Consider the following 57,671-nt stretch of genomic DNA (forward strand, 5'->3'; position numbering starts at 1 on the left):
AAATAATTATCAAGAATTAATTCCTGAATTATGGATAAAGGCAAATAGCAAGATCTGACCCTAGACTTGCTAGACTCTTGATTCGCCCTGATTTATCCACCCTTATTGCGCAATTGTTCTCTTTTTTTCCTACTATACTTTTTATAACGGCTCATCAAATCCTGTGCTAATCATGTATTCTAAAGAACTCAACCCAGATACGTTATATTCATGTGATCATTACTGGGGGAATGACGTTTCATTTCCTAAAGGAACTCAAGTGGGCAAAGACAGTTGGTTTGAAACCAAAATAGATCATGTCATTGGCTTAAGTGGTAATGATACCGGGGAGGGTCCGGGATTGGTTATCGAAGATATCGAGCATTCTGATGTGGATATGTTATGGACTTCAGGCCTCAATGGATGTATGGGATTAGCCATCCTCGGCATCAATCCAGTAACAAAAAAAACAGACGTTTTTTTTACTCATGCCAGACACTATGAGAAGAACGATGCCACTACAGATAAGGATAATCCCATGTCTTTGGCACGTCAATTCGTACAGTCGCATGAAGGCATTCGTGTTTTTTGGGGTACCGACTTCACGAAATATGGGAGTCAAACAGATGCCAAACGTCAAGAGGCCCAAAAAAAGCTCAGCAATACTTTAGGGTGCTGGGTCCGGAGCGATGATTGCTTTAATACTGCCGAAATGACCTTTTTCCCTAAACATAGTCTCCTTATACCCAAGTTACCTCCATCTGCATACAAGGATTACAAGGAAGACAACAATCGAGAGCGGAAAAAAGAATTTTCTGATAGTAAACAATTAGGGGAGTATAAACCTGACCCAAGCATAGAAGGTGAGATCCGCTTACATATTGCAGCCTTACGTAAAGACCGGACATCTTCTGCCCGCTTATATCATCAGGATAAAAAAAGAGATTTGAAAATCCAAGCGCTAACCGAAATATTGGAAGCTTATCATGTAGGCAATTATGATGTATTAAGGCAATACCAGAGAGCAGCGGAAGAAAATAAATCTCCTTATATGGATCCTGATGGGAAAAAGATATGGGATTCCACCCAAGGCAAAACAGTAGAACTAGCGCAAAAAGCAGCGCAGGATGCGTTTAATAAGATTAGAGATATGGGAAAAGATGGGTGTGGATTACAAGAAAATGGGGAACCCATCCCAACTTATCGTCAATACCACCCTAAGACGAACTCTGAATTATCATCTTCATTTCTGTGATAACTATGCTAATGGAGCCGTTTTATTTAAGATTATACATTAATCATAATAAAATCAATGAGTTAATTGGTGGAGGCGGCGGGAATCGAACCCTCTTCCCTATCATTTACCCCCGATCATCAAAAACAATGAAAGACCACGAAAGCTCATATAAATCAAGGCGAAACATAGGTAAGAAACCATTGATGACGTTGTCTTTGATCATCCTTCATTGTCAGTGAATAAACCCGCAATAAACCCTTGAATCAATTTGCATCATTGGCTCTATCAGGCGAATCGTAAAATGCTAGAAACGCCATTTATCAAATTGAATTTGATTTAACTTTTACGACTTGTTTAATTAAACTCATTATATATTCCAAGTCGTTATCGTTATCAACTTGGATTTGATAATCACCATTACCATAATGTCCTACATTTGAAACGTTACGAGTAAGACCTTTACTGTCATCGATAGTGCCCCATGCAGCGTTAAGAAATATTTTCAATGATTTCCTCTGAATTTCTATATCAACAATATTTTTATTCAATTTAAAGGCTATATATAGCTTCGTGGGCTTGAGTTCTATTTCATCACTCAAATTCAAAATCGCGTCTCTAAATTTCTCATATAACTCCGCAATTTCTTCGCTTGCTTTTGCTGTATGATTATCTTCTGTGTAAACAATAATTTCATCGGTTACACGTTTTAACTCCTTATTCTTTAATGTAAGCGGCTTAATACTTTCGGCGCTTTGCGACTTTTTAATTTGATTAATTAGAACAATATCATTGTCGTACCGCTTAACTTCCCACAATTCAATAGCAAGATCTTTAAAGTTTGTTGCTTGTATTTGATTGTCAGTAAAAAATGGTGAAACAAATGCTACACGGGTTTGACTCCAATCAACATCATCTCGTTTTAAATTTCTTTTCAATTGTTCATTATACTCAACAATAAAATCAGCTTTGTTTTCAAGCATCAAACTTAAGTATGTAAAACCCTGATCAATGACACTTATGTTTTTGTCACGCTTATACTCTATAATAATAAAAGCATTAGTTTGTTCATCATATGCCAACGTATCAATACGTTTGTTCTTAATAGAAAATTCGCTACGCACTAGAGTCAACTGCATAAGTTTAGTTAAATTCTGCTCAAATAAAAGTTGAATTTCACTCTCGAGCTTAAATTTATTTTCATGAATTTCCGTTAACAAATTCATATTACTTATGTAAATTGGCATCAATAGTCCCATGAAAAATTATAAATTTAAAATAAATATCAAAAATTGGAAACAAACTACCTAACTATTTAATCCCTCATTTTACTTAAAAATTGTAAAATCTTTTCGCTTTCTAAATATTGCTCTGAATCAAGCTCAAAGTGATATGAAATAAATCGAGGAACTTTCGTATTTCCGCGTTTTTCCATACGATTATAAAAATAACATGCATCGAGCTCGGTTTTTGGACTAGGGACAACTTTAATAAAGGGTAATAACTCAAAAGGTGTATTTGTATCTTTTGAGTAAATATGTAATTTACCATCCTGCATAGGCTTTACCGACATTATTTCTATTCGTCCAAAAGGTGTTTTGGAACCTGTAATGTTCCTAGCTTGGTAAAGAAAATAATTTGAGTCATATCTACTGTTTTCAGGAATGATTAATTTGTAATTATCCCAAATTCCAGTCATTGCCTCTCTAAGTTCAATTAATTTAGTTTTAAGTTTATTATGTATTTCAGCAGCCTGTTTCTCATTTACAATTCCAACATGACCTGAATAAGTGTTTCTTAGATTGATAGTCTCTTTTAAAATAGAAATGATTTTTTTTCCAAAGAGCTCATTCAACAAATTAGTATCTTCAATGCAATATGAGCTTTTAATGAGGGCAACAGTTTCTTTATCATTTAGCAACTTTCTTGATTGCTTAACCAATCTTTCAAGAATGGTAAGCCAAGTACCAAATGTAGCGATCTCTAAGTTAAAGTTTTTGTCACGTAATTCTTGTTTTAAAGGCTCGTTAATTACACTCCATAATTCAGGATTATTTTCATAAATACTTAAGTGAAACACTGTCATGAATTCACAAAATGCCTCAAAAAAATGCAACATCCGCTCATAACAGGTTTTATCATTGCTAGTTGCATCTGAATAATATAGCCATAGTATTGAGGCTAAAGGGAATGGTAGTTCATCAACCCATATATTCTTTTTTGTATCTTCATTTAGCAACTCAAGCTCTTTGCTGTATTTAGAAATTTGATTTGGATTTTGCCAAATTTTTTCTTCTAACTCTTTGAGCTGAAGCTTGAGTGATTTTATGTTATTACAAGTATTTCCTATTTGAGATTGAATAAGCTTGTTAGGTAGATAAAGATTGGAATTTTGTAAAAAATGAATTTTTATTGTTTGTACAGCTATACCTCTATAAAAACTATCTTTTATCATTTTCCCAAGTTGATTCTTGTTAAAATAATCAACGAGAAAATCAGGAGAAGTTTTACTCTCATCTATTTCAATTCTAATGACTTTTTGGTTTTTTAAAGCGTTTAACGTATCAATATCCTTAAAAATATCTCTATTTGCCATATAGAAATATATACAGTTCTCATTATGATATTTTTCAATATCGTCTGAATTTATGTTTCTAATATCTTTAATGATATCTTTAAACAAAATTTTCTCTAAACCTGCTCTTGAGGCATAAAAGGATATTCGATGCTCGTTTTCTAATTGAGAAAACGTTTTAAAATCAGCATGTGAGTGCCATACCCCACATTGTATGTTTCTACACTTCTCACCTTCTAAAAAATTTTTAGCTATTTTTATTTGTTCAGAATCTTCCTCAGTATATCGTGCCAAAAATAACGTATCTTTGTATTTTTTTGACATCACTATAATATGCGCTGAAATTGATGTCCAAGGTCTAAAAATGCCGGAAGGTAGATCAACAATAGCTTCTAAATGGATATCAAACTTCTTGAGTTGATTAAACAATGTACTATTGACGTTTCTAAAAAAACTTGAGCAAACTACGAATGCTATTTTTCCATCATCCTTCAGTTTATCAATACAAACGGCTGTTAAGATATCTTCGTAGTTTTTTTTGAGAGACTGATACTCATAATCAACCATTCTGCCGAAAGGTAAAACCCCTAAAATACAGTCATATTGCTTTTTAGCTTTTTCTAAAATATAAAAGGCATCTCCTGAGACAACTCTCCCATGATTACCTATTAGCTCTTGAAGAAAATTAACCGGTGTAGTAGCTATTGAGATTATATCCAAAGTTTTAATATTATTATTTTCAATTAAATATTTTGGAAGAACTCCAAAATCTGCCCATGGTATGAGAATGTCTTTATCATCCAAATCACCCAATAACATGCTCATTAATTTGGCCAGTTGAATATCTATAAAAGGACAAGTTGCATCATTTAAATGGCTGTATAAACTTTTTAAATTCTGCAAATCTTCAATTGAGACCAAAGAATATTTGCACAAAAAATCATAAAGGTAATTTGCTCTAATATTTTCTCCTGAACTCCTTGCCTCCTTTAACTTAATCCATAACTCATCATAAACATTCATTTAATCACCAATTTAAAAATAAACTTCATAATCTTTGGCTCCACTCATCACTCAAAGCAGCGGCTTGATCCATAACCAAATTAATTGCATCAGCCTGCTTATCTGGTGGATATTTATATCTCCGTAATATGATGCGAATTAAGTTGCGCATTTTGGCTCTGACACTCTCTCTCTTTTGCCAATCTACACTTATGCTATTACGTAGTTTTAGTGTTAATTCTTGTGCTATTTTCTTTAAAGTCTCATCGCCAAGTTCTCGGATAGCACTTTCATTTTCAGCCAGTGCATCATAAAAGGCGAGTTCATCATCATTTAACCCAAGATCTTGACCATGCTGTGTTGCTTTAGCCATGTCTTTAGCCATTTGAATCAACTCTTCAATGACCTGAGCGGTTTGTATTGCCCGGTTATGATATTTTTTCATTGATTCTTGTAGCCGTTCACTGAATTTCTTTTCCAAAATCACGTTGCATCGTGTCTTTGCTTTGATATTATCGTTGATGAGTTTTTCTAATAACTCAACTGCCAAGTTTTTATAGGGCATATGCGCCACGTCTTCAAGAAACTCTTCCGACAAAATACCAATATTCGGTTTATCCAATCCTGCTAATTCGAAAATATCCTCCACACCTTCGGAGATAATTGCATTATCAATGATTTGTTTGATAGCAGCCTGTTTATCAACCCCTTTTCGATTGGAGCGTGAAGCTTTCTGGATTACTGACTTGATTGCTTGAAAAAATGCAACTTCTTCGCGACATGCTTTAGCTGCGTCTGTTGTAGCGCATAGGCTAAATGCTTTTGATAAGGCTAGTACTTCATCTAAATAACGATTTTTGCCATCGTCCAAACCAAGAATATGGTTAGCTGCAGGAACCAAAAGTTGGTGAGCATTGGTTTGATAAATTGAGTAATCAAAACCATGGTACATATTGCGTACTATATCCATACGCTTTAAAAACTCAGCTAGTGCTTCGGCTACATCGACAGTAGTTCGTCCTTTGCCTCCTGAGTTAGCATAATCTTTGAGTGCGGACTTCAACTCACTGGCAATTCCAATATAATCAACGATTACACCGCCTTTTTTATCCTTGAACACTCGATTGATCCGAGTAATAGCCTGCATGAGATTGTGTGCTTTCATGGGTTTGTCTATGTACATGGTATGAGCGCAGGGGGCATCGAAACCTGTGAGCCACATATCACGAACTATAACCAATTGCAGCTCATCGTCTGGATCCTTAAATCTTTTTTCAATATCTTCCTTTACTTTTTTAGAATACAAATGTGGCTGCATGATGGCATCATCACTTTTTGTACCTGTCATGATAATTTTTATTTTGCCTTTAAGGGGATCTTCACTGTGCCAATCTGGACGTTCAGAAATAATGGCATCATACATACGAACAGCAATATGTCGGCTCATGGCAACAATCATGCCTTTACCCCGAATGGCTGCGGTTCGTTCTTCAAAATGGCAAACAAGATCATGTGCTACTTGGTTTATGCGCTGTTCAGCTCCGACCAGTTTTTCTAATGCAGTCCATTTGCTTTTGAATTGTTCGCGATTGGCAAGCTCTTCATCTTCTACCAAACAACTAACATCCTCATCAATTTCTTTGAGGATTTCATAATCCAAATCAAGTTTTGCCAAGCGGCTTTCATAATAAATGGGAACCGTTGCGCCATCCTTGACGGCATCTTCAATATCATAAATGGAAATGTAATCACCAAACACAGCTCGCGTATCTCGATCTGTTCCTTCAATAGGTGTTCCGGTAAATCCAAGAAAGGTTGCATTGGGAACAGCATCCCTTAAATGTTGAGCATAGCCATATTTAAAACTGCCATCGTCATCAAGCATTGCATCAAAACCATATTGGCTACGATGTGCTTCATCAGCAATAACCACAATGTTTTCTCGATCTGAAAGCAAAGGAAAACGCTCTTCATCCTTTTTCAAGGAGAATTTTTGAATAGTAGTGAATATGATGCCTCCTGCAGGCTTATTGCTCAGATACTCACGCAATGCATCAATACTATCCATTTGAACTGGCTGTTGGCCAAGTAGTTGTGTTGATTTGCAAAAGGTACTGTATAGCTGACCATCCAGATCATTGCGATCAGTTACCACCAGCACGGTTGGGTTCTTCATTTCCGGTTGCTTGGTCAATTTGCTGGCGAAACACACCATGGAAATTGATTTACCAGAACCCTGAGTATGCCAGACCACACCACCTTTACGGTGTTTGTTCTTGGCGGCTTCAATCACCGAATTCACAGCTTCTCTAACTGCATGAAACTGATGGTACCCAGCAATTTTTTTAATAATCGACTTGCCATTATCTTCAAATAAAATGAAATACTGCAAATAGTCCAACAGCAAAGCCTTATCAAAGAAACCACGAATTAAAATTTCCAACTCATAGGACAACAAAGGTCTATCTGCTTCATCCTTGACAGTTCTCCAATACATGTAACGTTCTTCTGATGCGGTTAACGAACCAATTCGGGCATTAATTCCATCACTGATGATGCAAGCCTCATTGAAAATGAATAAATCTTCAATTTCGTGTTTGTAAGTTTGCAAGTCATTATAAGCCTTGAAAATATCAGCTGATTCATCCGCGGGATTTTTTAATTCAATAACAAAGATAGGGATACCATTGATGAACACGACAATGTCTGGCCGGCGGTTCATCTTACTGCCTTTCAAAGTAAACTGGTTTACAATCAGGAAATCATTGTTATCTGGATTATGAAAATCAATCAGTTTAATCCGTTCGCCTTGCCAACCATCTTCTGTTTTCACTTCCAATCCGATACCTTGGGTCAACATGTGATGAAAGAACAAGTTATTTTGAATGAGACTGGTTTTTTGTGGATTCTTAATTTTCGCTATAGCTTCTGCAATAGCTGAGGTAGGTGCATCAGGGTTCAACCTAGTCAGGGCTAGATTTAATCGGCTTTCAATCAGGGCCGATTGATAGTCCATTCTTAATGGGTTTATTCCATCATGGGCGATATCTGGGCCATATAAATAATCATAACCCAAATCTTGAAACCATTGGATAGCCAGTTGTTCAACTTGATCTTCGTTAATCATTCTCTGGCCCCATGTTTAAGCAATTGACATCAATTTCACCAGAGATAAGTTTGGGCAACAAGACATCTCGAATTTGTGACAATGTAAAACTCTCATTGATTCCAATTCTAATCAGGCGATCTGAAGATTCAATCAGTTTTGAAAAAGCATTTTGTATTTCAATACTGGGGATGAGAATTCTCATTCCTTTGAGATGCGTAGGGCCAAAGTGCTTCAAAACACTGCCTCCGCCAAAAGCATCAACTTGCTGTTGGAATGTGTCAGAAATGAGGAAATGCTTTAAAAATCTCTGTGTACACTGGCGTTCCAAGGCTCTAAAGCGAATAATTCCCGTGTAAGCAATAGCTCCAGCGGCCAGAGAATCTACTTCAGCAACCCTCCCTAGAGATGCACTTGTGCTAAGAAGAATATCGCCCTCTTTTAGACAAAAATGACCCCATTTGCTATCCACTTTTGATGGATCTAAATAATTGCACCCATTCAGCAAACTAACACCATTTTTTAAACCAGAAAGTCTAATGAGTGGAACGCCAGTTTCATGAAAATCTATCGCCATTATGCCGGGACCTTCTTGAAAGTCAGATACATCGGAAAGAGGTAAAAGACTCCATCCGCTAGGAATCATCCCAAACTCCGATTCCTCAAAGCTACCCGGAAAAAGTACAGCAGTTTCATCATCTATGCCGAACGGTTTTTTGCCATCAATCTTTGCTTTCACGGGGTCAAAATCCACAAACCATGATTTAAAAATGGCTTGCGCTATAGATTCCAAGGTTTGATTGATTTTTTTATTGAGTTCGATTTTGTTGTCTAGAGCTGAAAGAATTTTTTCTATTTTGTTTTGAATTGATACATGAGGGAAAGTTAACTGAATTTTTCTAAGTTCTGATTGTTTTATCCCTAAAACGGTTGTTCCACTAGCTCTGCAATTCAGAGCACTCTGAAACTCATTGGACATCATAAGATATTTTAGGAATGTATTATTTAAAAGATCTTTTTTTCCCCTCAAAGTAATAACTCTTTGAGCTAAAGCAATTTTTCTTGAATCGAGTTGAGCAACTTCTCCTAAAGGTGCTTCAACGGTCAGAATAACATCGCCCTCCTTTGGTATACCTCTCCGCATCCAACTTTCATAATCATTTTCAGCAATAAACTCAGTGGGTGGTAGAATTTTCCCATTTTTGATAACTTTAGCCGTAATCAAAGGAATTCCTGATTCTGTTTTTTTAGGGGTTTTACCTCTATAATCAATCAATTGCTCCAAGCACTCTTCAAGAGCGAGTGTAGTTAAACTATAGGTCATAACCAAGCCCCGCTAAATTTTTCCTAATCTCTACCTCAAGCCTAGCAGACTCGACAAACTGCTCACCAAGTAATCTAGTTAATTCCTGCATCTTCTCTGCAAAATTCACCCCATCATCTTCAATATCAACTGCCCCTACATATCTTCCCGGGGTCAAAATATATTCATGCTTAGCAATTTCTTCTATAGAAGCCTCATAATATTTTCCAGAAACATTTTCATAACCATTATTTTTACGCCATTGATGAAATACATTTGCCAGCCTATGGATGTCATTATCTGAAAATGCTTTTTGCTTGCGGTCAAGCATGTATCCAACTTGTCTCGCGTCAATAAATAAGGTTTTACCTTTTTGAGCTTTGTTCTTGTTTAATATCCAAATGCAAGCAGGAATTTGAGTATTACTGAATAATTGAGATGGCAAAGCCACAATTGCTTCGACCAAATCCGCTTTAATGATTGCTTCGCGTACTTCCTTTTCACCGGCAGTATTAGTGCTCAATGAACCATTGGAAAGCACTAAACCCACCACACCATTAGGGCTGGTGTGATGCAACATATGTTGCATCCAAGCAAAGTTTGCATTACCCTCACAAGGCTTACCATATTTCCAACGGCTATCTCCATCCAATGAACCATCCCACCATTCCTTCATGTTAAAAGGTGGATTAGCCAAAACAAAATCTGCTCTTAAATCTGGATGCTGGTCTTTGGTAAAGGTATCAGCGGGTTCTTTACCGAAGTTAAAATCAATGCCGCGAATAGCCATATTCATAGCAGCAAGTCGCCATGTGGTGGGGTTAGATTCCTGCCCATAAACAGAGATATCACCTATTTTTCCACTGTGTTCTTCAATGAATTTTTCGGAAGAAATAAAAAAGCCACCCGATCCCATGGCTGGATCATAAACACGACCTTTGAAAGGTTCGACCATTTCAACCATTAGATTAACAATTGACTTTGGCGTGTAAAACTGGCCGCCTTTTTTTCCCTCAGCAGCTGCAAACTGGCCGAGGAAATATTCATAGACATGCCCGAGTATATCTTTGGATTTCATGCCATCGTAATGAAAAGGAATGGTGGCAATCAGATCCAGTAAGTCAGCCAGTTTAGCCTGATCAATCTGTAATTGAGAAAAATCTTTTTTAAGGATTTTCTTCAGTTTTGGATTTTCTGCTTCAATTAATGCCATCGCCTCATCAATCAGTATCCCAGCACCTTTAAATTCTCCACCCAAAGGTAATGGTGCACCCAGTGATAAACGGATATTGGCTTGCAAATAATGCCAACGAGCAGCGCGTGGAACCCAAAATACATTTTTCTCGGTGTAATAGTCTCGGTTTTCCAATTCTTCTTTGATTATGTCTTCTTCTATATCATCGCCCAGAAAATATTCATGCTCTGGATTAGTAAACGCTAGGCGCAGTTCTTCTCGCCGAGTTTCAAAACTGTCTGAGACATATTTAAGAAAGATAATCCCCAGCACCACGTGTTTGTAAACAGCAGCATCCAAGGAGGGGAGTAATTTATTGGCGGCAGTCCAGAGCTTGGCTTCAAGACTTTTTAAAAATTGATTTTCAGTCATAAGTTATTTTTTCCATAGTACAAATTATAATACCATTAGTTCACATCTAACTTCTGGTATTCACATTCCCTGCTTTTTAAATAAAGCAGTTATTTATCTTCATTGCCACTTTTAGTGGGGACCACATACTGCCCCTTGGTAAATTTATCAATTTCGTCACGACGAAAACGCCATGCGCCACCAACCTTAAATGCTGGAATTTTTCCTTCAGCAGCATATTTGTAGGCTGTTTTTTCATTGATTTTTAAATATTTCGCTAATTCTTTGATTAGCATGATGTCATCTTTCATTGATTTTATTTTTCTTGTTTTATGGAAGATAAGAGAAAATAATGGAATTTTGAGGAAATATCAATCTTGAGGATGAGATAATGGTCATGTGTACTATCATTATCATGTCTTGTTGGAGTGTGACTTAAATCAAATATTACTCAGATTAGCATGTCCGAATGTTTTGCATCACTGTCCCAATAATCTCTATTTCGAGACCATCCTCCGCTTTAATATTCGGCCAATTTTCGTTTAAAGTATGCAACTCAAACTCGGGCGAGGTGTAAGATAATTTTTTATATTGGCAAATGATTACTTCCATACTATTGCCAATTTTAACTGCTACATATTTACTTGGTTTTGGAGATACAGCAGGATCAATGACCAAGATATCATTTAATCTAAATTCAGGCATCATACTGTCATCCATGATCTCCAATGCAAATGCATCAACACTTAAGTCAGGTAAAAACGCCGAGCTTATAGAAACAGTGATAGTCTCTGACTCTTGTTGGTTTTTGTTAGTATTTGTATGTTTCTTTGCATCACATGCTTGATAGTGATCTAAAAGCGGAATTAACTGGCTAGGACTTTTTACTTGAAACTGCTTTTCATCGGACAAACACATCAAATAAGCCGGCGAAACATCTAACGCCTCTGCAAGAGATTTAATCTCTTCCGGCACCGGAGTCCGCACACCCTGCTCCCAATTGGTTAGCCGTGTTTGTTTCAACCCCCCAGCAAGCTCGCCAAGAGCCTTTAACGTCAATCCTTTAGCCTTCCGTGCTTCAAGAATACGTTTGCCAATTTCCTACAATCAATCTGTTAAATGCATCTTGGAGCCATCCAAAAAAATTATCTATTTCTGCATCTGTATTGGTTTTTACTGATTTGCCAATTGTAATCCATGCCATAATTTGTCGCTTACAATTATCAAGTTCATATGTAATGACCCCAAAATCATTTAACAATTCTTGCAAAGGAGTTTTATTTCCAATAGTCATACATAAACTCATTACCGAAAATTTATTAAGGGAGGAAATTTCAAAAATAAACCCTTTGAGAACCCGCGAACAAATCAGAAACATCAAAAAGCTTATAAATCAAGAACTTAATTGGTGGAGGCGGCGGGAATCGAACCCGCGTCCGCAAATCCTCTGCCTTCAGCTCTACATGCGTAGCCGTGTCTTTTGATTTAACTGTGCACTCTCCGACCGGCAGGATACTACACAGCGATTCCCTGAATTTCGCGCCTTAATACGGGATGGATTAAGACACTAGCTTATCTCTTATGACCGTTGATTCGATACCGATAAGCGGGCTCGGTCGAACGGGATACTGGGTTTATTGGCCAGTACACTGTGATGGTTTGTCTAAAGTGCTTATTAGGCAGCGATAGCTTCCCCACCAGCAAAGTTTTCATCGTTTGCATTTATATTTAGTTTGAGTCTGATTTACGAGAGTTCTCATTCTCGGCATGCACCTCTGGTTTTGCAACCCACGTCGAAACCAGGTCGCCCCCTTTGTACACTTTAAGTATAACATAAAATGGGGGTAGATCAGCAGCTTTCTTTGAATTCGTAGATAGAGTTCTTGATGAGAGATGTCTGGATCCCGCGGACAAGCCGCGGGAAGTAGTTTACTTGGCGGAAAATCGTTAGCTAACGGGAGGTACTCAGCATGCTTAGAACGGTCTTCGCCCAGGCTTTCCTTACCCCTGAATCCCATTATGACGCAACAACGCATCCACCGTTGCCGGGCGGCCTCTGAATTCTTTGTAGGCCTCAGCTGCTTTCTTCGAGCTGCCTGCTTCCAAAATGTAATGCAGGAAATCATGTCCGGTTTTGGGATTGAGTACCCCTTCTTCTTCAAAACGGGAAAACGCATCGCTGGATAAAACTTCCGCCCAACTGTAACTGTAGTACCCTGCAGCGTATCCGCCCCCAAATATATGGCTAAAACTCTGGGGAAAACGATTGTAGGGAACAACAGGAATCACACTGGTTTTAGAGCGTACGTCAGCGAGGATATTCTCAACAAGGAAATCCTGCTTGGGTGCATATTCTTGATGAATACGAAAATCGAATATCGAAAATTCCATCTGCCGTAACATCGCCATTGCTGATTGGAAATTTTTTGCGGCGATCAAACGTTCAAAAAGGGTCTCGGGAAGCGGCTCACCACTGTCTACATGCGCGGTCAAAACATCCAAACCACTCTTCTCCCAACACCAATTTTCAAAAAATTGGCTGGGTAACTCAACAGCATCCCACTCTACCCCATTAATGCCTGAAGCGCCCAGATAATCGACCTGGGTTAAAATGTGATGCAGGCAATGACCAAATTCGTGGAATAAAGTGACCACTTCTTCATGCGATAACATCGCCGGTTTGTTGGCGGATGCTTTGGCAAAATTACAGGTCAAAGTTGCGATGGGCAACTGTACTTTGCCATCTTCCAATCGTCTGCGGCTTTGTAATGAATCCATCCATGCGCCGCTGTGTTTGTGCGGTCTGGCAAATAAATCGGTAAACACATAACCACGAACGTTATTGTGTTCGTCGACCACACAATAGCATTGTACGTCTTTATGCCAAATATCGACGCCCTTTACTTCTTCAATGGACATCCCATAAAGTTTTTTAACAAGAGCGAACACACCTTGCATGACCTTAGGTTGAGGAAAATAGGGGCGTAAATCTTCCTGTGATAATGTAAATAAAGCTTGTCTGCGTTTTTCAGACAAATACGGTACGTCCCAAGGCTTTACGGGTTTAAGCTGGAATTTTTCCTCAGCAAAATGCTCCAACTGCTTGAACTCCGTTGTTGCTTGTGTGTGGATGCGCTGGACCAAATCATCCATAAAATCCCTGACCTGTCCGGTTGATTCCGCCATTTTTGTGGCAAGCGACAATTCTGCGTAGTTGTTAAACCCTAAAAGTTTGGCTTTTTCATGACGTAATGCCAAAATTTCCTGAATCAAAGGGGTATTGTCATAAGTTCCCGCATTAGGGCCTTGATCGGATGCCCGGGTAATAAAGGCTTGGTACATTTCTTCGCGTAACGCACGATCTTCGCCATAAGTCATCACTGCTTGATAACAAGGATATTCCAAAGTCAGTACATAGCCTTCAAGACCTTTTTCAACAGCAACTTCTTTGGCAGTATTTAAAGCGTGTTCGGGCAGCCCTGCCAAACGTGCTGAATCTTTGATGTGTAAGGTAAAGGCTTGGGTTGCATCCAAAATATTGTGTTCAAATTTATTGGTTAACTCGTCCAGGCGCGTCTGAATTGCTTCAAAGCGTTTTTTATCCTCCTTTGCCAAAGCAACCCCTGATAATTCAAAATCACGCAAGCTGTCAGCAATCAGCTTTTGTTGCACTGGATTTAATGCGTGTTGGTCAATTGATTTAATGGCTTCATACAATTCATGATTGTGACCCATTGCGGATTCATACGCGGAGAGGAGCGGCAAGCAGGCATCATAGCATTTGCGTAGCTCGGGTGAATCCATGACCCCATGCAAATGGGACATAGGCGACCAAAAACGTTCCAGTTCATCCGCCATATCATCCAGGGGGTACATTAAGTTATCCCAGGTATAATGAGGATTTTCTTTGAGTAAGCGGTCAACCTGCTCCAAATGCTTTTTTAACATGGCTTCCAGATGAGATTGAAAATGATTGACATCGATATGGCTGAATTGGGGTAATCCTACATTTACTGACATGCTTTACCTTTAAAAATAGATACAAGACCTAAAGCATAACATTCAATTGGGAAAGCCTCTATACCTCAATGAAATCATCGAGATAGGAGATTATCAGAAATTAAATACAACAAAGTGCCGTATCTAGACCCATATCCTCTTCCTCATTCTTATCCAAATCTACAGTGGATGGCGCTTTCGTGCTAAAAAGGCCTAGTTTGGATAATGCAGAGGAACGATCGAGCGTATCCCTGGGTCGTCTTTTGGCTACTTCTTCAGTAAGGGCAAAATTTATAAGACAAATTGAAACCAAGATAAGTGCCCCGAGGAACGGCAAAATTGGATTCACAGCAAATATGGGAAGAGCCATACACATCCCTATAAAAATAAAAACCGTAGTCGCGACATGCGAGCCTAAGCGAAACTGTTCTAAAGCGATTTGATTCTCTATGGCTTCAATATGCTCCCTTATTTGTTTTTGTTCTTTCCTGCTCCCTGCGCTATCGAGCATGACTTCATATTGCGATCTAAGTTCATTTAAACGGCTTAATTCGATATAAGCCCGGGTAATAGCCCAAATGACATCAAAAGCGAATACAGCAAGGGACACGTAAAATGCAAAAGGAGCTAATGCTCCGGTTAAATAAAATGTATTAATCAGACCTGCACCAGCCCAAACAATATCATTTCCAAATTCAAAATAACGCCTTTTAATTTGGGCACTAAAGCGCACCATCCAACCTAATGACTTTTCGTGGTCATCCATCCACCAACCAGGAATAGTATGCTTCAATAAAGAATAGAAATTCACCGCCAGACGCGGTAACCAAAAAAACCAAGACAAGTGCATAAGAAACGGATCCATCGCTGTATCCATGATTTTCACAAACCGAAGGTATGATTTTGATTCTGTATGCACCAAAGCAAAAAGATCCAATGCTCGCTTTGAACGAACAATGAAGAGACGCCATAAATTGATGTCCAGAATGGTATTGCGTAATTCTTGAGTGAAAGAAAAATTTTCAGGGAGTTGTTTGGGCTTTGGGGGGAAACCGGGAATAAGTTCTGCCAATAATTCACGGTAGAGATTTTGTTGCGTACGCAAGCGAAGCACTTCTCTTGGTATGTCCATGTAGTATTGATAGATGTGTTCCAAGAGTTCGGCCATCATCAATGCGGCAATCAATTGTTCGCGTAGTTCTTCCCGATCTATGGGTTTTGGAGAGAGAAATTTAGCCCTGAGTTGTCGCCCCAAAAGACTATATTCCAGGTTCATCACTAAATGCATTGGAATGATTTGACGATAAAAATCAGGACCTAATTTTTTAATGTTTTCGGTGAACGTCCAATTCAAAGGACTTTCAGCCTGAGCAAGAGAGAGCTCAGGAAAAGTTTCATGCAAATGTCGAATTAGTGGGGTCATGATGTCCTAAAATAATTTTTTGGGATATCAAATAGACAATTTTATATTAATCATTTGCTTACTGTCTATAAATAACTTTAAAAGTAAAAAAATAGACCTAATTATATATAAATCTGTACAAAAAGAAAATTTATGAACTGTTTACTTTTTTTATTGTTTCTATGATCTGGAATTAGGCAATAATAAGGGCGATGTTGTTCACCATCGAGTAAGGCCATGATTCGACTTATTCGATCTATACTATAGTTAAGCTATTTTATCGTTTTAGTATGCTCATAAAACATGAAAATAGGGCAAAATTAAGTCTTTTTGAAAAAAAATAGTCAAAATGAACTAGTTTTCTTGATGATTCATGTCTTCTGAGCGACAATAGCACACCTAGTTAAGTGCACAAGAGAACCCATGAATCTTTCCAAAGAATTAGCTAATGCCATTCGCATGTTAAGTGTAGACGCAGTAGAGCAAGCCCAATCAGGACACCCAGGAATGCCCTTAGGCATGGCCGATATTGCTACCGTTTTATGGAAAAAGTTTTTAAAACACAATCCGAAAAATCCGCATTGGTTTAACCGCGATCGTTTTGTATTATCAAATGGGCATGGTTCCATGCTGATTTATTCATTACTGCATCTGACCGGATACAACCTTTCATTAGATGATCTGAAGCATTTTCGTCAACTCAATTCGAAAACGCCTGGACACCCGGAGTTTGGCCATACTCCTGGAGTAGAGACCACTACTGGCCCTTTAGGACAAGGCCTAGCCAATGCAGTAGGTATGGCTTTGGCAGAACGCGTTCTGGCAAACCACTTCAATCGCGATGATTTGCCTCTTGTGGATCACTATACCTATGCCTTTACCGGAGATGGCTGTCTCATGGAAGGCATTTCCCATGAAGTATGTTCGCTAGCGGGTACTTTGGGTTTAGGAAAACTGATTGTTTTCTATGATGACAACGGCATTTCTATTGATGGTAACGTTGAATCTTGGTTTACTGATGATACAGCACAACGCTTTAGAGCATATCGATGGCAAGTCATCGAGGCAGTTAACGGCCACGATATGGATGCGATTGAGCAAGCCATTCTTAAAGCCCAAGCCAATACCACGCAACCCACGCTGATTATCTGCAAAACAGTAATCGGATTAGGTTCCTCCGTAGCCGGTAGTGAAAAAGCCCATGGTTCTGCATTAGGGGCAAAAGACGTTGCTAAAGTGCGTGAATTTTTTAAATGGAATCATGAGCCTTTTGTTATCCCCGATACCATTTATCAACAGTGGAATCATGCCGAGCAAGGGGAAAAAGAAGAGCAACAATGGTTAACGCTTTTGAACGACTACCAACAACACTACCCTCAGGAACATTATGAGTTTTTACGCCGCATTAATGGAGATCTTCCTGATGATTGGCAAAACCAAAGCCATGCATTCTTTGAGCAGTGCCGCCATAACGATAAAGCCATTGCGACACGTAAGGCATCCCAACAATGCATCGAATATTTTGCTCGTATGCTGCCTGAAATGCTTGGTGGCTCCGCAGATTTAACCGGTTCCAATAATACCGATTGGTCTGGCAGCAAAGCCATTACTGGCGAGGACTATACAGGGAATTACCTGTATTATGGCGTGCGTGAATTTGGGATGGCTGCAATCATGAATGGTATCGCGGTCCATGGGGGATTTATTCCTTATGGCGGAACATTCCTGGTTTTTGCTGACTATGCACGCAATGCGGTACGATTAAGTGCTTTAATGAAACAACGCGTTATTTATGTCTTTACCCATGACTCAATTGGTTTAGGTGAAGACGGGCCAACACATCAACCGGTCGAGCATGCGTCCATGTTACGAATGACTCCAGGCATGAGTGTGTGGCGGCCTGCAGATTTAATGGAAACAGCCGTTGCATGGAAACTCGCTTTGGAGCATCATAATGGCCCAACATCCTTACTGCTTTCAAGACAAAATTTACCTGCATTGCCCCATAGTGCAAACGCAGCAGAATTAATTAATAAAGGAGGTTATACCATTATGGATTGCGATGGCACCCCCGATGCCATCTTGATTGCTACGGGCTCGGAAGTTCAATTGGCACTTGCTGCTGCAGAACAAGTGAAACCACGCGGGCTTAAAGTGAGAGTGGTTTCCATGCCTTGTGCAGAACGATTTCTGGAGCAAGACCCCGGTTATAAAAATGAGGTATTGCCCCAAACCATTCATACACGTATCGCAATTGAAGCAGCCAGTTCAGCTTATTGGTATCAATTTGTTGGCTTACACGGTGCAGTAATTGGTCTGGATCGTTTTGGCGTGTCGGCCCCAGCCAATCAAGCATATCAATATCTGGATATTACGGTAGAACGAATCATTGAAACTTTGGAAAAATTAGTACAAAAACATTAAAAGCATTTTTAAAGAATTTGTAGCTTAGATGAAGCAAAGCCTGCCATTAAGTCAGGAGTAAAACACTTTTCCCTACGTCCCGCGGCTTGTCCGCGGGACCCAGAGATGGCGGGAGATCCTGGATCCCGCGGCCAAGCCGCGGGACGTAGGCACAAGTAACTTAAGGGCAGCAAATGAAGCATAACCTGAGGAACGACATCTTCGGATTATGACTCACTCGATCAGGCTACGATTGTATACTTAACTTGAGATAAGTAACTCATTACTAAAAATTGGAGAGAAGTAATATGACAATACGTGTCGCGATTAATGGCTACGGTCGCATTGGCCGTTGTATCTTAAGAGCAATTTTTGAATCTAAAAAACAAAATGAATTTGAAATCGTTGCAATCAATGACTTATCCGCCATTGAGACCACAGCACATCTGACCCGCTATGACACAACCCATGGCCCCTTCACATCCGATGTGAAAGTTGAAGGCAACATGTTAGTGATTGATGGCCATGCAATAAAAATCATTGCCGAGCGTAACCCTGCAAATCTCCCCTGGAAAGAATTAAACATTGATTTGGTTTTAGAATGTACCGGTTTCTTTACCGAGCGGGACAAAGCAATGCAACACATTACTGCAGGTGCGAAAAAAGTATTGATTTCCGCTCCGGGAAAAAATGTGGATGCCACCATCGTTTATGGAGTGAACCATCACACGCTTAAAGCATCTGATCTCATCGTTTCTAACGCTTCATGCACCACCAATTGCCTGGCACCTGTCGTGAAGCCATTAAATGATGCTTTGGGTATTGAATACGGTTTATTGAATACGGTTCATGCCTATACCAATGATCAAATGCTTTTGGATGGAAGTCATGAAGATTTACGTCGCGCTCGGGCGGCAGCTCACTCTATTATCCCCACAAAAACAGGGGCAGCAGCAGCTGTAGGATTGGTATTGCCTGAATTAGCAGGGAAACTTGATGGCTTTGCAATGCGTGTTCCCGTTCTGAATGTTTCTGTGATTGATTTAACCTTTACCGCAAAGCGTGAAACCACCGTACAAGAAGTGAACGACATTGTACGCCAAGCACAAAGCCGCATCTTACAAATTAATGATGATCCTTTGGTATCTTGCGATTTTAATCATAACCCTGCATCTTCTATTTTTGATACAACACAAACCAAGGTGTTTGGCAATCTCGTGAAAATAGTCGCCTGGTATGATAATGAATGGGGCTTTTCTAATCGTATGCTGGATACAGCACAGCAAATGATGAGTTGCTAAAAACCCTAGTACCGTTTTCCATTTAATTTTGACAGGTAGCAATCAGATTGCTTGCAGATTTGCAAGCAAGATGAGTTGCTAACCGTCAAAACTAAATGAAACGGTACACATTTGGAGATAACTGATGAATCTGATACAAATGAGCGATATAGACCTGTCTGGAAAACGGGTGCTAATCCGCGAAGATCTGAATGTTCCAATCAAAGAGGGAATTATTACCAGCGATCAACGATTACAGGCAGCACTACCTACTTTGAATGCTGCTTTGGCTGCTGGCGCTGCAGTTATGGTCTTATCTCATTTAGGTCGTCCCGAAGAGGGAAAAATAGAACGACGTTTTTCCTTGCAACCCATTGCAGAATACTTGAAGGAACATTTGGACTATCCTGTTCATTTCGTAAGTGAGTATCTCAATGGCGTAGACGTTAAACCCGGTGAATTGGTGGTTTGCGAAAACGTACGCTTTAATGTAGGTGAAAAAAATAATGACGAACAACTGGCAAGAAAACTTGCCAGTCTCTGTGATGTCTTTGTTATGGATGCTTTTGGTACCGCGCATAGAGCCCAAGCCTCTACGTACGGTGTAGCTAAGTATGCATCCGTTGCCGTTGCGGGACCCTTATTGATTCGTGAACTGGATGCTTTGGAAAAAGCACTTGCTGCACCTAAAAAGCCAATTGTTGCAATTGTTGGCGGTGCCAAGGTCTCTACCAAGCTCAGTTTGTTACGCCAGTTAGTCACCCTTGTTGATTATTTAATCCCTGGAGGGGGAATTGCAAATACCTTCCTCAAAGCACAAGGATTTGAAATCGGCGTCTCCCTTTATGAAGAAGGGCTGCTCCAAGAAGCACGTGAAATTCTCCAGTTAGCTAAAGAAAAAGGGTGTCACGTTCCTTTACCAAGTGATGTTGTGGTAGGGAAATCCTTTAGTGAACATTGCCCGGCCTATAATAAATCGTTGCACAACGTTGCCTCTGACGACATGATTCTCGACATTGGTCCTACCACGGTAAGTGAGTATGTAGATATTATTAACGAGGCCAAAACCATTATTTGGAATGGTCCGGTTGGCGTTTTTGAATTTGCACAATTTGCCTATGGAACACGTGCATTGGCTATTGCTATTGCTGAAAGCGATGCGTTTTCAATAGCTGGCGGCGGCGATACGCTAGCAGCGATTGATCTTTATGATCTGAACCAGCAAATTTCTTATGTTTCCACAGGAGGTGGGGCGTTTCTTGAGTGTTTGGAAGGAAAGACCTTGCCAGCCGTTGCCATTTTGCAGGAGCGCGCAAAAGATGTTACGACAAACTAAAATCGTTGCCACATTAGGGCCATCCAGTAGTGAGCCGGCAATACTTCGTGCCATGTTGACCGCAGGTGTTGATGTGGTACGCATCAATTTTTCCCATGCAGATGCCTCTGCGTTACAACTCATTGCTTTGGTACGCGGAATTGCTGAGGAATTACATCTGCCATTGGCAGTAATGGCTGATTTACAAGGACCAAAAATCCGCATTGGCCGCTTCAAAAATAAATCCATCACTTTAGTTGAAGGACAGGCCTTTACTTTGGATTGCAATGCCTCCGAATTGTTAGGTGACACGAATGAAGTCTCTGTGGCTTACCCCAGTCTGTCTCGTGAACTGACTCCAGGAGATCATTTACTGCTGAATGATGGTTTAGTTGAATTAGAGGTAAAGAGCATTGCCAATTCCAAAATTCACTGTACTGTCGTTGAAGGCGGTGTCTTAAGTGACTTGAAAGGATTAAATAGAAAAGACGGTGGATTAGCAGCCAGAACCATGACCGACAAAGACAAGCGTGATTTACAAACCGCCATTGAAGCAGAGGTAGATTACATCAGCCTATCCTTTGTAAAAGATGCAGAAGACATTCGTCATGCCCGCGCACTAATGACTCAATTTGGTAAAAAAATACCCGTCATTGCAAAAATTGAACGCACCGAAGCGTTACAATACCTCACTGAAATTATTCAGGAAGCAGATGCAATTATGGTCGCTCGCGGCGATTTAGGTGTTGAAATAGGCGCGGCGGAAGTACCCGCGATTCAAAAACACATCATTGGTGAAGCACGCCGATTGGATAAAGTAGTGATTACCGCTACGCAAATGATGGAATCGATGATTAACAATCCTCAACCTACACGGGCAGAAGTTTCTGATGTTGCCAATGCCATATTGGATGGAACCGATGCAGTGATGTTGTCTGCGGAAACAGCCAGTGGCCAGTTTCCGGTAAAGGTTCTGAGCATGGTTAATAAGATTTGCTTAAGCGCTGAAAAACATGCCAGTTTTTACTATCACAGTTCCGATGAAACCTGTCACTACCGACGCGCAGATCAAGCAATTGCCATGGCAACAATGCACGCAGCCAATCATTTCCCCATTCAGGCAATTATTACTCTGACTGAATCCGGTGATACTGCTTTATGGATATCACGACAACAAAGTACGGTCCCTATTATCGCTGTATCCGCTAATAAGCGGACTATAGGTCGTTTGTGTCTTGCCCATAATGTTTTTCCGGTATTCATGAATTATCATCCTTTAGCTGCCGAAACCTTGAATCAACAAGTGCTTGAGGAATTAATAAGGACAGGCCACCTGGAGAAAAAAGGCTTTGTTTTATTAACTCGCGGTCGAGTAATCGGTACCGCAGGCGGCACGAACAGTATGGAGATTATTCAGGTTTAAATGTAATCTATAATAAGTTCGCTGTTGGTTAAAAACTTGCTTACGTCCCGCGAACAAGCGCGGGACGTAGAAATAAAAAATGAAGCAGGATAAAAGATAGTAGAAGTGGTAATCTCTTAGCTAACTCCAAATACGCATTCAAATCTAACTATGCGGGTGTAGTTCAATGGTAGAACCTCAGCTTCCCAAGCTGATGGCGTGGGTTCGATTCCCATCACCCGCTCAAAATGATTTACTCGCGCTTATCAAACGAGGCTTCCATTTTGGATACAGGGATTTTGCTTTGTAAAAACAATTCAGAAGTAACTCAAAACATCGTTCTGGATACCGCGCATAAAGCGCGGTACGTAGACAGGTTTACACTATTTAAAATGAAGCAGGATAAAAGATAATAGAAGTGGTAATCTCTTAGCTAACCCAATATACGCATTCTAATCTAACTATGCGGGTGTAGTTCAATGGTAGAACCTCAGCTTCCCAAGCTGATGGCGTGGGTTCGATTCCCATCACCCGCTCAAAATGATTTACTCGCGCATATCAAACGAGGCTTCCATTTTGGATACAGGGATTTTGCTTTGTAAAAACAATTCAGAAGTAACTCAAAACATCGTTCTGGATACCGCGCATAAAGCGCGGTACGTAGAGAGGTAGAGGGTTCGTAGAGGTAGAGGGTTCGTAGAGGTAGCGCGGTGGGTAGAGGGGTTTACACTATTTAATAAGAAGCTGCCTCCCAGGCATAAGGCTGGATGGATTCACAAATTCTTTACCCTACGTACCGCGCTTTATGCGCGGTATCCAGTAGATCTGCAGCAAGTTATCTGAATCAATTAACTATTCGGTAATTTCTTCTTTTTTCTCATTCCGAGACAGTCCCAATTTCTCTTTCAAACGTGCTACAACATCGGGATCATACTGTTTTGTAGTTTTATGCTTCACAATTTAATAAGAAGCTGCCTCCCAGGCATAAGGCTGGATGGATTCACAAATTCTTTACCCTACGTACCGCGCTTTATGCGCGGTATCCAGTAGATCTGCAGCAAGTTATCTGAATCAATTAACTATTCGGTAATTTCTTCTTTTTTCTCATTCCGAGACAGTCCCAATTTCTCTTTCAAACGTGCTACAACATCGGGATCATACTGTTTTGTAGTTTTATGCTTCACAACAACCGCCGTTGTCTTTACCGGTTGGGCGGGTGCATTCAAAGTATTATACGTTGAGGAGCGTATTGGATAAGTAGGAAAATGATCCTCTGCAGGTGTAGGTGATTGACTCATTATTTTCGCTTGAAAACTTGAACTTTGCTGATTCGAACTGGATTGAGTTGGTTTTTCTGCCTGAACTTTACGAGCGTTTCTTACACTTTTTTCAACACGCTTTTTAATCTTAAGTGCTGCGTGTTCTGCTTCCTCTTCACTCACTGCTCCGACTTCGACACCGTGCAAATCAACGCGTGCTTCTCGCAGCTTCAGGCATGCCAAATAATCAAGTCGACGTGTAAATAAAACCACTGCCTCCCTTAATTTACTTTTGGAAATACCTGCTTCTTCCGCCTTATCCGCATAAAGCAAAATATCATCCATAATCCCCACTTTTAACGGCTGGATTCGTAACGAATTATCGAATGCTGCGGGAAAATTTGCAGCGAGCCACAATAATGCGTCTGTTCGTGCTTTTTTAGACTTATTTTTTTGAGCTTTATTAATAACGGCAGTGCGTGGGTGCAGCTCTTGTCTTCTCATTAGAGTACCCTTGTTAGATATTGAATGTCATATCTGGAAACGAAATCATTCACATTTAGAATGAGCGCACAATGTACAATGTTTAATGATTGTTTGCAAGCACTCTGAATCATGTTTAATAATTGCACATAAAAACTGGAAATCAAGGTAGAAAAATAAACGATGATAGTCCTATAATGAAAGCAGGATTCTTTAATCTGCACGCTGAAGTGATACTAGCTTCGTTGATATATCTGGCCTGATACATCACTTGAAGACTTATGGAGCACATATGAAAATCATACAAAAAATGTTTATACTATTTCTTGCTGTTTTTTTTCCCTGGATCGTGTTCCTAATGAATGATAATCCTGGAGCAGCTTTTGTTTCCTTAGCCTTACAAGCTACGGTAATTGGATGGCCATTTGCAACCATTTGGGCATGGCGAACACACTTTCCCCCCCCAAAAGAAAAAAAATAACTTATTGCATAAAGGAGAACTATGTTAACTCGTGTCATTGTTAATGGATCCAAAGGCAAAATGGGCTCTCTAGCCTGCGAAACCCTGCAAAACCATAAAGAATTTGAATTAGTTGCACAACTTGGCAAAGAAGATGATTTGGCTCAAGCCATCAAAGATACTAAACCTCAAATTGTTGTTGATCTGACTCGCGCAGACTGTGTTCATCAAAATAGCCTCACAATTATCGAGCACGGTGCACATCCTGTTATTGGGACATCTGGACTCCTTCCAGACCAAATTAAAGAATTAACCGCTTTATGTGAAAGCCGCCGCCTGGGTGGAATTATTGTACCTAATTTCTCTATTAGCGCGGTTTTGATGATGCTCTTTGCCGCCAAAGCTGCTGAATACTTACCTGAGGTAGAAATTATTGAAGCACATCATCAACAAAAGCTGGATGCACCGTCTGGAACTGCCTTAAAAACCGCTGAAATGATTGCTGCGGCACGAAAGAACCCTAAGAACAAATTGAATCTCAAAGAATTAATTCCTGGTGCCCGTGGAGGGGAACACTGCGAGGTCAACATTCATTCCTTGCGTTTGCCTGGCATAATTGCCCGCCAACAAGTCATTTTTGGCAGTGTAGGTGAAACACTAACCATTACCGATGACTGCATTGATCGACGGAGCTTTATGCCTGGAATTATTTTGTCATGTCAGAAAGTTACAGGATTATCTACATTGATCTATGGACTTGAGCACCTACTTTAACTGCAGCTGAGTGAAGCGAAGCGCAACTCGGGAGTTAATTTAATATTGACCCGGGTTGCACTTCGCTTCCCCTTGGTGTTTAGTGATAAACAGGGACCTCATTAAGATGCGACTCTTTGGACTTTTTAAACAAGCCGCTCCATTCATCTACTGTCGTTCCAACCAATTCAGCAAAACTAGAATGTTCATTTGACTTTAAAAAGCCACGCAAACGTCCATAAACTGAATTAGTTGCTTCAGTGCGGCTTTCATCGGACTCAGGTCGTTCTGATGCAATATGGAGAATCTTTTCAACCCGAACAATATTATCTTTCCCAGAAGATGGATTCAGCATTAAATCAAAAATTTTCTGTATCCCATCAGGACTGGCCTGCGGCTCAGAAAAGAATACTGCAGACCAACGTGAACTCGAATCTATTGGAACAAACAGGCTTTTCTCATTGATTAATGGATGTAAGGCATCATAAAGCCGATTACAATTTGTTTTCCCTAATTGTCGAGCAACCAAACGACAGAGCAGTGTATTTCCAGGCAGTAAATATTCTTTTACTTTTTTAGAACCGCCAATAAAAATATTTTTCACTTCGTTATCTGTTGCCGCCCTGTCATCATCTTTAAGCGCGCGCTCATTATCCAGACGTTTTTTAATTTCATTGGCTATATCCTCTGGTAAATACCAATCCGGTGTTTTTATTCCCTCGGATCCCGGTGCATTATGCCCCGCGTGTTCATGATGATGACGACTCATATACAGATCCGCAACCAAGGAAACAAAACGAATGCGATTTTCTTTATCCGGAAGTTCATCAAATACAGGCCAGCTTCCATAGAGCTCTTTATACAGAATCATGGCATCAGTATGAATAAGCTCTATAGCCTTCCTATCCTTGCCGCTCACACAAGAACCGTAGGAATGGCCGCCAATGGTCAAAATAATCAGCTGCTCCAAAGAACTCAAAAACAATTCTCTGCCAGCATAATCAAAAATCGTCGCAGTCCCTGGTTTTGACTCTAAAACACTTTTATATTGTTCCAAAAGTGTCTGTAGTCCTGGGGTCGAAGAAACATATTTTTTCGCAACAGCCAATAAATTCAAACTATCTTTATCACTCGACGGAGTATAATAAAGGCGTTTTGCTATGTTATAGGGATGATTGTTTTGGAGGATTGTTTGGGTTTTTGCCCGCCGTTCTACAGCAGCTCGCGCTAATTTATACAGCTCCAAATCCGGAGGTAGTGTTGGCAAATAATCCGTTATCAATGTCGGTACATAATCTGCTGCATGAATTGGACTAATCAGTGTTTGTAATATAGCAAGTTGCTCTGACTTGGCATGCTCCATCACTTTAGCAAGATTTGAATCGCTATGGCGCTGTTGCACCGCCTCAGGCCATTCTAATCCATCGCGTGTGGCAATGTGGCTCGAGCGATATCGCTTCTTTGACAACTCACGAATTTCTCCATTACGTTTCACCGCCAATAAACTATGTGCAGCATAATTTGCAGGCAAGGGCAGCGTTCGATGGCGGCTGGATAAAAAGGTAACCGCATCTTCTTCCCGCTCGAACCCTTTAAGTGCATGCTCCAGAAAAAACTGCTGATGATGAGGTAATACCCAGTACCATTGGGGGATGCTTGAAATTTCTCCCACTGAGTCTGCACATTCCCGTTTAAAACTCTCAGAGGTCAGCAATATTTTAAACTGAGCTAAGTTTTTATCCAAAGTATGAGGATCAGCTGCCAAAATGCGCATCATTTCCCTCAGATGTGGGCTCAGCTGATTAAACCAGGCAGGAAGTGGCGAAGATCCCGTAGCAATTTGTTGTAGGTCTGTAGGCAAACTGAGTGCTTTCTTTTTTATTGATTTCCAGTTGAGTAAGAAATCATTAAAATCATGAACCGCATCCGTAAGGCTTACGATTTTTCGATCCAGATTGCAAAAATAAGCTTGTTGATGCTCATTAAGAGTATAAAACCAGGGTGGAGTTTTCGGATGTCCTTCTTTTTTTATTTGCTTTAATTCATTGATAAATTGATCGTAGTAAGGAGGAAGTGACTCGTCGAGCTGGATAATATAGTCTGAATCTTCTCCCAACTTCATTGGCGTTAATGTTGCCAGATCATAGCGCCCCTGACGCATTACGTCATATTGCTCCGCCTCGTTCAAGAGCTCGATTGCTTCTTTGATAGAAGTACCCCATGCCAAAGCAATCACTTCAATTAATTTGGCGGTATATCTTTCTAGCTCCTTATGCAACTCATCCATTGAGCCTTTTGCTTCGAGCGCGCTGTCTTTACATTCAGTTATATAACCTTCTAAAGTGCTTTTGGTTAAAAAGCTGCTCTGCGGAGATAATGGGTATGCATCAAGAAGAAAAGAGAACGCATTTCGAAGACTATTAACCCGGCGCACATAACTGCGGTGATTATCGGGCTTCTGATGGTAAGTTTCTAGAATATAGCCAGGAAAGCGAACTTCTAAGGCCTGGAGCACTTCAGATGTTAATTCGGTACCATAAGGCACACGTAAAATAATTCCTTTTCCCATCGATTAATTTCCTTAACTACTTACCCCGATTCAAAATTACGCCGATGCAGAGCGATTCAAAAAGAGGTTATTTTAGTCCTAATCTCTTCGTTATTATTGTATAAATAATTCCATGAAACAATTACAATAATCACTTAATTTGATAAAAATAATAAAAAGGAGTTTTGCAAATGAGCTACATTGTTCAACATTATATTGGTGGCCAATTAATCAATGAGAATACTACAAGTCACTCTATTTATAACCCTGCTCTGGGAGAAGTGATCGGTCAAGTTCATTTTGCATCTAAATCACTTTGCGATAAAGCAATTGCCACTGCCAAAGAGGCAGGACTGGGGTGGGCACAAACCCCAGCAATTAAAAGAGCACGAATCCTTTTTAAGTTCCGCGATTTATTAGAAAAAAACCAACTGGATCTCGCACGCATCATCACGCGCGAGCATGGTAAGACTTTAGACGATGCCAAAGGTTCTGTAGCACGCGCTATCGAAGTGGTGGAGTTACATTGCGGCCTGGTCAACCAGCTGCAAGGAGATTTTTCCGCTGACGTAACCAATGGAATTGATTGTCATACATTAAGACAACCCATAGGCGTGTGCGCGGGCGTGTCTCCTTTTAATTTCCCAGTTATGGTTCCTGTATGGATGATGATTCCCGCGATTGCTTGCGGCAACACCTTCATCTTGAAACCATCAGAACAAGATCCTTCTGCCCCTGTCCGTTTATTGGAGTTATTAAGTGACGCCGGGTTGCCCAATGGCGTTGCCAACTGCGTGCATGGTGATAAAACAACCGTAGACTACCTACTTGCCCATCCGGATATTGCTGCCTTTACTGCAGTTGCTTCTACACCTGTTGCCCAACACATTTATGCCACAGCCACATCTTATGGAAAACGCGCACATACATTTGGTGGTGCGAAAAACCATTGCATCGTAATGCCTGATGCGGATTTAGATCAAGCTGCTGCTGCAATTGTAGGTGCAGCATATGGTTCTGCTGGCGAACGATGCATGGCCATTTCCGTCGTGGTTGCTGTAGGGGAACATACAGCTGATGCCTTAATTGCAAAAATGACCCCTCAGATCAAAGCAATGCGCATCAATGCAGGTGATGTCCCTGATACCGATATGGGGCCACTGATTAGCGGAGTACACCGAGAAAAAGTCTTGGCAGCCGTAGATAAAGGGATACATGAAGGAGCAAAATTAATCATTGATGGCAGAACATTTAAACATTCTGAACACCCACAGGGTTTCTTCATGGGCCCATGTTTGTTTGATCATGTTCATGAAGACATGTCTATTTATCAAAATGAAATTTTTGGCCCAGTTCTAGTGATTGTTCGTGTGAATCATTTTGATGAGGCGCTTGATCTAGTAAACAGAAACCAGTACGGCAATGGAACTGCAATTTTCACCCGTGATGGATTTAGTGCCCGCGAATACAGCCAACGCGTCCAAGTTGGTATGGTGGGGATCAATATTCCTATTCCTGTCCCTGTTGCCAATCATCCTTTTGGCGGTTGGAAACATTCTTCTTTCGGTGATACCAACATGCATGGACAAGAAAGCATCAATTTCTATACCCGACGCAAAACAGTTACCAGTAAATGGCCTGTGAGCGAAATCAATGAAAGTGCTTTTATTATGCCAACGCATGATTAAAGCAATAGATAGGGAATAATCATGTAGCCTGGGTGAAGGTAAAGCCGTAACCCGGGGATTCAGCATTAATAACCCGGGTTACGCTATGCTGCTCCCAGGTTACATTTGCTACATTTGCACCTTACACGGAGAATTCAATGGCAAAAATAGGATTTGTGGGACTAGGGCATATGGGCTTACCCATGGCCATCAACCTCGTTAAAGCGGGACATCAGGTCACCGGATATGACCTCCAGCAATCTGCATTACAGCATTTTTCTCAATCAGGTGGTCTGATCGCGCAAAACATACATGAAGTCGCCCAAGAAAAAGATGTATTGATTACGATGCTGCAAAATGGGGAACAAGTTTTAAACGTTTGTCATAGCAATAATGGATTGTTCCTAACAGCAAAGAAAGGCGCTTTATATATTGATTGCTCTACCATAGACGTCAACAGTGCCCGTGAGCTGCACCACCTGGCCAAACAATACCAGCTTCACGTGGTTGATGCACCTGTATCTGGCGGGGTAGCCGGAGCAGGAGCTGCTACATTAACGTTCATGGTTGGCGGTGAAGAAGACGCGTTTCATGCTGCGAAGCCTGTCCTGGGAGCTATGGGGCACAAAATAATTCACACTGGCGGTGCAGGGAGTGGGCAGGCAGCAAAAATATGCAATAACATGGTTCTGGGGATTTCCATGATTGCCATTTCGGAAGCCTTTATTCTCGCAGAACACCTGCAATTGTCTCCGCAAAAACTCTTTGAAGTGGTAAGCAATGCCTCAGGACAATGCTGGGCAATGACCAAATATGCACCTGTTGCAGGCGTTTTAGAAAATGTTCCTGCTAACAATGATTATAAACCTGGATTTGCTGCAGCAATGATGCTTAAGGATTTGCTGCTCAGTCAAGAATCAGCACGCTCAGTCAATGTAAACACTCCTTTAGGGGCTAAAGCAACAGCGATTTACCAGCATTTTATTGACCAAGGTCGGGGCAATTCCGATTTTTCAGCAATTATTAAACTGATTTCCCAAGGTGAAGAGGTATAATATGCATGCTCATTTGCTCAATCCCAAATTAACCCCAACTGAAGATTCAATAACCGAATTTTGGTCTGAAGTGGCTCAACAAACCATAGATTGGCTTCAACCCTGGGATACAGTGCTCACCGGGGGTCTAAAACACGGTGATGTAACCTGGTTTAAAGGTGGAAAATTAAATGTCAGCATGAACTGTTTAGACAGGCATTTACCGCAAAAAGCGAATCAAGCAGCAATTATTTGGGAAGGAGATGATCCAACCCAGCACAAAACCCTGACTTTTGCTGAATTACATGCCGAAGTATGCCGCATGAGTAATGTGCTCAAACAGTTAAAGGTAAAAAAAGGGGATAAAGTAGCTATCTATTTACCCATGATTCCTGAAGCAGCAATTGCCATGCTTGCTTGTACACGTATTGGTGCGGTACACACGGTCATTTTTGCCGGCTTTTCCGCCCATGCATTAAGACAACGCATAACTGCCTCCGAATGTACTTGTCTCATCACTGCAAACCATTTCAGTCGAGGCGGTAAAATAATTGATTTAAAGAAGCAGGTTGATGAAGCATGCAGTGATTTACCCTTGCAGAAGCTCCTCATAAAAACGGGTGATGATTCTGTAGCCTTTGATAAAAATAAAGATTATTGGTGGCATGAGCTTAAAGACGAAGTAAGTGCCCACTGCGATCCCGAACCCATGGATGCAGAAGATCCATTATTTATTTTGTACACTTCTGGAAGCACTGGGCAACCTAAAGGATTAGTCCACACAACCGGAGGGTATCTCGTACAGACAGCGTACACACATCATTTAATCTTTAATTGTCAAGGAGATGAAGTATTTTGGTGTACTGCAGATATAGGATGGGTTACAGGGCATAGCTACGTGGTATATGGCCCTCTTTGTAATGGAATTACAACCTTGATTTATGAAGGGGTTCCCACTTGGCCTAATTCCTCCAGGAATTGGCAAATCATTGATAAGCATCAGGTCAACGTGTTTTATACTGCACCCACGGCGATACGCGCCTTAATGCGTGAAGGCGATGAATGGTTAGCTTCCAGTTCCCGCGATTCCTTGCGATTACTGGGATCCGTGGGAGAACCCATTAATCCTGAAGCCTGGCAATGGTATTATCAAAAAGTAGGACAAAACAGATGTCCAATAGTAGATACCTGGTGGCAAACTGAAACTGGATCAATAATGATTAGTCCCAGAGCCGATGATCTCATTAAAAAACCGGGCTCAGCGCGTCAACCAATTCCAGGCGTCGTTCCTGTATTACTCAATGAACATGGCCATGAAATAACGGGTACTGGCGAAGGTTTTTTAGCAATCAAATACCCTTGGCCCTCTATGGCCAGAACAATTGCTGGCGATCACCAACGTTATTGCTTGACCTATTTACATCATGGTTATTACATAACAGGAGATGGTGCAAAACGAGATGAAGACGGTGATTATTGGATTACGGGACGAGTAGATGATGTAATTAATGTATCAGGGCACCGCTTAGGAACTGCAGAAATTGAAAGTGCTCTGGTGAGCCACCCTGCGGTTGCTGAAGCAGCGGTAGTAGGCATCCCCCATGATCTTAAAGGCCAAGGTATTTATGCCTATGTTCTTTTAAAACAGGATTTCACTGCTGATGACACGTTGAAAAACCAGTTAATCCAGCAGGTTAATAAAGAAATAGGACCGATTGCAAAACCCGATGTCATTCATATTGTTAATGATTTACCTAAAACACGCTCGGGGAAAATCATGCGACGTATCTTGCGCAAAATCGCAGGTAAAGAAATCCAGAGCCTTGATGAATTAGGGGATATATCCACTTTGGCAAATTCACAAATTGTTGAGAAATTGTGGGAGGAATCGAAGCAATCCTAAACAATGCCAATAAATTTCCTCATAAAATTTTCATCCTACATACCGCGCTTTATGCGCGGTATCCAGAAAAATGTTTTGCTCTACACCTTAGTCCCGCTTCGAAGACAACATCTCTGGATACCGCGCATAAAGCGCGGTACGTTGGGAGTGCTTAAAAATTCATTATGTAAACCATAGATTCCTCTTTAAATTATCAACTAAATGAATAAAGAAACTCGGCAAGACTGCCATATTATGGTTTTTCGAAATATGAATAATTTCCTCATAAAATTTTCATCCTACGTACCGTGCTTTATGCGCGGTATCCAGAAAAATGTTTTGCTCTACACCTTAGCCCCGCTTCGAAGACTACATCTCTGGATACCGCGCATAAAGCGCAGTACGTTGGGAGTGCTTAAAAATTCATTATATAAACCATAGATTCCTCTTTAAATTATCAACTAAATGGATAAAGAAACTCGTTACGTAGGGAGTGATATAAAAATTCCTTGTAATACTGGATTTCTCTTTAAATTTGTGATTATCTCAGCATAAAGCAATAAGAGAAAATTTATTTAATAATAATTACTTTTTTGAACTTTGAGCCTGAAAATCTTGTTCTCTTGAACCTGGACTGGGCTGCAGCCAGGCTACAAAAACACTCGCCCAAAAATTCTCAATTTTTGACCAAATTGTCAAGTAAATGCAAAAAATGTATTGCTTTATAAGCAAAAAACAATTAAAATTAGTGACGTTTTAGCTATAGGTCAGATCCCCTAAAATGCAAGATGCCCCGGATTGTTTTGATTTTTCTCAGCTGTCCTTGGAGGAAATAGCCAAATTACTCCAACGTTTTAGCGTGCGCCTAACTCCTGATGAAGCCCTTACCATACAGAATTCCTTATTAAAGCGTCCACCAACTTATGCAGAATGTATCTTATGGTCCATCCAGGGCTCTGAACATTGTTCGTATAAAAGTAGCCGCAAACACCTTAACCAATTTAACACGAAAGCACCCCACGTCATTCTCGGCCCTAAAGAGGATGCAGGAATTGTTGCTGTAGCCACGGATAAACAAAACAGGCGCTATGGCATCGTGGTGAGTCATGAATCACATAACCACCCCTCGCAACTCGTGCCGTTCGAAGGTGCAGCAACAGGAGTAGGCGGGAATGTACGTGATGTCTGTTGTATGGGCGCAGAAGTCATCGCCGTTGCCGACAGTTTACGTTTTGGCGATATTAATCGTCCCAAAACAAAGTGGATACATCAAGGAGTAGTGCAAGGAATTGCAGGTTACGCAAATCCCCTTGGCATCCCCAATTTAGGCGGTGATACGTATTATGATGAAGCCTATAATGAAAACTGTCTGGTCACTATAGTCACTTTAGGTGTCGTCAGAGAAGATCACATTATTCATTCCTATGCGCCAGCCGATGCAGAAGGCTATCAATTTATATTAGTTGGCAAACCTACAGACAACAGCGGTTTTGGTGGTGCAGCTTTTGCTTCAGCAACACTAAGTGAAGAACAACAAGAGCAAAATAAAGGGGCGGTACAAGAACCTAATGCTTTTTTACAACGCCATATCCTTAAAGCTAATTATGCCATGTTTGAATTCCTGCGCGAAGAAAATCTAATTGATCGTGTTGGCTTCAAAGACCTGGGAGCAGGAGGAATTGCTTGTGCCAGCGTTGAATTGGCAGAAGCCAGCGGATATGGGGCAGAAATCAATCTTGATCTTGTGCCTACCAGCATGAACAATTTATTACCCGCTGTCGTGTTATGTTCTGAAACTCAGGAACGTTTTATGTGGGTTGTTCCCAAAGAACTGGTTGATACATTCCTAAAACATTACAACGAGCGTTTCGCCCTTCCAGAAATCTGCGATGGGGCGCAGGCAACTGTAGTGGGCCAAATAAGACATGATGGCTTATATGTTGTAAAGGCACTAGGAAAAGAAATTGTTTGCGCACGGGCAGAAGACATCACTAAAGGGATTCTTTATGATCGCCCCTTCAGCAGAAAACAAAGCGATTATAGTGAACCAGAATATGTTTCAGTAAATGATTTCAATGCAGAATTACTCAATTTACTTGCTCATGAAAACATTGCCTCACGTGCCCCTATCTATGAAAGTTATGACAAACAGGTTCAAGGTCGTTCCGTCGTTGAACCAGGATGGGCCGATGCTGGAGTTATTACTCCATTTAATGAGGATAAATATCCGGAAGAAATTCGGCGAACCGCTGTGGCCTTATCTGTCGATCATAATCCGCGTTATAACAAAATTGACGCGTATTGGGGTGCGGTTAATGCAGTTGTAGAATCAGTGCGTAACATCATTGCAGTGGGCGCATGGCCTCTTGCTCTAACAGACTGCCTGTGTTTTGGTAATCCCGAAAATGCAGAACAAATGGGTGAGTTTGTTGATTCAGTGCGCGGCATAGTCGATGCATGTGATGCAGTAAAAATGTTTACCGATCGTAATGTAAGCCTACCTATCATCTCAGGAAACGTGTCGCTTTATAATGAATCAGCCCAAGGTGCAATTCCACCGAGTCCTATCATCAGTTGTATTGGCGCGGTTAACGATTATTCCAAAACAATTACCTATGATTTCAAAAAGACCCATTCAGTTCTTGTAATGATTGGGACGCGCAAGGATGAATGTGGCGGTAGTGTGTATTACCAACTACACAATCAGCTGGGCAGCCAATTACCCAAACCAGAACTTGCTGCATTGGCTGATGAAATCTCCGCAGTACATGCAGCCATGCAAGCAGGCCTGGTATTGTCAGCACATGATATTTCCGAAGGTGGGATTGCAGTTGCTCTAGCGGAAATGAGTTTTAAAAATGAAATTGGGATAAATGTTTTTATTCCCGGTGATTTAGCCAATGATAAAAAACTGTTTTCGGAAAGTGGAGGATTTATCCTCGAAGTCTCCCCGGAAAAATTAACTGCGCTGGAACAAATATTTCATAAATATTCTGTACCGTTTCAACCCATAGGTGAAACAACGGCAACCCCAACCTTGATAATCAATTCGGTTATCAATCTATCAATCAGTGCAGCCAAAACTGCCTGGAAAAATGGTTTAGTTGAGAGGCTCATATAATGTCAATTATTGATTACAAAGCTGCAGGTGTAGATATTGAAGCAGGTAATGAAGCAGTTCGTAGCATTAAGAAAGCGGTAGAAAGCACTTTTTCACCGCGAGTACTTACTGGAATTGGCAGTTTCGGCGCCATGTATGATCTCAAAAACCTGCTACAAGATTATGAGCATCCAGTTCTTGTGCAAAGCATTGATGGGGTTGGTACCAAAATGATGGTTGCCAAAATGATGCAAAAATTTGATACCATTGGTATTGATTTAGTAAGTGCCACCACCAATGACATTATTGTTTTGGGAGCAAAACCGCTTACCCTGCTCGACTATATTGCAAATGATAAATTAAAACCCGAAATCATCGAACAAATCATTAAGGGGATGGTCAAAGCCTGCAAAGAAAACCAAATCTCTTTAGTTGGGGGTGAAACAGCCGAAATGCCAGGTACCTATCTACCCGGTGAGCTTGATTTGGTCGGCGTCATTACCGGCGTCGTTGAAAAAAATAAAGCGATTGAAGGAAAAGAGATTTGTGAAGGCGATCTTGTAGTCACCTTTCCTTCAAGTGGTTTGCATACCAATGGTTATTCACTCGCGAGAAAGTTGCTCTTTGACGTTGCCGGCTATAAGGTTGAGTCGCAATTTCAAGATTTTTCCCACAGCATTGGCGAGGAACTTTTAACACCTCATCTGAACTACACCAGACCGGTTTTAAGTATTTTGGAAAAAAACATTCCTATTAAAGGCATGGCACACATAACAGGTGGTGGGTTGCTGGAAAATATTCCTCGTATTTTGCCCAAACATTGTGGCGTTGAAATCCATAAAAAACTAATTCCCGAATTGCCCATATTTAACCTATTGCGCAAACTGGGGCATCTTGATGATGAACACATGTATCGTACCTTTAATATGGGTGCAGGTTTAGTACTTTTTATAGCACCAGAAACACTCGCTGCTGTTCGCGAAGTACTCCGTGATTTTCCTACTTTCCCTCTTTATGAAATTGGACACGTCGTAAGAGGAGAGCAAAAGGTGAAGCTGTTATGATACGCATTGGCTTAATTCAATTTCCAGGATCCAATTGTGAACGCGAAACAGCGCTTGCTGTGAAACGTGTGGGCATGGAGCCTGTTGAGTTCTTATGGAATGAATCCTTAGAGAAACTGCGTAATCTGGATGGTTATATTCTTATTGGGGGGTTTTCCTATGAAGATCGCTCCCGCGCAGGAATTATTGCCGCCCTGGATCCCGTAATTCAAGAAATCAAAGCACAAAGCGAACAGGGGAAACCTGTCGTGGGGATCTGCAATGGCGCGCAAATACTCGTTGAATCCGGTTTAGTACCTGGGTTTAATCAGAATGATATCAGTATGTCGCTCACGGAAAATAAGCGTATTGCCAATGGAAAAATAGTAGGCACAGGTTTTTATAATGCCTGGGTGCACATGCGCTTGGCAGAAAATCATCAACATAATGCGTTTACCCGCCATCTTAAACCTACGGATTTAGTCCATCTCCCTATTGCTCACGCGCAAGGACGGTTTCTTATACCGGACTCTTTGTTAAAAGAAATCGAGCAACACGGTTTAAATTTATTTCAATATTGTGATGCTGAAGGAAATGTCATTGATAATTTTCCCATTAATCCAAATGGCTCTGCCGGGAATATTGCTGCAATTACCAATCAGGCCGGTAACGTAATGGCAATGATGCCTCATCCTGAGCGCACGCTTAATGGTGATCCTATTTTTGCATCTATGCGTGATTATATAAAGGAACGTCAATGTAGCCTTGAAGAAGGTGAAGGCATTCCGACCAACCTGCGCTCCACGGCTTGTCCGCGGAGTCCAGAAGGCTTGCTAGGATTGGATTCCGCAAACAAGTCGCGAGACGTAGTGGACGGAATGAAGGTCACCCCCCCAAATTTCAGCAAAATCCCAAACAGCCATATCTGCCTTGTCAAACTGATTATCACCGATAACCAAGCTTTGACCGTACAAAAAACGTTAAGACGATTAGGTTTTCCAGTAACGGTGAATCGATTTGAGCATTGGGAAGTTGTATGTGATTCTGCAGAACAGTTTGCCCAACTCAAAAATACTGGACTTTTGTATTCCGATCGGAAAGAACGAGAAGTTGTCGCAGGCGAGCTTGGCTCGCAAAATGCTTTAGCTTATCTTGTTCGCGCAAAAGAAGACTTAAAAGGGCAACAAACATTACAAACGCTTAATACCCACTATGCAGTACAAAAAATAAATAAGATAAGACATGGTGTCTTATGGCAGTTTACCAGCGATGAAACCAATGTCTCTGCGCTAATAGACCATATTTTGTTAACTCACATTATCGGGAACCCTTATGCTCATGAATGCTACCGCTACGAACACTCGTTATGACAATGAAATTCGAGACGCTTTAGCTTTTTGCCTTGATCAAACGAATCTGCCTGTAGGTAGAAAGTATCAAGGAAAAGTAAGAGATTCGTATGATCTTGGTGATGCCATCATGCTCATTACTACGGATAGGCTCACTGCGTTTGATAGACATCTCGCACTCATTCCTTATAAAGGGGCGGTACTTAATTTAACGAGTGCCTGGTGGTTTGAACAAACTAAAAACCTTATCCCTAACCACATTATTGCTGTCCCCGATCCTAATGTCGTTATTGCCAAAAAATGCACTGTTTTTCCGATTGAGTTTGTAATCAGAGGTTATATCAGCGGCACAACAAGTACTTCTTTATGGACTCAATATCAAAATGGAGTACGTAACTATTGTGGCATTACTTTTCCTGAAGGATTAAGTAAAAATCAAAAACTGGAACACCCTGTTTTAACCCCGACAACCAAAGAAAAAATTCACGATCGCCCCATTGCTCCAGCTGAAATTGTTTCTGAAGGGTGGATGGCTGAAGAAGATTGGCTCGAAGCCAGTGCTTTGGCCCTTAAACTCTACGAACGTGGCGCTGAAATTGCTAAAAATCATGGTTTGATTTTAGTAGATACCAAATATGAATTTGGCCGCGATGCAGAGGGAAAAATTATTGTAGTTGACGAAATTCACACTCCTGATTCCAGTCGTTATTGGTTGGCTGATAGCTATCAAGAACGCATTGCAGCCGGATTGGAGCCAGAAAATATTGATAAAGAATTTTTACGCTTATGGTTTGCAAAAAATTCAGATCCTTATCACGATGAGCACCTTCCACAAGCACCACAAGAATTAATTGAAGAACTCTCATCACGCTATATTCAGTTGTATGAACGAATCACAGGTAAAAAGTTCAATTTTGCAGAACATAAAGAACCTGCTGAGCAACGGATCATGCGTCATATTGCAAATTACTTGGGGTAGCATAACCAAATGTGTGGGATAGTAGGTATTTACAGTCATGAACCAGTAGCCTTCGAATTGTATGAGAGCCTGATTCACTTGCAGCACCGAGGGCAAGATGCTGCTGGCATCCTGACCTGTGATCAGCGTTTCTATACGAAACATGGATTAGGTTTGGTGCGCGAAATTTTTACTCCTGAGAATGTTTCTGTGTTGCAGGGAAATATTGGCATTGGTCATGTACGTTACCCTACTGCCGGCGGCTATACGGCAACGGATGTCCAACCGTTATGGATTGGCAGCCCGCGAGGTATTGCACTTGCTCATAATGGCAATCTGTCCAATTACCAGGAACTGGCTGATGACATTCGTTTAAAGCAACATCGCCACCTTAATTCTACACTTGATTCTGAAGCCCTGTTACTCATGCTGGCGGATAATCTGGCCAGTAATGCGTCCAGTAACGAGGAAAATAATGACAGCTTTTTCGAATTACTGACTCAAGCCGTCGCGCATATTTTTGAACGAATTGATGGAGCTTATTCCATTGTGTCTGTGATTATTGGCAAGGGACTTGTTGCTTTCCGTGATCCTCATGGCATTCGCCCTCTGGTTTGGGGAACGCGTGAAAATCCAGATGGAACCATAGACACTATTTTTGCATCAGAAACCACACCCTTTTATGCTTTAGGCTTTGAACCCAAGGGAGATATTTTACCCGGTGAAGTAGCCTATGTGGATCTTAACGGGAAATTACACCGTCGTGTTCTGAGAACCGAAGAATTTAGACCCTGTGTGTTCGAGTATGTTTATTTTGCCCGTCCGGATGCAACACTCAATAACGTAAGCGTATACCGGGCCCGTCTACGTATGGGACAAAATCTGGCGCTTCAGTGGAAGAAACAATACCCTGATCTCATACCGGATGTCGTAATTCCGGCTCCTTTCACTGCAAATACAGCAGCTTTGTCTTTTGCCCATGAGTTAGGCATCAGGTATTCTGAGGGTTTGTATAAGAATCCTTTTATAGGCCGTACGTTTATCATGCCTAATCAAAAGGCAAGAAGCCGGAATATCCGCTACAAATTAACGCCACAGCGAACTGAAATTAAAAATAAATCCGTTATGATTATCGACGACAGTATTGTCCGGGGAACAACTTCTCGAGAAATAGTCAAAATGGTAAGAGAGTCTGGTGCCAAGAACATTTATTTTGCTTCCACATCTCCAGCACTTAAAAATCCTTGTTTTAGCGGGATTGATATTCCCTCTCGCAAAGAGCTAATTGCCGCCAATCAAAGTGAAGCTGAAATTGCCGCTTATCTTGGTGTTGATGTTTTACTCTATCAGTCACATGAAGATTTGATTGAAGCAGTAACCCGTCGTGGGGACCATCAAATCAAAAAACCCTGCATGGCGTGTATGGACGGCGATTATTTTTGTAAAAAATTAACTGCAGAAAAAATGAAACAGCTCGAGCTGCAGCGAGAAACAAGCAGACTGAGCACCCCTGAAAAAAAAGAGGACATCATTGAATGAACATTCTTGTTATCGGTTCTGGCGCACGTGAGCATGCACTCATCAAAGCATTACACCGTTCCCCACAAAATACTTCATTGTTTTGTTATGGCACAGCAATCAATCCAGGAATCCATAAGTTAACAGCCCAATATTGTGCAGGCGATATTACCGATTGCGCTGCGGTAGTATCCATGGCAAAACTCTGGGGGATTGAATTAGCAATTATCGGTCCAGAAGCACCGCTTGAAAAAGGAATGGCTGATGCATTATGGCAAGCAGGAATCCCTACGATTGGCCCGAAAAAAGAATTGGCACAAATAGAAACCTCAAAAGAATTTGCGCGTGATCTCATGCAAAAACATCACATTGCAGGTTTACCGCGTTATCAAAAATTCGCAACACTGAATCACGTCGAAACGTTTCTTAATGAACTCGGTGAAGGCAATTATGTGATTAAAGCAAATGGCTTGATGGGGGGTAAAGGCGTAAAAGTTGCAGGAGAACATCTGCATTCAATTACTGAAGCCTTGAGTTTTTGCCAGGAAATTCTCGATAAAAAGCAGACGATTCTTATTGAAGAAAAACTCATTGGGCAGGAATTTTCCTTCATGTGTTTCGCGGATGGCAAAAAACTTATTCCTATGCCTTTAGTCCAGGATCACAAACGCGCTTATAACGATGATAAAGGTCCCAATACCGGTGGTATGGGAAGTTATTCAGACACCGATCATCGTTTGCCTTTTTTAACTGCAAAGGATGTACAAGAAGCTCTAGCGATCAACAATGCCGTCTTCCAGGCTTTATCTGCTGATTGCGGTGAACCTTATATTGGCATTTTATATGGCAGTTTTATTGCCACCAAAAATGGAATTTATGTCATCGAATTCAATGCCCGCTTTGGTGATCCTGAAGCATTAAACGTCTTATCCATTTTGGAATCTGATTTTGTGGCGATCTGCCAAGCCATGGTCAACAACACCCTTACAGAAAATAAAGTCACCTTCTTGAAAAAGGCTACTGTGTGCAAATATACGGTTCCTGAAGGCTACCCAGATGCACCAAAGAAAAACTTTGCTGTGGATTTCTCAAAAGTAGTCTGCCAAGACCATCTATATCTTTCTTCAGTAAATCAGGTCAATCAGCAAATTATTGCTGAAGGTTCGCGCACTGCGGCCTATGTTGGCATTGCCGATTCAATTTTTGCTGCAGAAATGAACGCTGAGGATGAAATTTCATTAATTGAAGGTCCTTTATTTCATCGTCAGGATATAGGCACAAAAAAATTAATTCAGCAACGCATTGAGCATATGCAAAGGATACGCGCCTCATGATTCGCATCGCTGTCCTCGGCTCAACTCGAGGTACTAATCTTAATGCCCTTGTTGCTGCAATAAAGCAACAGCATTTATCTGCATCCATCGAGCTGGTCCTGAGCAATAAAGCAGACGCGCTCATTTTGGAAAAAGCAGCGAGTTTTGGAATTAAACCCATATTTGTTAATCCTCAAGGCTTAAGTCGCGTCGCTTTTGATCATGAGCTGTCCGAAATACTCAAGTTCCATCAAATAGAACTTGTTGTATTAATTGGTTATATGCGCATCTTATCCAGCGAATTTGTTAGCAACTGGGAAAATAAAATAATCAATATTCATCCATCCTTACTGCCTGCTTATGCAGGGTTAATGAATCTCGATGTACACCAAGCCGTTATCGATGGCGCTGAGGTCGAAACGGGATGCACAGTACATTTTGTTACCGAACAAGTAGATGCTGGCCCCATTATTTTGCAAAAAAAATGTCCGGTTTTACCCGATGATACCCCAGAGATTTTGAAAACCAGAGTACAAGAATTGGAAGGACCTGCTTTGGTTGAAGCAATAAAAATTATTGCAACCGATAAAACACGAGTTTAACATCATAGCCCCCAGGCAACGAATGAAATTAAGATAAATCAATAACGAGGGAATTATGTCTAATATACTTGTATCAATACTTATGGGTTCAAAATCTGATTGGACCATTATGGAAGAAGCCAGCCTGACTTTAGAAAAATTCAACATTCCCCATGAAGTCCGCGCATTATCAGCCCATCGTACTCCTGATGCTTTGTTTGACTACCTTAAATCTGCAGAACAACGTGGTGTGGAAATTTTTATCGCTGCAGCAGGGGGCGCAGCTCATTTGCCAGGTGTTGTTGCTGCCAAAACAATGATACCTGTTTTGGGTGTACCTATGCCTTCATCAACGTTTATTAATGGTCTTGATGCCCTTTTATCCATCGTGCAAATGCCTGCAGGAATCCCAGTAGGTACTCTTGCTGTAGGTAAAGCGGGGGCAATTAATGCTGCTATTTTAGCGGTTACGATATTAGGTAATAAATATCCTGTGTATCGGGATGCAATTAAACAATATCGTGCGGCTCAAGCAGAGAAAGTACTGGAAAATGCAGAAATTAAGGGATAACTCAAGAAAGAATCATGGAAAATGCATTTCACCCTGTAATCTTACAGGGTGATTACGAGATACTTATGTATACAGCATTATTTGAAGTGAATGGCCTACAGTAAAAGCACATCTGCAATTTTTAAAAGATAAATATAATCTATTATAGCCAGCTACGTTAAATCAAACCATTGATTGAGCAAAGCGATCAATTCCCCGACCCCTTCTTTTTTCAAAGAAGAAAAGGACTGCACCGTAATCAAATGTGTCGCTAATTCATAATGCTTACGCACTTTAGACATGGTATTTTTTACATCACTACGGCTTAATTTATCTGATTTAGTCAATAAAATATGTACTGGGAGCTCGCGCTCCAAAGCCCAGTCAATCATCATCAAATCCAAATCCTTTAAGGGATGACGAATATCCATTAGTAAGATCAGACCCTTCAAGCTTCGCCTGACTTCAAGATAATGGGCCAGGTTTTTTTGCCAATCCATTTTTACTTGCAAAGCAACTTTGGCGTAACCATAACCGGGTAAATCGACAAGGCGGCGTGCTTCATCGATTTCAAATAAGTTAATTAATTGCGTACGTCCGGGTGTTTTACTGGTTCGCGCCAAATTTTTGATACCGGTTAAGCAATTCAAGGCACTTGATTTTCCTGCATTTGAGCGGCCAGCAAAAGCAACCTCATATCCTGAATCCTCAGGTAAATGAGACACGCGTGCTGCACTTTTTAAGAATACTGCTTTAGAATAGGGATTATTTAACATAAGAATCATAAAATTTTGGTATTTCAACCAAGGCAGTGTACCATTACTTCGTGAATTTATTATGAGAAATCGATGAAAAAATTTGTACTCACTTTTATTCTATTTATCCCATTAGTCCTTTTTGCCCAAGAAAATCCCTCCGAAATGAAAAAAGCAGTAGTTTGTACTGCATGCCATGGTCAAGAAGGTAACAGTGCAAATCCCGAATGGCCTAATATTGCGGGACAGCATCCCAAATATTTTATAAAACAACTGCACGACATGAAAAACAGCGACTTACGTGATGCACCTACAATGAAGGCTCTTGTTGCCACATTAACCGAGCAAGATGTGGATGACTTGGCAGTATATTATGCTAAAATGCCTCTTGCTCAAGGCAGCACACCCGAACAATTTCTTAAACGGGGTGAGCAAATCTACCGCGGGGGAGATTTTGCAAAAAGGATTACTGCGTGTATTGCTTGCCATGGCCCTAAAGGTACAGGTAATGCCCAAGCTGGCTTCCCGGTACTTTCAGGCCAACATGCTGCTTATACTGTGTTGCAATTAAATGCATTTAAAGACGGTAAGAGAAAAAATGATTTAAACCATATCATGCAAGATATTAGCAGCAGAATGAGCCCAGATGATATGGAGGCAGTTGCACATTATATTGAAGGCTTACATTAGGGAACTAAACTATGTTAAAAAAATTAATCGCTGTATTTTTTCTTTTTCCAGCAATGGCTTTAGCCGCATCATTTGTGGAAGGTAAAGATTATCAAGTCGTTACCAATCCTCAGGCAACAACTAATAAAAATAAAACCCCAATCATCGAAGAGTTTTTTAGTTATGGTTGCCCATGGTGTTACAAAATAGAAGCGCCGTTGGATGCATGGGTTAGTAAAATGGGTAATAACATTCAATTCGAGCGTGTCCCGGTGGTATTCAAACCATCCTGGGAACTCTATGCTAAAGCCTACTACACCGCAAAGACTCTAGCGCTTTCTGATAAAATGAATCCTTTACTCTTTAAAGCCATACAGGAAGACAGAAAGCCCCTGGATTCAAAACAAGCGATGATCAATTTCTTTGTGACTCAAGGCGTCGATAAAGAAATTGCAAAAAGTGCTTTTGAAAATTCCCCAGCAATTGATATGCGTGTGCAAAATGGGATGAGTCTCATGGGAACTTATCAAATCAATGCCGTTCCTGCCTTCGTAGTGAATAATAAATATAAGACTGACTTACAAATGGCCGGCAACTCTGAGCGTTTATTAGAAATATTGAATTACCTTTCTCGAAAAGCTTAAGCTCTCATTGAACGCGTAGCTCATTTTTGCATATATTGAGTGGGTTAAACTTCGCGGTAAAATTAATTTAATTCTTTTTTATTTTGCATTGTAGTCTGGATTCCGCGCATAAAGCGCGGAACGTAGGCCTTTTGATGTTATATTATGTCTGTCTTTGAAATCTGTTTACCTAAAGAACCAAACAGGACAAATAAAAACGGACATAAAACCACTTTCTTTGCCTACTCTACTTGCGTGCTTTATGCACGGCATCCAGTCGATCTTGCATGAAAGACTGGAGCAGGATTTTTGCGCATAAGCCGCGATAGGCATTTTGATTTATACCCTGTTTTTAGATGCGTTTTACCTGATGTATTTAGTTTATTGTTTTAAAAATTCGCGCCCCAATAGCCGCAATATGTTTCCACAATTTTCAGTGGAATAAAAAAAATAAAGCTTGTTACTATAAATACCGAAGCTTTAATCCGGGTAAAACCATATCCGTAATTTACAATGGCGCAGGGTAGAAAAGGAACTAAACGACACAAAGCAAGTGATTTCCATCCATAAGAATCCAGTCGTGTTAGCCAACTATCTAATTGTTGTCTCTTTTTGACTGATAACCAGTCTAGCCCTACATGACGACTAATCATAAATGCAATTACCGCACTGAGTAGTGCGCTCAATAAATTCAGTACCAATCCCCAATAAAATCCAAATAAAGCCCCTGCTGCAAGAATAATTGGTAGGTTTGGTAAAAATAATAGAGAGGCAAAACAATAAAGTAAGCAAAAACCAATAAACGCTGGATAGCCTAATGTACGCAACCAATAGATTAGAGAAGGAATTTCATGCTGAAAAAACCAGGCAACAGTTATTAAGACAATAACTATCCCCCATTTAAGCCATCTAAAGCCTTCTTTGATTTTCATAAATGATGAAAGAGGTCTATTCAATAATAATTATGTCAAGAGATTACTATTGCGTCAAACCAAGTCATTGAATTTAAAAAATTAATTTGTTTTCACCCTCACTGTAGTTCTCCCCTTGTCTTCCAAAAAAGATTTAAAGCGAATTGGTAACTGTCCCTGGCTTTTGGTGTTTCAGTTCTTTTCCAGCAGATAAATGGGTCAATAATCCGCCTAAAATTTCTACTGTTTGCCTCAGTGCAGTGGAGAGTGGGCTTGATACAAAGGTGCTCAAAAAAGGACTATCTTGTTTATAAAGGTTATCTGCCTTTTCAAGGAGTTCTGTTGCTTTTCTATACGCCTCAGCCAACTCTTCCACACTTCTCAAGTGAAACAATTTATCAAAAAGCGTTTTATACTCTTCTCTTAGTGTCCCTTGTTTCGCTAAATCCAAGTTCTGTTCTGCAAAAAAACCTGAACGGTTTTTGAGGTTAATTAAATAACTATTCAAAAATTCTTCTAATTTAGGTTTTAGCTTATTGAGTTGCTTGGCAATATATATTTGCTCTGTAATTTGTGTAAATGGTTGCTCGATATTTGCTTTTTTTAGAGAGGAAACCTCTATGTAAGTAAGTCCCAGCTCACTCGCCCATTTCTTTGCTTCTTCAAAGGATACAACTCTACGTTGTTCCAAATCTGCTTTACACCCAACAAGTATCATAGGAACATTTTTAATTACTTTTAAACGTTCAATATGCTCTTTCGTATGCTGCAAAGAGCTTCTATTGCTTAGGTCAAAACAAATCAAGGCGGCATCAACAGACCTAAAATAGGATGAGACTATTTTGTGTAAACCTGGAGCTCCCGAAGCATCCCAGATACGCAATTGGATTATTTTATTAAACGCTTTCAGACGACTAATTTGTTGGTCAACACCCATTGTGTCCATGTACTCGTCAGAACTATAGAGATTCCCCCCACAATAAGTTTGCAACAAACACGATTTCCCGACAAAGTTATCACCTAGAAGGATTATTTTGAAATGTTCATTAAAATCTTGCTTTTGTTCCATGCTAAATATCCCTCCTTAGATCAATTTGAACAAATAATAACAAATAAATAATTGTGATTTAAGTGTTTTTTGAACTAATAGTTAAATTTTTTTAGCATGGATAAAATAATGAAATCCGAGTTTTGCTAATACAAACTCAGGAATTTACCTCGGGTTATACTCCTTTACCTGGATTTTCCAAACTTAAAATTCCAGTATTAAAATCATAAGCAAAAATCTCAGCATAACGTCCCCAATCAATCATAGTTCGCAATACACGTTCTGCTTCCTTTTCACTTAAATAATCTTCAAGCTTGCTCAAAAACCGTTCTTCAGAAACCCTATGACCTACTTTTTCATCTAAAATACGACGAATGTAGCGGGCAAGCGGCACTTTTTCTAACAATCTTTGCGCAAATAATTGTTTCCGTTCCTGGAGATCAGCCTCAGCAAATTGTTTGCCTAGGTCACTTAATTGAATATCTCCTGCAGAAACTTTAGCAAAACCTAATATTTCCAAAGTTTCGAGTATGGGAAACAGATCATCAATATTCATCATCAGCTCATCAGCAAGTTCTGGCAAATCAATTCGTTCTTCAAAAGAAGTCATTGTTTCTATCAAACCAGTCAGTTCTGAAGGCTCTACATCAGGCAAACGATATCCCAAACCAATTTGCCGTTCTCTCTGCGCGCGTTTTGCCTTTTCTTTGGGACCAGTAGTCATTAAAGTATAAATTTTATCCACCAAAGCCCGGAACTCATGCGATTCAGTATCGCGCGGCTGCGGTAAAGTAACAGGTAATTCGGCACGGATGTACCCAGGATCATTACCAAAAATTACAATTCTATCAGCTAATGTTGCTGCTTCTTCAATATTATGCGTTACTAATAAAATGCCATTGGTATTGGTTTTCTTTTCTTCCCACAATTCCAACAAATCCGATTTCAGGTTTTCCGCGGTCAGAACATCAAGCGCAGAAAAAGGCTCATCCATTAATAGAACATCGGGATTAATCACGAGTGCACGCGCAAAACCAACTCGTTGACGCATCCCGCCGGAAAGTTCTTTAGGGAATGCAGACTCAAAACCATCAAGACCAATAATATCAATCGCCTCAATTGCTCGATGTCTGCGCTCTTCGCGGCCTACACCTTGCGCCTCGAGGCCAAGTTCCACATTTTCTAATACGGTAAGCCATGGCATCAATGCAAAAGATTGAAAAACCATCGCAATACCATCAACAGGACGGGTAACGGGTTTGCCTCGATAAGTCACTGTTCCGCTTGTAGGCGCTATCAGACCAGCGATAATACGCAATAAAGTGGACTTTCCTGAGCCGGATTTCCCTAATAATGCAACGATTTCACCTTCTTGCAGCTTGAAATTTACATCCTCAAGCACAAGCAAATCTTGTTCCGCTGCTTTTTTAAATGACTTGCTCAAGCCTTCTATAGCAATAATGGTTTCAGACATAAGTATCTTTTAATTAAAGTTAAAACGTTCTTCCGCCAACCGATAGAGCGGACGCCAAATCAAATGGTTAAAAGCAAGCACATACAAGCACATCATCGCAGTCCCCAAAGCAATTCGAGGGAAATCTCCCGTGGCCGTGCTGGCTTGGATGTACTCACCTAAGCCTGTAGCTCTCAGTGTGGTATTACCCCAGCTTACAAACTCTGCAACAATGCTGGCATTCCATGCCCCACCTGCCGCCGTTATGGCACCAGTAATATAAAAAGGAAAAATCCCAGGCAAAGCCAATCTTTTCCACCAAATCCATCCTTTTAAGCCAAAATTGTCTGCAGCAAGATAGAGCTCGCGCGGAATAGTCGATGCTCCCGCAATCACATTAAATAAAATATACCATTGAGTTCCTAGAATCATGAGTGGCGTGACCCATATTTCTACGTTTAAATGGAATGCTACAATGGCAATCACAAATAAAGGATAGAATAAATTCGCGGGAAACGCTGCAACGAATTGAATCACAGGCTGTATTTTTTGAGCAATTCTTGGTCTTAAGCCAATCCAGACACCTACTGGAATCCAAATCAAAGAACTGATGATAATCAAGCAAAGAACTCGTGTACCCGTCGCTGCTCCAAGTAAAAACACATGCAAAATATCACTGACTTTCAATTCTGCGAGGATAAAGCGCAATAAGAACCAACCTCCAGAGCAAACGCTGATTAAAACCAAGAGACTCCAAGCCCGATCCAGCCGCTTTTGCTTTTTAAAGTCAATTTCCTTAATTGCTTTGACTTCATTTATCCTAAGCCAGCGCGCATTGACAAAATGATCGGTAAAAATACTGAGCACTTCAGCAAACTGCTTCATTAGCCGACTGCCACGAATCCAATCCACTAACCAGGATTGATATTCAGTTTCATCATGTGAGGGCTCTGTTTTAAACTTTTCGGACCATGCTATTAAAGGTCGGAAAAATATTTGGTCATATAAAAAAATAACAACAACCATAGCCAGAATGGCATAACCCACAGCATGTATATCACGTTGCTGGATTGCTAAGGCGATATAAGAACCTACCCCGGGTAACCTAATCTCTTGATGTGCTACAGAAATTGCTTCAGACAAAACCACAAAGAACCAACTTGCGGACATAGAGACCATCATATTCCATAACAAACTCGACATGGAAAAAGGAACTTCCAGTTTCCAGAACCGTTGCCATGCTGACAGCCGGAACATGGAAGAGACCTCTTGCAAATCATGGGGCAATGTTTTTAAAGATTGATAAAAACCAAAAGTCATATTCCATACCTGAGCGCAAAAAATAGCGAAAATGGAGGCACATTCAGGTCCTAACAGACTGTTAGGAAACAAACGAATAAACGCCGTCACTGTAATGGATAAGAAACTTAAAACCGGTATGGATTGCAAAATATCAATAGCCGGTATGATGATTTGTTCTGCACGACGATTTTTAGCTGCCCAAAGCCCTACCGTGAACGTAAAAATGATTGAAAAAAACAATGCAATAAACATCCGAAGCACAGTACGTAGTGCATAAAAAGGAAGATTGGCAGGATCCAAAGAAATAGGAATCTGTTGCCCTAAGCGATACGGAGTGGCCATCTGCGAACCAGCCCAGCCCAAAAAAAACAATATGGAAAAAATGAGAATAAGGAGCAGCAAATCCCAACGATTTATATATCGGCCAAATCTATCAGGATTAGCAAAGTAGAACCGACTTTCGCGCACAATGCCTCCTCAATACTTTGTCGACACCCAAATATACACTCTGCAACTTAAATGCAGTATTTACAATTGAACAGTGAAACTTAATAATGACGTTAGATAAACCTTTAGATTACCCGCACTGATGTGATACGAGCCCACCTGCTTGTTTCAGGATAATAAAATACCATAAAGACAGCATAATCGATAGATTAAAGCAGCTGGATAAAACGCTTTCTCCTTAAATAACCTCATTATTTTCATCATGCATGTGTCTTAGTCAGAATAATTTGTATAAAAATTGAACTTTTTGATAATTTTCGTGTCTAATATAGTGAGCATTTCCCCCGAATGCTTAGCTCCGCTTTACCCCCTCTTAAGCGGGGCAGTGTTTGGATTCATTATCTAAACATGAGATTCGCCCCGGCAGCAGCCGGGGATTTTTTTTTATAATGAATGCGCTACACTATAGCAAAGTAATTATGAATTCAATAATCATTCCTAATGAACAGGATATTTTCATGAATAAAAAATTAGTCTTGGTTTTATTATCGATTTTTTTCCAATTAAGTTATGCGCAACCGGAACAGGCTCAATTATCTGTCTGGGTCAATGAAGCAATCGTTTCTACATATACCTACAGCTATAAAAATTATCTCGAAGATCAGAAAAAAATCGGTAAATATTTTACCGCTGATGGCTGGATTGCCTATAGCAATGCTTTAAATGCTTCCAAATTGCCAGAGGATGTACAAAAGAATCTTTACACTGTAAGTTCCGTGGCAACTGCGCCGCCCACAATCACTAATATTGATCCAACACATTGGAAAGCAACAATGGGATTAATCGTCGCTTATCAAAATCCACAATATCAACAACGGCAACACTTGAACGTAACCATTAATTTCATGGTCGCACCACCAGGGCAAGGGGTACGGGGATACAGCATTACCCGTTTACAATCCACAGTAACCAAACAACCTTGTAAATGTGATGTTGAAGAAAATGAGCCCACACCACCAAGTACACCAAGTACTTCTGCTCCAAACACACCACCCCCAAGTCAACCTACCCCAAATAATGCCAAACAATGAGTCCCAGATGCACAGCAATTAACATACCAATCAAAATTAAAATAATATTTAATTTGGTTGGTATGGTTACATCTAAAGCGGATTGCTCCGGGTGGTTAGGATTGTAATAAACATCAATTTCTGCATTTTCTTGAAAGGCAACAGCCGCTTTATAAGCAACACCACGAGAATATTTACTGTTCGGATTATTATGGGCTGTATCTAAAAATAAATATTCTCCAGTTAAATCTCTATCATAAACTTGATAGGTGTATTCAATTTTAGGCCAAACACTATGACCCACTTTGGACCATTCACACGCAGTAATACGACCTTTAACTTGTAACCAGGTCTGAGCTTGCACCAAAACTTGCCTGTCACGCCAAAAATGCCTGAAGATGATAATAAGGAAGAGGAGCCATCCTAAATCCAGCATCCAACGCCAACTATTTAGTCCAGTCATTAAAGTTGTCCTAAGAAAAATGCAGTATGCAATATACAGTATATATCGCAATAGGTATAATCACCCACATTTAGGTGATTGAAAAAGGACGTACAATGATTGCTAAAACTCCCCTTCATGCCACCCATCAAACATGTGGCGCTAAAATGGTCGACTTTCATGGCTGGGAAATGCCCTTGCATTATGGCTCTCAGATTAATGAACATCACTTTGTTCGTAAAGATGCAGGCATGTTTGATGTCTCACATATGACCATTGTTGATATTCTTGGCGCCGGCGGTCGCCAATTTTTGCGCAAGCTTTTAACGAATGATGTAGACCAGCTCGAACACAATGGAAAAGCGCTTTATAGCTGTATGTGTAATGAACACGGGGGGATTATTGACGATCTCATCGTCTATCAACGTGCTTCAGATAATTACCGAGTTGTCCTGAATTCAGCGACCCGACATAATGATTTGGCATGGATTCGCAAAAAAAGTGAAGGATTTGCTGTTGGCTTGCAAGAACGAAGAGAATTGGCGATGATTGCCATCCAAGGGCCTAAGGCAATAGAAAAAACACTAAAGATTCTTAATCCCGCCCAAATTGATGCAGTATCAACGCTGACACATTTTGAATGCGTGGATGTTGAACAATGGTTTTTCGCCCGTACAGGATATACTGGAGAGGATGGATTCGAAATTATCATGCCCCAAGAATCCGTAGTCCAATTATGGAATGATTTAATGCAGGCTGGAGTACATCCTTGTGGCTTGGGCTCTCGCGATACGCTGCGACTGGAAGCCGGTATGCTTCTTTATGGTCAAGATATGGATACGACCACCAACCCATTAGAATCGGGACTTTCTTGGACCATTAAATGGGAACCTGCAGATCGTGACTTTATCGGAATGGGTGCCTTATTCTCGCAAAAACAAATAGGAATAAAACGAAAAATGGTAGGACTTACCTTATTAGATAAAGGGATTATGCGTCACGGACAAAGAGTAATCATTCCAGGTCATCCTGATGGGATTATTACTAGCGGCAGCTACTCTCCCACATTGGAAAAATCCATAGCCTTGGCAAGAGTACCAGTTGAAGCAGGTGATGAAGTGATGGTAGACATTCGTGGTAAATTAATCCCTGCAAAAGCAGGTAAGCCACGTTTTGTTAAAGCAGGAAAAGCTATTTAAAATCGGAATTGGCCTCAACACCGTTTCCACCACTACGTCCCGTGATTTATTCACGGGATCCAGTATCGATGGATATTCTGGACTCCGCGGCCAATCCGCGGAGCGTAGATTGGCAGGGCTTGCAGCCAAAGCCTCGAAATTAAGTATATAATTAGATAAGGATAAGACAATGAATGAATTAAAATTCACTAATACCCATGAATGGCTAAAGGAAGAACAAAACGGAGTTACAATAGGGATTACCGATCATGCGCAACAATTATTGGGCGACATGGTTTTTGTCGAATTGCCAGAAATTGGGGATGAAGTAAGTGCTGGTGAAGAGCTTGGCGTTGTAGAATCAGTAAAAGCCGCTTCTGACTTTTATGCACCCGTTAGCGGCGTTGTCACTGCTATTAATGAAGTAGTTGTCGAAAATCCAGCTCTTGTTAATTCTGACCCTTATGCTGCTGGCTGGCTTGTCAAATTGAAACCCAGTCATCCTGATGAAATCAATAGTTTACTAACCGCCGAACAATATCAAAATGAGATTGCTGAGGAGCATTAATCATGCCTTATATCCCACACACTCCCGAAGACAGCAAAGCAATGCTTGATGCCATTGGCGCTCAAGACACCCAGGCTTTATTTGATGAAATTCCATTGTCTTTGCAATATGCAGGATTTCAAAATATTCCTGCCGGTATCAATGAAATGGAGATGTTAAAAGAAGCCCAAAAATTAGCGAATACAAATCGTAATGGAACCTGCTTTATGGGTGCAGGATGCTATGAGCATCACATACCTGCAGCAGTGTGGGATATCGCTTCTCGTGGTGAATTCTTAACCGCTTATACCCCTTATCAGGCGGAAGCCAGTCAAGGGACTTTGCAGTTGCTCTATGAATACCAAACCATGATTTGTGAATTAACCGGCATGGAAGTATCGAATGCGTCGATGTATGATGGGGCCACCGCATTAGCTGAAGCCATTTTAATGGCAGTACGGGTCAATAAACACAGCAAAACAAGTCGAGTATTACTCACCGGAACAACTCATCCTTTTTATCGTGAAACCATCGAAACCATCCTACGCAACCAGCATATTGAAGTGATTACCTTACCGTTTGATGAAAAACAAGGTATTACCTCTCTTTCCGCATTAGATCCATATACAGGAGAGGATATCACTGCTCTGGTGATTACTCAGCCTAACTTTTTTGGTTGTTTGGAAAGAGTGGATGAACTCAGTGACTGGGCACACCAGAACAAAACAATTAGTGTCGCTTGTGTTAATCCCGTGTCACTGGCCTTATTAAAACCGCCAGGATTATGGGGCAAGCACGGTGTAGATATTACATGCGGAGAAGGTCAACCTTTTGGTTCTCCTATGGCATCAGGAGGTCCATACTTTGGCTTTTTAAGTACGCGTATGGCTCATGTGCGTCAAATGCCCGGACGACTCATTGGATGTACTTTAGATAAGGATGGAAAAAGAGGATTTTCCTTAACCCTGCAAGCACGGGAGCAGCACATACGCCGAGCGAAAGCAACCTCAAATATCTGCACCAACCAAGGTTTATTGGTTACAGCAGCTACCATCCATATGAGCCTCTTGGGTGCAGAAGGATTGCGCCAGGTTGCAAGCCAATGCCATCATAATACTCATCAATTAGTGGAGGTTTTAACACAAATTGAAGGGGTAGCCCAGGTTTTTGATGCACCTTATTTTCATGAAGCGTTACTCAAACTCGATCACCCTGTTGAGCAGGTATTAAGACAATTAGCCGATGCAGGTATTACTGGAGGATATGCTCCAGAAATTCATTACCATCAATTGCCAAATACCCTTTTAGTCTGTGCTACTGAAATGCGCACTGAAGAGGAAATTATGTTTTTTGCGAAAACATTGAAAGCGATTATGTCTCAGCGAGGTGCCTCATGTTTGTAATCCAGTTAACCTATTTGGTTCCTCTAAACGAGGTAGATAAGTATCTGCAGACACATAGAGAATTTCTAGATTACTACTATAAACAAGGCCTATTGGTGATGTCTGGCCCTATGAAACCACGCACCGGCGGGATCATCATTGCAGCTACAAATGACCGAGAATATCTGGAGTCCATATTCAAGAAAGACCCTTATTATTTGGCGGAAATTGCCAAGTATGAATTTATTGAATTTACTCCAGTCAATTTTCGGACTGAACTTAAAGAATTTATTCAAAAAACGGAAGGCTAATTATGTTGATTTTTGAATTATCTAAAGAAAACCGGCAGGCAAGGGCCCAAGCCCCTAAAACTTACACCAGCAAATACGCCATTCCTGCTGAATTGCAACGGAAAAGTCCCCCGAAAATGCCTGCTTGCTCCGAATTGCAAGTAATACGGCATTTCACGGGCTTATCCCATAAAAATTTCTCCATTGACGGCAATTTTTATCCTCTGGGTTCATGTACTATGAAATACAACCCTCGCGGGGTACACAAAGCAGCATCGATGGCGAATTTTCTTAACCGCCACCCCTTAGCCACAGAAGAAAACAGCCAAGGCTTTTTAGAACCATTGCATCATTTGCAGGAATATATTGCTGAAATTACTGGTATGGCTGGTGTTTCTTTAACCCCAATGGCGGGTTCACAAGGAGAATTTGCCGGTGTGGCCATGATTAAAGCGTACCATCAATCTCGAGGTGATACCGCACGTGATGAAATGCTGATTCCTGAGGCAGCCCATGGGACAAACCCAGCTTCTGCTGTTATGTGCGGCTTTAAGATTGTGGAAATAGCTACTGCTGCAGATGGCGACATCGATCTTGAAGAGTTAAAAACCAAATTAGGTCCAAGAACAGCCGGCATTATGCTTACAAATCCCTCTACCTTGGGCTTGTTTATGCGTCAGATTAAAGAAATTGCTGCTCTTGTCCATCAAGCCGGTGGTTTATTGTATTATGATGGGGCCAATCTCAATGCGATTTTGGGAAAGGTAAGGCCCGGTGATATGGGCTTTGACGTCATGCATTTAAACCTGCATAAAACATTCGCAACCCCTCATGGTGGCGGCGGGCCTGGTGCGGGTCCTGTAGCTGTGGGCAAGCGTTTACTCCCCTTTATCCCACTACCTGTAGTGAAAAAAACCGATTCAGGATATCAATGGGCAACCAGCCAGGATTATCCGCAAAGTATTGGCCGCCTGTCTTGTTTTATGGGGAATGCCGGTATTTTACTGCGCGCCTATTTTTACATACGCGTACTTGGGAAAGAAGGTTTACTCCGGGTTTCAGAATATGCCACACTTAATGCAAATTATCTGCTCAAAGAACTTACAAAAGCGGGATTTACTGCAGCTTACCCAAGCCGACGTGCCTCTCATGAATTTATTCTAACTTTAAATCCGGAAAAGAAAGCGTATGGTGTTTCAGCAATGGATTTTGCCAAAAGGTTGCTGGATTATGGTGTTCATGCCCCCACCACTTATTTCCCGCTACTCATTCCTGAATGCCTTTTGATTGAACCAACAGAAACTGAGAGCAAAGAAGAATTAGATCGCTTTGTCCACATCATGAAAACCATTAGAGAAGAAGCGGCCACAAACCCAGGCTTGGTTAAAGATGCACCTCATACTTTACCGGTCAAACGTCTCGATGATGTTAAAGCAGCCCGCGAATTGGATTTAAATTATTTTGCGCATGTAGATTAGCTGAGTTGTTGTTTAAATCTCTACTGAACTCATAACTTTGGGAGCCTTTATAGCTCCCGGTTATGTGCTTTTCTCAGACTAAGTCTAAAACACATAGAACTTGTCTTGTACATCTATCCCATTCGGTCTATAACTATAATGAATTAACAAATTGATTTATACCGGTTTATTTACACTATGATAGACACTAAATGATAAAGAGATATTAAGGAAGAATATAAAGTGCTCCCCAAGAACCTAACAGTTCTCCATTTTCTTCTACATGACATACAAGTCTGTATGGACCTGCACTATATTGAGAAAATTCTACCCTTGCCTATGCTTGAAATCGTTCCGTCATGCCCAGTGTATTTGGTAGGATTAATGAATCTTAAAAATAAATGTATTCCTGTATTAGACTTAGCTATTTGTACCGGTTTGACACGAAATGAAGAATATCCTTTAAATATACCCATTTTACTTTGCTCCGATGGAACACATCAAATTGGCCTCATTGTTGATAAAGTGCTTGAATTGAGCAACATTGATGAAAAACAAATTGAAATACATGAAGAATTTACACGTAATAATTCACCTTTTTTGGGGGCTGTGACTCTGGAAACCGGTGTTTCTTTATTGCTCAATATCAATTGGGTTTTTGCTTTAAAGTTAACTCAAGAAATCAACCAGTTGAGTACTAATCATGAGTAACAATATGAGCAATAATATATTGAATGACATAAAAAAACTCGAATCTGCATTTATCGAATTAATCCACAAGCGTTTTGGACTTGTGATCCATGTAAATCAAGCACAAGAGTTAGCAAAAACGATTAGCACAGCATGTAACAAATTCAATTATCAGCCGCAAGAATATTTGGAGCAATTAAAAAAATGTTCCAGTAACTCTTCTTTATTAGCTGATTTAGTCGCAGCCATTACTGTGGGAGAAAGTTATTTTTTTCGTGATAAAAATCAAATACATTTACTTGAAAATAAACTGTTGCCGCAATT

At 40.7% G+C, this 57,671-nt stretch carries 46 protein-coding genes, 2 tRNA genes, 1 other RNA gene and 1 pseudogene (1 of these 50 cut by a window edge); 30 read left to right on the forward strand and 20 right to left on the reverse strand.

The features are described 5' to 3' along the window. The first annotated feature begins 172 nt into the window (after positions 1-172). Complete coding sequence (locus LXO92_RS01475; RefSeq protein ID WP_232890261.1) at positions 173-1,234, forward strand: hypothetical protein; 1,062 nt, start codon at positions 173-175, stop codon at positions 1,232-1,234. A gap of 302 nt (positions 1,235-1,536) precedes the next feature. Here the strand turns inward: LXO92_RS01475 and LXO92_RS01480 are convergent, their stop codons facing one another. From LXO92_RS01480 to LXO92_RS01530, 11 genes are all read right to left on the reverse strand, one after another. After that, positions 1,537-2,460, reverse strand: coding sequence for a DUF5655 domain-containing protein (locus LXO92_RS01480; RefSeq protein WP_232890262.1), 924 nt, complete (start codon positions 2,458-2,460; stop codon positions 1,537-1,539). A 68-nt stretch (positions 2,461-2,528) separates the two neighbouring features. Then, complete coding sequence (locus LXO92_RS01485) at positions 2,529-4,811, reverse strand: SAM-dependent methyltransferase (RefSeq protein WP_232890264.1); 2,283 nt, start codon at positions 4,809-4,811, stop codon at positions 2,529-2,531. Positions 4,812-4,836: 25 nt separating this feature from the next. After that, complete coding sequence (locus LXO92_RS01490) at positions 4,837-7,917, reverse strand: type I restriction endonuclease subunit R (RefSeq protein ID WP_232890266.1); 3,081 nt, start codon at positions 7,915-7,917, stop codon at positions 4,837-4,839. Then, entirely contained in the window at positions 7,910-9,181 is a 1,272-nt protein-coding gene (locus LXO92_RS01495; RefSeq protein ID WP_232890268.1) for a restriction endonuclease subunit S, read from the reverse strand. Before LXO92_RS01495 ends, LXO92_RS01490 begins: the two co-directional genes overlap by 8 nt. A gap of 28 nt (positions 9,182-9,209) precedes the next feature. Further along, on the reverse strand, positions 9,210-10,805 hold the full coding sequence (locus tag LXO92_RS01500; RefSeq protein ID WP_232890269.1) for a type I restriction-modification system subunit M: 1,596 nt from the start codon (positions 10,803-10,805) through the stop codon (positions 9,210-9,212). Between the two features lie 89 nt (positions 10,806-10,894). After that, positions 10,895-11,095 carry a helix-turn-helix domain-containing protein gene (locus tag LXO92_RS01505; RefSeq protein ID WP_232890271.1) on the reverse strand — a complete coding sequence of 67 codons (201 nt, stop codon included), beginning with the start codon at positions 11,093-11,095 and terminating at the stop codon, positions 10,895-10,897. Positions 11,096-11,240: 145 nt separating this feature from the next. Then, positions 11,241-11,843 carry a helix-turn-helix domain-containing protein gene (locus LXO92_RS01510; protein WP_340162995.1) on the reverse strand — a complete coding sequence of 201 codons (603 nt, stop codon included), beginning with the start codon at positions 11,841-11,843 and terminating at the stop codon, positions 11,241-11,243. Positions 11,844-11,862: 19 nt separating this feature from the next. After that, entirely contained in the window at positions 11,863-12,078 is a 216-nt protein-coding gene (locus LXO92_RS01515) for a hypothetical protein (protein WP_232890273.1), read from the reverse strand. A gap of 112 nt (positions 12,079-12,190) precedes the next feature. Beyond that, positions 12,191-12,596: a transfer-messenger RNA gene (gene ssrA / locus LXO92_RS01520) on the reverse strand. A 189-nt stretch (positions 12,597-12,785) separates the two neighbouring features. Then, positions 12,786-14,804 (reverse strand): M3 family metallopeptidase, encoded by a 2,019-nt coding sequence (locus LXO92_RS01525; RefSeq protein WP_232890274.1) that lies wholly within the window; start codon positions 14,802-14,804, stop codon positions 12,786-12,788. 100 nt (positions 14,805-14,904) lie between these two features. Continuing rightward, positions 14,905-16,206, reverse strand: a complete 1,302-nt coding sequence (locus LXO92_RS01530; RefSeq protein ID WP_182351003.1) for a hypothetical protein — start codon at positions 16,204-16,206, stop codon at positions 14,905-14,907. A 402-nt stretch (positions 16,207-16,608) separates the two neighbouring features. Here LXO92_RS01530 and tkt point away from each other — a divergent pair, with 402 nt between their 5' ends. The 6 genes from tkt (at position 16,609) to LXO92_RS01560 (ending at position 23,121) form a co-directional block, all read left to right on the forward strand. After that, complete coding sequence (gene tkt, locus LXO92_RS01535; protein WP_182351004.1) at positions 16,609-18,609, forward strand: transketolase; 2,001 nt, start codon at positions 16,609-16,611, stop codon at positions 18,607-18,609. 287 nt (positions 18,610-18,896) lie between these two features. Beyond that, the gene (gene gap, locus LXO92_RS01540) at positions 18,897-19,889 is read left to right on the forward strand and encodes a type I glyceraldehyde-3-phosphate dehydrogenase (protein ID WP_182351005.1); all 993 of its coding nucleotides are present in this window, start codon (positions 18,897-18,899) and stop codon (positions 19,887-19,889) included. Positions 19,890-20,013: 124 nt separating this feature from the next. Beyond that, a complete protein-coding gene (locus tag LXO92_RS01545) occupies positions 20,014-21,204 on the forward strand; it encodes a phosphoglycerate kinase (protein ID WP_232890276.1) in 1,191 nt (396 codons plus the stop codon). Next, positions 21,188-22,606: a pyruvate kinase gene (gene pyk, locus LXO92_RS01550; protein ID WP_232890277.1), complete on the forward strand. Its 1,419-nt coding sequence runs from the start codon at positions 21,188-21,190 to the stop codon at positions 22,604-22,606. The genes LXO92_RS01545 and pyk overlap by 17 nt, the downstream gene beginning before the upstream one ends. Positions 22,607-22,758: 152 nt before the next feature. After that, positions 22,759-22,829: transfer RNA gene (locus tag LXO92_RS01555), tRNA-Gly, on the forward strand. Positions 22,830-23,050: 221 nt separating this feature from the next. Continuing rightward, a tRNA-Gly gene (locus LXO92_RS01560) sits at positions 23,051-23,121 on the forward strand. 316 nt (positions 23,122-23,437) lie between these two features. Here the strand turns inward: LXO92_RS01560 and LXO92_RS17240 are convergent. Then, a pseudogene (locus LXO92_RS17240) lies at positions 23,438-23,545 on the reverse strand (activator of prop osmoprotectant transporter); the annotation flags it as partial. Between the two features lie 119 nt (positions 23,546-23,664). Continuing rightward, a complete protein-coding gene (locus tag LXO92_RS01565) occupies positions 23,665-24,348 on the reverse strand; it encodes a ProQ/FinO family protein (RefSeq protein ID WP_182351008.1) in 684 nt (227 codons plus the stop codon). Positions 24,349-24,619: 271 nt separating this feature from the next. Here LXO92_RS01565 and LXO92_RS01570 point away from each other — a divergent pair, with 271 nt between their 5' ends. Further along, entirely contained in the window at positions 24,620-24,808 is a 189-nt protein-coding gene (locus LXO92_RS01570) for a hypothetical protein (RefSeq protein ID WP_182351009.1), read from the forward strand. Between the two features lie 21 nt (positions 24,809-24,829). Next, positions 24,830-25,561, forward strand: a complete 732-nt coding sequence (dapB, locus tag LXO92_RS01575; RefSeq protein WP_182351010.1) for a 4-hydroxy-tetrahydrodipicolinate reductase — start codon at positions 24,830-24,832, stop codon at positions 25,559-25,561. A 79-nt stretch (positions 25,562-25,640) separates the two neighbouring features. Here dapB and LXO92_RS01580 read toward each other — a convergent pair whose 3' ends face one another. Continuing rightward, a complete protein-coding gene (locus LXO92_RS01580; RefSeq protein WP_182351011.1) occupies positions 25,641-28,109 on the reverse strand; it encodes an oxidoreductase in 2,469 nt (822 codons plus the stop codon). A gap of 170 nt (positions 28,110-28,279) precedes the next feature. On the opposite strand from LXO92_RS01580, the gene LXO92_RS01585 reads away from it, so the two are divergent. The 11 genes from LXO92_RS01585 to purE all read left to right on the forward strand — a co-directional run bounded on the left by LXO92_RS01585 (position 28,280) and on the right by purE (position 43,104). Next, the gene (locus tag LXO92_RS01585; protein ID WP_232890278.1) at positions 28,280-29,776 is read left to right on the forward strand and encodes a CoA-acylating methylmalonate-semialdehyde dehydrogenase; all 1,497 of its coding nucleotides are present in this window, start codon (positions 28,280-28,282) and stop codon (positions 29,774-29,776) included. Between the two features lie 137 nt (positions 29,777-29,913). After that, positions 29,914-30,810 (forward strand): 3-hydroxyisobutyrate dehydrogenase, encoded by an 897-nt coding sequence (gene mmsB / locus LXO92_RS01590; RefSeq protein WP_232890280.1) that lies wholly within the window; start codon positions 29,914-29,916, stop codon positions 30,808-30,810. 1 nt (position 30,811) lies between these two features. Continuing rightward, positions 30,812-32,692, forward strand: coding sequence for an acetate--CoA ligase (gene acs / locus LXO92_RS01595; RefSeq protein WP_232890282.1), 1,881 nt, complete (start codon positions 30,812-30,814; stop codon positions 32,690-32,692). 760 nt (positions 32,693-33,452) lie between these two features. After that, complete coding sequence (gene purL / locus LXO92_RS01600; RefSeq protein WP_232890283.1) at positions 33,453-35,792, forward strand: phosphoribosylformylglycinamidine synthase subunit PurL; 2,340 nt, start codon at positions 33,453-33,455, stop codon at positions 35,790-35,792. Then, a complete protein-coding gene (purM, locus tag LXO92_RS01605; RefSeq protein ID WP_232890284.1) occupies positions 35,792-36,835 on the forward strand; it encodes a phosphoribosylformylglycinamidine cyclo-ligase in 1,044 nt (347 codons plus the stop codon). Before purL ends, purM begins: the two co-directional genes overlap by 1 nt. After that, complete coding sequence (gene purQ / locus LXO92_RS01610) at positions 36,832-38,184, forward strand: phosphoribosylformylglycinamidine synthase I (protein WP_232890286.1); 1,353 nt, start codon at positions 36,832-36,834, stop codon at positions 38,182-38,184. The genes purM and purQ overlap by 4 nt, the downstream gene beginning before the upstream one ends. Beyond that, on the forward strand, positions 38,147-39,142 hold the full coding sequence (locus LXO92_RS01615; protein WP_182351018.1) for a phosphoribosylaminoimidazolesuccinocarboxamide synthase: 996 nt from the start codon (positions 38,147-38,149) through the stop codon (positions 39,140-39,142). Before purQ ends, LXO92_RS01615 begins: the two co-directional genes overlap by 38 nt. Positions 39,143-39,151: 9 nt before the next feature. Further along, entirely contained in the window at positions 39,152-40,660 is a 1,509-nt protein-coding gene (purF, locus tag LXO92_RS01620; RefSeq protein ID WP_182351019.1) for an amidophosphoribosyltransferase, read from the forward strand. Continuing rightward, positions 40,657-41,973: a phosphoribosylamine--glycine ligase gene (purD, locus tag LXO92_RS01625; RefSeq protein ID WP_182351020.1), complete on the forward strand. Its 1,317-nt coding sequence runs from the start codon at positions 40,657-40,659 to the stop codon at positions 41,971-41,973. The genes purF and purD overlap by 4 nt, the downstream gene beginning before the upstream one ends. Further along, positions 41,970-42,554: a phosphoribosylglycinamide formyltransferase gene (gene purN / locus LXO92_RS01630; RefSeq protein WP_232890287.1), complete on the forward strand. Its 585-nt coding sequence runs from the start codon at positions 41,970-41,972 to the stop codon at positions 42,552-42,554. Before purD ends, purN begins: the two co-directional genes overlap by 4 nt. A gap of 55 nt (positions 42,555-42,609) precedes the next feature. Next, entirely contained in the window at positions 42,610-43,104 is a 495-nt protein-coding gene (gene purE, locus LXO92_RS01635; protein WP_182351022.1) for a 5-(carboxyamino)imidazole ribonucleotide mutase, read from the forward strand. Between the two features lie 152 nt (positions 43,105-43,256). On the opposite strand, the gene yihA is transcribed toward purE, so the two are convergent. Continuing rightward, positions 43,257-43,859: a ribosome biogenesis GTP-binding protein YihA/YsxC gene (yihA, locus tag LXO92_RS01640; RefSeq protein WP_182351023.1), complete on the reverse strand. Its 603-nt coding sequence runs from the start codon at positions 43,857-43,859 to the stop codon at positions 43,257-43,259. Positions 43,860-43,931: 72 nt separating this feature from the next. Between yihA and LXO92_RS01645 the strand changes: the two genes are divergently transcribed. Together LXO92_RS01645 and LXO92_RS01650 are read left to right on the forward strand one after the other, a co-directional pair. Beyond that, positions 43,932-44,528: a c-type cytochrome gene (locus LXO92_RS01645; RefSeq protein ID WP_182351024.1), complete on the forward strand. Its 597-nt coding sequence runs from the start codon at positions 43,932-43,934 to the stop codon at positions 44,526-44,528. 11 nt (positions 44,529-44,539) lie between these two features. Further along, on the forward strand, positions 44,540-45,151 hold the full coding sequence (locus LXO92_RS01650; protein ID WP_182351025.1) for a thiol:disulfide interchange protein DsbA/DsbL: 612 nt from the start codon (positions 44,540-44,542) through the stop codon (positions 45,149-45,151). A 368-nt stretch (positions 45,152-45,519) separates the two neighbouring features. Here LXO92_RS01650 and LXO92_RS01655 read toward each other — a convergent pair whose 3' ends face one another. The 4 genes from LXO92_RS01655 to LXO92_RS01670 all read right to left on the reverse strand — a co-directional run bounded on the left by LXO92_RS01655 (position 45,520) and on the right by LXO92_RS01670 (position 50,312). Further along, the gene (locus tag LXO92_RS01655; protein WP_232890289.1) at positions 45,520-46,062 is read right to left on the reverse strand and encodes a TVP38/TMEM64 family protein; all 543 of its coding nucleotides are present in this window, start codon (positions 46,060-46,062) and stop codon (positions 45,520-45,522) included. Between the two features lie 133 nt (positions 46,063-46,195). After that, complete coding sequence (locus LXO92_RS01660) at positions 46,196-47,110, reverse strand: Rab family GTPase (RefSeq protein WP_182351027.1); 915 nt, start codon at positions 47,108-47,110, stop codon at positions 46,196-46,198. A 154-nt stretch (positions 47,111-47,264) separates the two neighbouring features. After that, entirely contained in the window at positions 47,265-48,563 is a 1,299-nt protein-coding gene (locus LXO92_RS01665; protein WP_182351028.1) for an ABC transporter ATP-binding protein, read from the reverse strand. A gap of 9 nt (positions 48,564-48,572) precedes the next feature. Next, a complete protein-coding gene (locus LXO92_RS01670; protein ID WP_182351029.1) occupies positions 48,573-50,312 on the reverse strand; it encodes an ABC transporter permease in 1,740 nt (579 codons plus the stop codon). 497 nt (positions 50,313-50,809) lie between these two features. On the opposite strand from LXO92_RS01670, the gene LXO92_RS01675 reads away from it, so the two are divergent. Then, entirely contained in the window at positions 50,810-51,382 is a 573-nt protein-coding gene (locus LXO92_RS01675; RefSeq protein WP_182351030.1) for a DotI/IcmL family type IV secretion protein, read from the forward strand. On the opposite strand, the gene LXO92_RS01680 is transcribed toward LXO92_RS01675, so the two are convergent. Further along, a complete protein-coding gene (locus LXO92_RS01680) occupies positions 51,357-51,824 on the reverse strand; it encodes a DUF3592 domain-containing protein (RefSeq protein WP_182351031.1) in 468 nt (155 codons plus the stop codon). The genes LXO92_RS01675 and LXO92_RS01680 overlap by 26 nt on opposite strands. Before the next feature lie 95 nt (positions 51,825-51,919). On the opposite strand from LXO92_RS01680, the gene gcvT reads away from it, so the two are divergent. From gcvT to LXO92_RS01715, 7 genes are all read left to right on the forward strand, one after another. Beyond that, the gene (gene gcvT / locus LXO92_RS01685; RefSeq protein ID WP_182351032.1) at positions 51,920-53,002 is read left to right on the forward strand and encodes a glycine cleavage system aminomethyltransferase GcvT; all 1,083 of its coding nucleotides are present in this window, start codon (positions 51,920-51,922) and stop codon (positions 53,000-53,002) included. A 169-nt stretch (positions 53,003-53,171) separates the two neighbouring features. Next, complete coding sequence (gene gcvH / locus LXO92_RS01690) at positions 53,172-53,549, forward strand: glycine cleavage system protein GcvH (protein WP_182351033.1); 378 nt, start codon at positions 53,172-53,174, stop codon at positions 53,547-53,549. Positions 53,550-53,551: 2 nt separating this feature from the next. Further along, the gene (gcvPA, locus tag LXO92_RS01695; RefSeq protein WP_182351034.1) at positions 53,552-54,931 is read left to right on the forward strand and encodes an aminomethyl-transferring glycine dehydrogenase subunit GcvPA; all 1,380 of its coding nucleotides are present in this window, start codon (positions 53,552-53,554) and stop codon (positions 54,929-54,931) included. Next, the gene (locus LXO92_RS01700) at positions 54,922-55,221 is read left to right on the forward strand and encodes a YciI family protein (RefSeq protein WP_182351035.1); all 300 of its coding nucleotides are present in this window, start codon (positions 54,922-54,924) and stop codon (positions 55,219-55,221) included. The genes gcvPA and LXO92_RS01700 overlap by 10 nt, the downstream gene beginning before the upstream one ends. A 2-nt stretch (positions 55,222-55,223) precedes the next feature. Beyond that, positions 55,224-56,678 (forward strand): aminomethyl-transferring glycine dehydrogenase subunit GcvPB, encoded by a 1,455-nt coding sequence (gene gcvPB, locus LXO92_RS01705; protein WP_182351036.1) that lies wholly within the window; start codon positions 55,224-55,226, stop codon positions 56,676-56,678. A 222-nt stretch (positions 56,679-56,900) separates the two neighbouring features. Continuing rightward, positions 56,901-57,368 carry a chemotaxis protein CheW gene (locus tag LXO92_RS01710; protein ID WP_340162996.1) on the forward strand — a complete coding sequence of 156 codons (468 nt, stop codon included), beginning with the start codon at positions 56,901-56,903 and terminating at the stop codon, positions 57,366-57,368. 4 nt (positions 57,369-57,372) lie between these two features. Beyond that, positions 57,373-57,671: the 5' portion of a CheR family methyltransferase gene (locus tag LXO92_RS01715; protein ID WP_232890290.1), read on the forward strand. Its footprint extends 574 nt past the window's final position; only the first 299 of its 873 coding nucleotides appear in the window; the start codon lies at positions 57,373-57,375; the stop codon falls past the right edge of the window.

It is taken from the genome of Legionella resiliens (genome assembly GCF_021344005.1).
GTDB lineage: Bacteria > Pseudomonadota > Gammaproteobacteria > Legionellales > Legionellaceae > Legionella > Legionella resiliens.

Excerpts from the sequence above, each read along its gene's own strand:
- LXO92_RS01475 (WP_232890261.1), top strand. The coding sequence starts at position 173 with ATGTATTCTAAAGAACTCAACCCAGATACGTTATATTCATGTGATCAT.
- LXO92_RS01480 (WP_232890262.1), bottom strand. The coding sequence starts at position 2,460 with ATGCCAATTTACATAAGTAATATGAATTTGTTAACGGAAATTCATGAA.
- LXO92_RS01485 (WP_232890264.1), bottom strand. The coding sequence starts at position 4,811 with ATGAATGTTTATGATGAGTTATGGATTAAGTTAAAGGAGGCAAGGAGT.
- LXO92_RS01490 (WP_232890266.1), bottom strand. The coding sequence starts at position 7,917 with ATGATTAACGAAGATCAAGTTGAACAACTGGCTATCCAATGGTTTCAA.
- LXO92_RS01500 (WP_232890269.1), bottom strand. The coding sequence starts at position 10,805 with ATGACTGAAAATCAATTTTTAAAAAGTCTTGAAGCCAAGCTCTGGACT.
- LXO92_RS01505 (WP_232890271.1), bottom strand. The coding sequence starts at position 11,095 with ATGAAAGATGACATCATGCTAATCAAAGAATTAGCGAAATATTTAAAA.
- LXO92_RS01515 (WP_232890273.1), bottom strand. The coding sequence starts at position 12,078 with ATGACTATTGGAAATAAAACTCCTTTGCAAGAATTGTTAAATGATTTT.
- LXO92_RS01525 (WP_232890274.1), bottom strand. The coding sequence starts at position 14,804 with ATGTCAGTAAATGTAGGATTACCCCAATTCAGCCATATCGATGTCAAT.
- LXO92_RS01530 (WP_182351003.1), bottom strand. The coding sequence starts at position 16,206 with ATGACCCCACTAATTCGACATTTGCATGAAACTTTTCCTGAGCTCTCT.
- tkt (WP_182351004.1), top strand. The coding sequence starts at position 16,609 with ATGAATCTTTCCAAAGAATTAGCTAATGCCATTCGCATGTTAAGTGTA.
- gap (WP_182351005.1), top strand. The coding sequence starts at position 18,897 with ATGACAATACGTGTCGCGATTAATGGCTACGGTCGCATTGGCCGTTGT.
- LXO92_RS01545 (WP_232890276.1), top strand. The coding sequence starts at position 20,014 with ATGAATCTGATACAAATGAGCGATATAGACCTGTCTGGAAAACGGGTG.
- pyk (WP_232890277.1), top strand. The coding sequence starts at position 21,188 with ATGTTACGACAAACTAAAATCGTTGCCACATTAGGGCCATCCAGTAGT.
- LXO92_RS01565 (WP_182351008.1), bottom strand. The coding sequence starts at position 24,348 with ATGAGAAGACAAGAGCTGCACCCACGCACTGCCGTTATTAATAAAGCT.
- LXO92_RS01570 (WP_182351009.1), top strand. The coding sequence starts at position 24,620 with ATGAAAATCATACAAAAAATGTTTATACTATTTCTTGCTGTTTTTTTT.
- dapB (WP_182351010.1), top strand. The coding sequence starts at position 24,830 with ATGTTAACTCGTGTCATTGTTAATGGATCCAAAGGCAAAATGGGCTCT.
- LXO92_RS01580 (WP_182351011.1), bottom strand. The coding sequence starts at position 28,109 with ATGGGAAAAGGAATTATTTTACGTGTGCCTTATGGTACCGAATTAACA.
- LXO92_RS01585 (WP_232890278.1), top strand. The coding sequence starts at position 28,280 with ATGAGCTACATTGTTCAACATTATATTGGTGGCCAATTAATCAATGAG.
- mmsB (WP_232890280.1), top strand. The coding sequence starts at position 29,914 with ATGGCAAAAATAGGATTTGTGGGACTAGGGCATATGGGCTTACCCATG.
- acs (WP_232890282.1), top strand. The coding sequence starts at position 30,812 with ATGCATGCTCATTTGCTCAATCCCAAATTAACCCCAACTGAAGATTCA.
- purL (WP_232890283.1), top strand. The coding sequence starts at position 33,453 with ATGCAAGATGCCCCGGATTGTTTTGATTTTTCTCAGCTGTCCTTGGAG.
- purM (WP_232890284.1), top strand. The coding sequence starts at position 35,792 with ATGTCAATTATTGATTACAAAGCTGCAGGTGTAGATATTGAAGCAGGT.
- purQ (WP_232890286.1), top strand. The coding sequence starts at position 36,832 with ATGATACGCATTGGCTTAATTCAATTTCCAGGATCCAATTGTGAACGC.
- LXO92_RS01615 (WP_182351018.1), top strand. The coding sequence starts at position 38,147 with ATGCTCATGAATGCTACCGCTACGAACACTCGTTATGACAATGAAATT.
- purF (WP_182351019.1), top strand. The coding sequence starts at position 39,152 with ATGTGTGGGATAGTAGGTATTTACAGTCATGAACCAGTAGCCTTCGAA.
- purD (WP_182351020.1), top strand. The coding sequence starts at position 40,657 with ATGAACATTCTTGTTATCGGTTCTGGCGCACGTGAGCATGCACTCATC.
- purN (WP_232890287.1), top strand. The coding sequence starts at position 41,970 with ATGATTCGCATCGCTGTCCTCGGCTCAACTCGAGGTACTAATCTTAAT.
- purE (WP_182351022.1), top strand. The coding sequence starts at position 42,610 with ATGTCTAATATACTTGTATCAATACTTATGGGTTCAAAATCTGATTGG.
- yihA (WP_182351023.1), bottom strand. The coding sequence starts at position 43,859 with ATGTTAAATAATCCCTATTCTAAAGCAGTATTCTTAAAAAGTGCAGCA.
- LXO92_RS01645 (WP_182351024.1), top strand. The coding sequence starts at position 43,932 with ATGAAAAAATTTGTACTCACTTTTATTCTATTTATCCCATTAGTCCTT.
- LXO92_RS01650 (WP_182351025.1), top strand. The coding sequence starts at position 44,540 with ATGTTAAAAAAATTAATCGCTGTATTTTTTCTTTTTCCAGCAATGGCT.
- LXO92_RS01655 (WP_232890289.1), bottom strand. The coding sequence starts at position 46,062 with ATGAAAATCAAAGAAGGCTTTAGATGGCTTAAATGGGGGATAGTTATT.
- LXO92_RS01660 (WP_182351027.1), bottom strand. The coding sequence starts at position 47,110 with ATGGAACAAAAGCAAGATTTTAATGAACATTTCAAAATAATCCTTCTA.
- LXO92_RS01665 (WP_182351028.1), bottom strand. The coding sequence starts at position 48,563 with ATGTCTGAAACCATTATTGCTATAGAAGGCTTGAGCAAGTCATTTAAA.
- LXO92_RS01675 (WP_182351030.1), top strand. The coding sequence starts at position 50,810 with ATGAATAAAAAATTAGTCTTGGTTTTATTATCGATTTTTTTCCAATTA.
- LXO92_RS01680 (WP_182351031.1), bottom strand. The coding sequence starts at position 51,824 with ATGACTGGACTAAATAGTTGGCGTTGGATGCTGGATTTAGGATGGCTC.
- gcvT (WP_182351032.1), top strand. The coding sequence starts at position 51,920 with ATGATTGCTAAAACTCCCCTTCATGCCACCCATCAAACATGTGGCGCT.
- gcvH (WP_182351033.1), top strand. The coding sequence starts at position 53,172 with ATGAATGAATTAAAATTCACTAATACCCATGAATGGCTAAAGGAAGAA.
- gcvPA (WP_182351034.1), top strand. The coding sequence starts at position 53,552 with ATGCCTTATATCCCACACACTCCCGAAGACAGCAAAGCAATGCTTGAT.
- LXO92_RS01700 (WP_182351035.1), top strand. The coding sequence starts at position 54,922 with ATGTTTGTAATCCAGTTAACCTATTTGGTTCCTCTAAACGAGGTAGAT.
- gcvPB (WP_182351036.1), top strand. The coding sequence starts at position 55,224 with ATGTTGATTTTTGAATTATCTAAAGAAAACCGGCAGGCAAGGGCCCAA.